Genomic DNA, 56,364 nt, shown 5'->3' on the forward strand with positions numbered 1-56,364 from the left:
CCCGCCAGTCGCCCCGCATTTCCAGCACCCGCGACAGCGCGTAGCCGAGTTCGGGATTGCCGCGCGTGGCACTGGCCATGTAGCTCGCCAGCAGCGACAACGCATAGCTGGAGCCGTTCGCGCCTGCGGTCATCAGTTTGCCGCTCGCGCTGTGGTCGCCCCGGGCAAGCTGGCGCGCGGCCAGCTGCACTGCCGCCACGCTGTCGCCATGGGCGGCTGCCTGCTCCAGCTCGAGATCGGAGGCGGCCGAATAGGCGGCCAGCTGCTGTGCATTCGGATAGCCGTTGCGGTCCAGCCAGGCCTGTTCCTGCGGGCTCTGCGCGATGAATGGATCGCCGGCCAGCGGCAGGCCGTTGCGTGACTTCGGCACACGGGGAAACGGGTCGATGGGGTCGCGCAACTGCGGCTTGCCGCCCGTGACAGGAATGAAGTAGCTGCGGTCTTCTGGTGAGGTGGCGCCTGCTTGCGACCGTGCTCCGTCAGGGCGCCGCGTACCCGGGCTTCCCGCCGAAAGGACGGCTGCCGGGACTTTGACCGACCGGCTTGCCGGCGGCGGGTTCTTCCAGCTTGCGTGGATCACGAACCCGGTCAGGCCGATGAGGCCGACCGCGATCGCCACTGCCGCGACGCGCCTTTTCATGGCATGCAGCTCCTGAAGGTGTTGCCGCTGCAAGGGTGATGTGTGGGCCGGTGACGGTCAATCGGGCCGGCGGTTCGCAATGGGAGGCAAGGCCTTCCGCGAGCGTGCCGGGGCGGTCTCATCCGCCTTCGGTCACGGCTTCCACCCGGTTGCGTCCGGCGCGCTTGGCGCGGTAGAGCGCGGCATCGGCGTGCGCCATCAGTTCGGACAGCTCGTAGCCGCTGGATCGGGTCGAGGCCACGCCGAAGCTGGCCGAGATGCCGAGCTCGGGGTGCCTGTCGTCGATCGGCGTGTCGGCCAGGGCCAGGCGGATGCGGTCGAGCAGCTCCAGGCCCTGTTCCAGCGGGCAATCCGGCAGCAGCAGGCCGAACTCCTCGCCACCCAGCCGCCCGAAGATGTCGACGGAGCGCAGGTGCTCCTGGCACAGCGTGACCATGCGGACGATCACCGCATCGCCGATGGCGTGGCCGTAGTTGTCGTTGACCTGCTTGAAGTGGTCCAGGTCGATCAGTGCCAGGCAGGCGCCGCGCGAGGATTTTTCGGCCTGGCGCAGGGCCGCATCGGCCTCGCCCAGGAAGTGCTGGTGGTTGAGGATGCCGGTAAGCCCGTCGCGCCGCGCCAGCCGCCGGAACCGCAGCTGCGAGCGCTTGGTGCGCACCAGCCAGATCCCCACCGACGCCAGTACGGTCGTCAGCAGCAGGAGCTGCAGCCGGGTCGTCTCGATCTGCTTCTGGTCCAGCGCCTGCTGCAGCTCCAGTACGCCGTTCTGTTTGCCCAGCGCGGCCACCTGCAGCTGGTGTGCGGACAGCTGTTGCTGCACGGAGTGGTAGGCCATCGCGACGGCCTGCGCATCGCTGACCGAACGCGCTTGCACGTCGCGGTAGTGACGGTAGTAGTCCAGCGCCGCGCGGTCGTCGCCGGCCTGGCGCGCCACCTCGTACAGCACCTTGTAGACGTATTCCGACATGCCGTCGAAATTGCCCTTCGGATCCATCGCCAGCGCGGCGAGTGCCCAGCGCTTCGCCTTCGCGGCATCGCCACTCTTCCAGTAGGCGAAGCCCAGCGTGGAGCGAAGCCCGTAGGCATGCACCTGGAACCCCTGCGCATCGATCGTCGGTGCGATCTGCTTGAGCAGGACGAGGGCGGCCCCGGGGTCGCCGGTCTCCGCCAGCCGGCGTGCCAGGTCCAGTTCCACGGCGTCGGCGAACATCAGCTCGCCAGCTGCCTTGCAGGCATCGATGGCCTGGCGAAAGATCGGGGCAGTCGGGGGCAGGGTGCCGTTGGCATTCAGTGCGTCGAACAGATAGACGTCCGGCCGGCATGGCGATTGCCCGGGTTCGGCAAGCTGCTGCATCTGCCGGGCATAGCTCACCGCCGGCTCGACCTGCTGCGCCGAGGCCATCAGCTGGGACAGCTGCGACAGCGCCACATAGGCCACCTTGCGGTCGCGGATGCGTGGAATGTTCGCCACCAGCTTGTCGGCCCGCTCGAACGCCTCCTGATAGTGATGGCTGATCGCCAGGATGTTGAGCAGGGTGCCCGCGGCCAGCGCCTGCAGGTCGGTGTCTGGAGCGTGGTCGGCGACGTCGCGCAGCAACGGCTGGGCCGTGGTGTAGTCGCCGGTGAACGAGCCCTCCCATCCGTCCAGGTAGCGCAGGCGCCAGTGCTGGTCCGGCGACAGCGCCACGCCCGGCTGGTGCAGTTGCCGTAGCAGCTGCAGGAAGCGGGTGTGGTCGGTGGTCTTGATCGCATAGGCCTGCGTCAGCAGGGCCGCGGGTTCATTCCCGGGAGCAGCGGCCGCGAAAGTAGGGCGGCCATGGACAAGCGAGGCGAGGGCCAGGCAGCAGGCCCCCAGTCGATGTGGCCAACCGACCCGCACGCTCCGGCTCGAGGCACGCGCCACCGCGGCAGCTACCGCCACGGAGAGAGCGGCGTGCACGCCCAGCCGCAGGACGGGACGGGCTTCAGGCATCCCGCGCGCCGTTGCCGCCGGCGAGCAGACACCGCAGGCGCCCCCCCGTTCCATACCGTGCTTCGCATGCCTCATCCCCCGATGTCGCTGCTTGTGGGAGGGATCTTACCCGGCCGGTGCCGGTGGCACCCCATGCGCTACGGATGCGGATCGGCAAGCCCGCGAGCGACAGGCGCGCCCGGTCGCGGCCACGCGCAAGATCGCTCGCCTCCGCTGCCGCGCGAGGCAAGCGCCGTTGCGGACGCGTCGCGATGTCTGAGTGACCCGCCCGCATCGGCGCATGTCGCGTCCGGCCTCGTGCAGGCGATCAGCGCGCGGCCTTCTCGACCGGCCAGGTCGAAAAGGCAAATCTCCACAGCATGACGAGGTTGACGATCGGCACCAGCATCAGCAGCGAAAAGACTCCCGGGTAGCCAGCCTTGCGCACGATGCGCCAGACCGGGACGAAATAACCGCTGAAAACGATCAGGGTAATCATCAGATGCCACGGGCTCAGTCCGGCCATGTCCTTTTCCCTTTCACCGTCGTGCTTCCTGCGGACGGGTCGTCCCGTTCGCCGCGTTGTGGGAGCCAGGTCCGCATGGTAGCGAAAACATGCCGGATCCCGGCGCGTCACAACGACCCCTCCACGCGCCGGAGGCAGCGGGGCTGCACGGTTCACACGTGACGGCGTGTCGCCGACGCTCTAGATGATCAGGAGCGAAAGCAGGCAGATGGCGCCGATTACCAGGTAGCCGATCGTGCTGACCCAGTAGTGGGTCGGATCCCCCCGCCTGTCGGCGAATCCCCGGCCGTAGGTCTTCCCGGTGGCCAGCGACACGATGCCTGCCGCCAGCATGAAGAGACCGAAAATCCTGAGGGTGTGTGCGTCATGCGAAGCCGGGTCTTGCATTCTGGAGTCCTCGCTGGGGGGCGGTTGGGCGAAGAAGCAGCGGGAGCGAGAGGGGCTTCCCGGGTACAGCAAGCGGATCCTGGCTTGTCCACGATCGAAACGTGCCGCCCGCTTTCATCTGATGCGGGCGGGATCAGTACATTTCCCCGGCCGGGTACTGCCACCCGGTCAGCGCAAGGAACTGCTGGCCGATCATCCGGATGGGGCCGGCCCGGGGCGTCCAGCGCGACACCACGCGGTACCGCGTGGTGGCAGCCTCGACGATCCATTCCGAACCGTCTACTCCCCGGGTCTGGCCGCGTGGCGGAAGATCCCAGAAGCCGCTGGCCCGGATGAATGCCTCGACCCTCGCGCAGGTCCCGGGATCGACGGCCTCGACCTTTCGCCGGTAGACCTTGCCGGGCGCGTAGCCGCCCGCGCCATCGAGCTCCGTGGCGTGGAGCATGCAGTGATCCCGCGCGATCACGATCCTCACCGCCACCGGATGATTGAAGGTGCGCAGCCAGGTGAAGCGATACGTGCGGATGCCGGCAACCGGCCTCATTGCAGGCTCGGACATCGCCTCGAGCTGCCCGGAGAACCAGCGGTTCCGAAAGCTATCGGCCCCGGACGAGGCGGCGTCGAGTGTTCCTTCCGGGAAATAGCGCTTCTGACCGGCCACCACGACTGCGCAAAGCGATACCAGCAGCAGGGGGAGGGTGATCGACAGCGTGGCGGCGTGTTTGGTCATGTCGATGACGGCTGTTCATTCCAGGCGGGTGGATTACCCATGCGCTGACGGCGAGCGCCTCATTGCGGAACACATTTGACCCACGCCGGGGCGTTCTTGCGGGCGGTGTCGTTCTCCGCCAGGTCGTCGGGATAGTCGTACTCCGCCAGCAGGCGGCCATCGGCCAGAGAGCGGCGCTCGAAATGCTCGAAGCTGGTCCCGTGAAGCACCGTCTGCATGTAGGCGACAGACTTCGAATCGGGCAGGAAACACCAGTCGAAGATCGGCAGGCCTTCGCCGATGAATGTCCGGATCCGGTGCCGTGCGTCCATCACCACGAGGGTCATGGGGACGGCGTAGGACGTGCAGCAGTTCTCGTCCAGCGCCAGCCAGCCAACATGCGACTGATCAGGCGAGATCTGTGGGCTGCCGAACTCGACCTGGTCGGGCAGCGAGGGCGCCGTTACGGTGGCAGCATGCGCCGTGGTCAGTTGCAGGGTCGTGTTGTTGGTGGACAGGTGCGCTGCCTTGAACTCACCGGCCGACGCAGCGACCGACACGAGGAGCACGAATGCTGCGGCGAAGCGGATGAGCATCGGCAATGACTCCCATGGACGCCGGGGCCCCCGCTGGACGAGGCGGAACGGGCCGATCTTCGAGTGTGCTTCCGGACACGGACGGCCCCGATGCTGTCTTCTCGATCAATGGGTTATCCGGCTTTTGCGATGGCGGCCAAGGCCGGCAGGTGCCTGGAGATCGCCTGTTTCACCGCCAGCATGGATGCGGGAATGCTGGCGATGTAGCCGCCGATCATTCCGTACACGGGGGCGCGCTCCGGCGAGTGCATCATTGCCGCCATGAAACCACCGATGAAACCCAGCACGAAGCCCCCGAGAACGCCGTAGATCGTCCCCCGCCAGGCAATACTCCACCAGACCGGCAGCGCCTTTCCCCAAGTGATATCCATAAATGCTCCCCTTTGTTCAATGCCGGAACAGAGCCCTGGTGAAGCCACCCGTCGTGGGTGGCCGGTCAGATATTACGGTAACGCGCGGCAAGTGCCGCGGCCACTTCGCGGTCGAGTGGAGAACGCCGGGCGATGCATTCCCGAACATGGCCCTTGCCAGCGCTGACCGGCAAACGGTGCCTGTGAGGCCTCGTTTCCCCCGAGCGATAAAGACTCGCGCAACAGGCGACACCCACCGGTAGGAGCCCGCTCGCGGGCGATGCTCTTGCTCCTGATGCACACCAAAAGCATCGCCCGCGAGCGGGCTCCTACAGCAAGCGCGTACAACCGCGCAGCTCATCCCGATACACCTTGCTCGCGTTCCATCAACCCGCGCCGCCCCGCATTTCACGTGCCAGCAGCCACCACGCCCCCAGCGCCAGCGCGGGATCAAGAATCGCGAACGCGATCATCGTGTGCGGAAACACGCCGGCCAGAGCCGTGGGAACCAGCACCAGCGGCACCAGGATCAGCCGGTCCAGCACCGAGGCGGCCACCACCTGCCGGCCACCGGAGCGGCCGCCGAAGAAATACAGCCAGCCGATCACCGCCAGCGCCATGCCCAGCACGCGCACCAGCGCCGCCTCGTGTCCATGGAAGGGCGCATCGCGCAACACCGCCTGCACCGCGCCCGGCCACGCGATCAGCAAGCCGCCGCTGGCCAGGTAGAGCAGGCCGTTGAGCGCGGTGTATTTCGAGGCGGTGGAGCGGTTCGCGGGTGCTTCCCGCAGTGCGGCTATCAGGGACATGGGCGACTCTGAATGCGCACGCCAGGCCAAAATCCGGCGTGTTGGGAGGGTAAGTGGGCCTGACCCGGAGTTCGGTTAGGCAGACAGCTAGTCACGATACGCAGACCAAGCAAGCCAAACGAATCCCACACAAGCTACTGACCAAAAAAAGATGATGAACCAAAACTGCGATGCCTGTGATGCCCCGTGATACGTGGTGCCCGTTACGAGCGCTGCTCGGCTAAAGCCAGGAACGTAGCCGCTCTTGAGGCCCGATACGATCACGGCACCAGATGAGAGCGCGCCGATTACGCCGATGAAAATTTTGAAGTAGCGCCTGACGATGTCTTGCATATGCATTCCCTTGATATGCCTAACGCTTGGCTTTGCGGCGTGCCGGAGCGCGGCGTAGGCACGTCCGACAACAGCCGCTTGCTATGTTCTCAGTTGCTTGAAGTACCATTCGGCCTGGCCCCACTCAAGGTCCTGTTCCATGCGCCAATCAAAAGGTCGAGGATGCCGGTGGTGATCAACTAAGTATTGAAGGTGTTGGTGGGCAATTTCTGGATCGTAAACTCGCCAGACTAGGCGTCTAGTTTTGTTCCAAGTTTCTCTGGCAAGGAACAATGCGTTTCCACCTGCTTTGATTTCTTCGTCCAATTTTTCGCAGAACGGATCGACAACTTCTCTTTCTTCCTCCGATGGCATTCCACTATCGACTGTTTCCTCAAAGTCGATGATCACCGAGAGGTGCCATCCGAAAATCTGTTTGTGCTCGAAGCCACTGAGTGCAGAATTGAGCATCCCAACACACGGCAAGCTGTCCTCTGTCCATTCCATCAGCGTGTAGGACTCCTCAGGGAGGGTCACACGCACCTCATTTTCTTTGAGAGGCTCTTCTTTTTTTCTTCCAAGCAACTTCCCTAGCACAACATTTCTCCTGGCACATGACGCTGGAATTGAGTGGCAGCGTAGCCGTCCGCCTTGAACGAGTAGTTAGCGCTCAACGTAGCCGAGAAGCGCCTCGTAGTTCTCGAGCACCTTGGCTATGGCCTCTTTCGGATCATAGCCTTGCGGCCCGACCGAGTCGTGATAGATGCGGTAAAGCGGCCCGTTGGCCCCGTCGTTTCCGTTGATGTAGTAGTAGTCGCCACTTCCTTCAGAGCACCAAGCAACAGGAATGTAACCATCTGCCGCCACGCCAATACCCGGCCAGCAAAGAGTGAGCTCTTCGTTTGCTTGTGCCTCCGTTAGGAAAGCGAGGTCTGCGCCTAAACCCGAGAGGTCATGCTCCTCGTCGACGCAAGCCGATGCACCAGCAAGATCGTGGGCACTAACGAAGGCCTGCCAATATTCGGGAAATTTCATCTTGAGCGCTAACGCTTGGCAGACCCCATATCCGGGGTGTTGCACCGAGTATGCGCGGCGCTCGACAGGGCGGACAAGCGGGAAATTCCTTCGCGCTGTCGGTTGGTTGCTTAGGTAACTCCCCTGGCAAGGGTCGCGCCTTGCCATGCCGGTGTTACATGGCGGATGTGGGGGCATGAGTTACGCCGGCGAAAATGTAGGCGCAACGGAGGTTGCGGGCGCCGTTACTCGGGCGCCTCGCCATGAAAATGCCGCTTGAACGCCACCTCTCCCGTCACCGGCTCCCCCAACTCCCGCGCATACCGATGCCCCGCATACACCGCGTGGGCGATCAGCCCCGGTGCGTCGGAGTCGCCGATGTTGCGCACGCTCTGGATGCCGGCGTCGGTCCAGTCGGCTTCGCGTTCGAGGAGTTGCTGGTAGAGCGCGTCATTCGGCAGGCGGGCGGTGACGGTGAGCACGGCGTCGGCGGACGGCGTTTGCGGGCGGTCTTCCCAGGCGTGGTCGAGGGTGAGCGTGTCGCCGTCGTAGCGGGCGACGGTGTGGGAGACGATGACTTCGATGCCGAGCTTGGCCAGGCGCTTGCGGATGTGGCGGTAGTCGAGTGTGTTCTGGCTCCACGGGGCGAGGGTGTCTTCCGGGGTGACGTAGACCACTTCACAGCCGTGGGCGTGCAGGTGTTCGGCGGCGATGCTGGCGTAGTAGAAGCCGTCGTCGTCTAGCACGGCGACGCGGCCGGCGGGGAGGCGGCCGTCCATCAGGTCGTCCAGCGTGTAGACCTTCGGGTTGTCGGCGAAGCCGGGAATCGCTGCGCCGTGGCTGCGGCCGTAGCCGTCGCGGCGCCAGTGGCAACCGGTGGCGAGCACCACGTGTTCGGCGCCGAAGTCGAGCACGTCCTGCGCGCTGAGCGCGGAGTCGAGGTAGACCGACACGTTGCTGAGCTTGTTGATCTGGCCGAGGCGCCAGTCGCGCACGCGCGCCCATTCGGCCAGCCCGGGCAGGCGCGCTTCGCGGGTGACGCGGCCACCGAGTTCCTTGCGAGCTTCGGCCAGGCTCACCTCGTAGCCGCGTTGGCCCAGCGCGCGGGCCGCCTCCAGCCCGGCGGGGCCGCCGCCGACCACCAGCACGCGGCCGGGCTTGCTCGCCGGGGCGATGCGCTCGGGGTGCCAGTCCTTGCGCCACTCCTCGCCCATGGTGGGGTTCTGCGTGCAGCGGATCGGCGAGATGGTCATGTCGCCGGAGACGCAGATGTTGCAGCCGATGCATTCGCGGATGTCGTCCACGCGGCCCTGTTCCACCTTGGCCGGCAGGAACGGGTCGGCGATGGACGGGCGCGCGGCGCCGATCAGGTCGAGCACGCCGCGCTTGATCTGCGACACCATGGTGTCCGGCGAGGTGAAGCGGCCCACGCCCACCACCGGCTTGCTGGTGACCTGTTTGACGAAGGCGACAAACGGCTCCTGCGCGCCTTCGGCGGCGAAGCGGGAGGGCACCGAATCGTTGTACCAGGCAGCCACGTTCACGTCCCACAGGTCGGGCAGCTCGGCGAGCGTCGCCACGATGTCCTTGGCCTCGCTCAGCTCCACGCCGCCGCCACCGAGCAGTTCCTCGGTGGCGAAGCGCAGCGCCACGCCGCAGCGGTGGCCGATGGCTTCCTTGGTGTCTTCCAGCACCTCGCGCAGCAGGCGCATGCGGTTCTCCAGCGAGCCGCCGTAGGCGTCAGTGCGCTGGTTGCGGCGGCGCTGCAGGAAGTGCATCGGCAGCGAGAGATCGTGCGCGGCATAGACGTAGACGATGTCCATGCCGGCGCGCATCGCACGCACGGCGGCTTCGCGATGCCAGCGGCGGTACTCGGCGATGTCTCTCAGCGACATCGCGCGTGCCTGCGAGGGGTAGCCGTATTTGCTGGGCTGGTGCGAGGGGCCGATCAACACCTCGCGCGAGTACAGGTTCGACGCGGTGGGGCCGTTGTGCGACAGCTCCACCGCGGCCAGCGCGCCGTGCGCGTGCACCTTGTCGCACATCAGTGCGAGGGCGGGGATGTCGCGGTCGTCCCACAGTCGCGCCTCGACGTAGGGCGTGAGGTCGCCGCTGGGGTGGATCTCGCACTCCTCGGTGGACACCACCGCCCAGCCGCCCTCGGCCTTCACCTCGCGCATGGCCGCGTGGGCCAGCGGCATGGCGTGGCCCATGCCGTTGCAGTGGGGAACCTGGAAGAAGCGGTTCTTCGCGGTGACCGGGCCGATCTGTACCGGGGTGAACAGGATGTCGTAGCGGGGGTCGCGCATGGCTACCTCGAATCAACCCACCGTCATCCCAGCGAATGCTGGGATCCAGTGACTTTTTGAAGAACGAAGGCGCTGGACCCCAGCGTTCGCTGGGGTGACGGGAAGGTGGGAGTTCATGGCGTAGGCACCTTGACCGCCTGCGGCTTGCGGCGCAGGCGCATGAAGGCGTACAGCGGCAGGCCGACGGCGATCAGGCCCAGGCCGAGCACCAGCGGCTGATGGCCGATGCCGATGAAGGCGAACACCACGAACAGCACGCCGAGCACGGCCGGGACCAGCGCCGCACCGCGCACCGCGCCGCGCCGCCACAGCACGATCAGCGCCAGCGAGCAGCACAGGTACAGCGGCAGGTTGGCGGCGGTGACCACGCGGGTGATGAAGGTGAACGCGGCCACCAGCGACTTGCTGTAGCTCATCCACACCATCACCGAGCCCAGCAGGCCGGTGACCACCAGCGCCACCGCGGGCGCGCCGCGGCGGTTGTCGCGCGAGAACACCGACGGCAGCACGCCGTTGTTGGCCATGGTGCGGGTGAGCTCGCCCACCAGCAGGGTCCAGCCGTTGAGTGCGCCCAGTCCGCTGACCACCACGAACAGCGACAGCCAGCGGCCGAAGCCGGCACCGCCGAAGCGGTCCATCAGCAGCGCGAACGGCGCACCGGCATTGCCCAGCTCCTGCTGCGGGATCAGCAGCAGCGGCACGGTGGAGACGATGATGTAGATCACCGCGGTGAGCACGGTGCCGGCCATGGTGGCGCGCGGGATGGTGCGACCGGGGTTGTCCACGCGGCCGGCGGGCACGCTGGCCGCCTCGATGCCGAGCATGGCGAACAGCGCGATGGTGCCGGCGGCCATGGTGTCCTTCAGGCTCACCGGGGTGGCCGGCAGATGCGCGGTGTAGCTGCCGGGCGAATGCAGCAGCACCCAGGCGCCGAGCAGCGCGATGGCGGCCATCGGCAGCAGCTTCAGCGCGGTGGTGACGATCTGCACGCCGCCACCGGCGCGCACGCCCATCAGGTTGATGCCGACGAACACCCACAGCAGGCCCAGCGCGAACACCGCCGGGTGGATCGCCTGCAGCGCCGGGAACACCACCGTGATGTAGCCCACCGCGCCGGTGGCCAGCGCCGCGTTGGTGAGCCACAGCGAAACCCAGTACGCCCACAGCGCCATGTACGCCGGCAGGTCGCCCAGGGTGCGGCGGATGTAGCCGTAGGGACCGTCGGCGTCGGGCAGCAGGTGCGCCAGGTGCGAGAACACGCGGGCCAGCGCAAGGCAGCCGAGCAGGGTGGCGGTCCAGCCGATCAGCGCGTTGAAGCCGTAGGGCGCAAGCGAGGCGGGCAGCAGGAAGATGCCCATGCCGATCACGTTGCCCACCACCAGCGCGGTGCAGGTCCAGAAGCCGATCTTGGTGCCGTGGGTCATGGGGTGCGCTCGTGGTGGTGCGAGGGTTGGGTGTTCATGTGATGCGTGTGATTCCTCAGCGTCATCCCGGCGGCTCTCAACAGCCGAACGGCTGGTCAAGCCGGAGGCGCTTTATCAACAGCCGCATGGCTGGTCATCCAGCGTCTTTGCACTTCCACAGCTTGAAGTCACTGGATCCCGGCTTTCGCCGGGATGACGGAGAGGAGACATGTGTCTTCCTCGTAGAAGCAGGCGATCCGTACAAAGAAACCTTCACGACACGCCCCTCACTCCAGCGCCACCGGCTGCCCGGCCTTGATCACGCCGCGGATCTGCCGCAGGCAATCGACGTCATGCAGCGGGTCGCAGCCGACGGCGACCAGGTCGGCGGCCTTGCCGGGGGCGATCGAGCCGAGTTCCTTTTCCTTGCCGAGCAGGCGGGCGGCGTCGATGGTGGCCGAGCGGATCGCCTGCAGCGGCGTCATGCCCCAGCGCACCATGTAGGCGAACTGGCGCGCGTTCTGGCCGTGCGGGTAGACGCCGGCATCGGTGCCGAAGGCGAGGTGCACGCCAGCCTTCACCGCCTTGCGGAAGCCTTCGCGCTGGGCCAGCGTGGTTTCCTCGTTCTTGCGCAGGATCTCCGGCGACCAGTGGTCGCGGGTGCCGATTTCCTCGATGTAGTCGCCGTCGTAGATGTCGGCGACCAGCCAGGTGCCGTGCTTGACCAGCAGCGCGATGCCCTCGTCGTCGATCAGCGAGCCGTGCTCGATCGAGCGCACGCCGGCGCGGATCGCGCGCTTGATGCCCTCGGCGCCGTGCGCGTGGGCGGCGACGAACTTGCCGCGCCTGGCTGCCTCGACCACGGCGGCATGGATCTCCGCCTCGGTGAATTCCGGCTTGCCCGGCTCGGTGCCGTTGGCCAGCACGGCGCCGGTGGCGATCACCTTGATCAGGTCGGCACCGTGGTCGAGGATCTTGTCGACGTTGTGGCGCACCTGGTCCACGCCCCTGGACACGCCCTGCCGGAACTCCGGCGGCACCACGGTGCCGGGCGGCAGGCCGGTAATCTCGCCGCCGCCGCCGGGCGCGGTGATGTAGGCGCCGGCAACGAACATGCGCGGGCCGGGAATCTCGCCGGCGTTGATCGCGTCGCGCAGGGCGATGTCGGCGAAGCCGCGGTACACGCCGACGTCGCGCACGGTGGTGAAGCCGGCCTGCAGCGTCTTGCGCGCGTTCATCGCGCCGATGAACGCCTGTTGCGCGGGGCTGATCTTCAGCGGCGCAGCGATGTCGGCGGTTTCCGCCTCCTCGGAGATGTGCGTGTGCATGTCCATCAGGCCGGGGACCACGGTCCAGGCCGTCCAGTCGAGCACGCGCGCACCCTTCGCTGCATCGGCGGACCACGGCTGCACCGAGACCACCTTGCCGTCGGCGAGCGTCACCGCCTGGTCGGTGAGCATCCTGCCGCTGTCGACGTCGAGCAGGTGGCCGGCATGCACCACGGTGCGCTCGGCGGCCTGGGAGTATGCAGCGTGGGCCGGTGCGGCGAGGGCCGCGGCGAGTGCAAGCAGCAGGGTAGGCAGGGCAGGCAGGGCAGGCAGGGCAGGCAGGGCAGGCAGGGCAGATTTCATGCGTGCTCTCCCGCGGCGGCGTAGGCCGCGCGCAGCTGGTTGTGGAAATGCCAGACGCCGCTTTCGCGCTTCGGGCACAGCCGGCCGGCTTCGTAGGTGCCGGAGGTCAGGCCGCGCTGCACGGCGACGCAGATGTCGATGTCTTCCTGCTGCACCTCGTCGCTGAATTCCTGGTCGGCGGCGATGCGCGCCTGCGCGGCGTCGTCCTGCGCGTAGTAGTAGTCGAACTCCACCCGGCAGCGGTCCGGTCCCAGCGGCACGATGCGGTTGGTCTGCATGCGGCCGGGCATGATGTTGAGCATCACGTTGGGATAGACGAAGTAGTAGAACGCCTCGCCGTCGCCGTAGATCGCGGTGCTGTTGCGTAGCGGCGAGGACTGCAGCGAATACCAGTCGAACAGCTCGGTGTCGTAGGCGCGGTAGTCCAGTACCTTCGACAGGCCCGGGTGCACGTGGGGCAGGTGGTAGCCCTCGAGGAAGTTGTCGACGTAGACCTTCCAGTTGCAGTCGATCTCGTAGCTGTCGCGGCGCAGGTAGCGCATGGCCGAAAGATCGATCGGCGCGATGCGTTCGGCGATGCCGCCGTAGACCCCGCCGAACGGCGGCACGGCCTCGTCCAGCGCCACGAACACCAGGCCCTGCCATTCGTGCACGCGGATCGGCGGCAGGCGGATGTCGGACACGTCGAAGTCGGCCGCGCCCTGCATCTCCGGCGCGCTGCGCAGCTGGCCTTCCAGCGTGTAGGTCCAGCCGTGGTACTTGCAGTGCAGGGCACGCGCGCCCTTGCCGTTGCACAGCGCCAGCGGGCCGGCGCGGTGGCGGCAGACGTTGACGAAGCCGCGCAGCACGCCGTCCTGCCCGCGCACCACGATCACCGGCACGTGGCCGACCTGTTCCACCACGTGGTCGCCCGGCTCGGCGAGCTGGCCCTGGTGCGCCACCAGCTGCCAGCTGCGTGCGAATACCGCACGGTGTTCCATCGCCAGCATCGCCTCGCCGACGTAGTAGCGGGCGGGCAGGGCGGTGGCGTGGTCGAGGCCGGGGTGGGAGGTTTCAGCTTGCATGCAGTGCTCCGCGATCGGAATAGACTGGCGCGACGACGACGGTCGCTTCGGGGGAGGCCTCATGTTCCGTTTCAAGCTGACGCTGGCGCTGTGTGCGCTGGCCGGACTGGCACAGGCGGCCGGTCCCCGCGCACGCGACCTGGGCATTCCGTTCGACGGCACCCCCGGGCCGCTCAATGCCATCACCGATGTCGCCGGCGTCACCGTGGGCCAGGTCACCTTGATCCGCGACCTCCCCGACGGTCACAAGGTGCGCACTGGCGTGACAGCGATCCTGCCACGCGGCAGGGCCAGCTACGAGATCCCCGCGTTCGGCGGCTGGTTCGCGCTCAACGGCAATGGCGAAATGACGGGCACCACCTGGCTGGAGGAGTCCGGCCAGTTGGAGGGGCCGGTGATGCTCACCAACACCCACAGCGTGGGCGTGGTGCGCGACGCGGTGATTGCCGAGCGCGTGCATGCCGGCGGCGCGGACGCCTCGGGCTACTGGTGGTCGCTGCCGGTGGTGGCCGAGACCTGGGACGGCGAGCTCAACGACATCAACGGGTTCCACGTGCACGCCGCGGACGCCGCGCAGGCACTGCATGAAGCGAAGGGCGGGCCGGTCGCCGAGGGCAACGTCGGCGGCGGCACCGGCATGATCTGCCACGAGTTCAAATGCGGCATCGGCACCGCCTCGCGGCGCGTGCACATCGGCGAGCGCGACTACACCCTGGGCGTGCTGGTGCAGGCCAACTACGGGCTGCGCGACAGCCTGCGCATCGCCGGCGTGCCGGTGGGCCAGTACCTGCGCGAGGACCGCCTGTACAGCGCGACCAACCCGGCGGCGGTGGACACCGGCTCGATCATCATCGTGGTGGCGACCGACGCGCCGCTGCTGCCGCACCAGCTGAAGCGCATCGCCCGGCGCGCCGGCATGGGGCTGGCGCGGATGGGCAGCTACTCCGGCAACGGCTCGGGCGACATCTTCGTGGCGTTCTCCACCGCCAACGCCGATGCGCTGCACGACCGGCCGCTGCAGCAGGCCAGCTTCATCGGCAACGACCACATCGATCCGCTGTTCGAGGCCACCGCGCAGGCGGCCGAGGAAGCCATCGTCAACGCGATGATCGCGGCGAAGGACATGTGCGGCGAGGGCGGTCACTGTGCCAAGGCGATCCCCCATGCGGAGCTGGTCGCGCTGCTCAAGCGCTTCGGTCGCTACCAGCCGCCGCACTGAGGGAGCCCGGTTCACGGCGCGGTGTCCCCGGGCTTGAGGAAGCGCTCGTACCAGGCGAGGTTGCGGCGCATGCGGTCGAGCAGGTAGCTCGGCACGCTGATCTCGTGGTGCTGGCCGGGGTAGACCACCAGCTCGGTCGGCACGTTGCGCGAACGCAGCGCCTGGTACATCTGCTCTGCGCCGATGCACGGCACGTTGAAGTCGATCTGGCCGCACTGGAACAGCGTGGGCGTGGTGATGTCGCCGGCATGCAGGAACGGGTAGCTGACGCGGTCCCAGGCGGCACGGTGGTCCCAGGGCGTGCCCAGCTCCAGCTCGTATTCGCGGGCGTATTCGTCGTCGCCGTACATGCCGTACATGTTGCCGGTGCCGGCACCGCTGATCGCCGCCTTGAAGCGGGTGGTGCGGGCGATCACCTGGTCGGTGAGGATGGCGCCGTAGCTCCAGCCGCCGATGCCCAGGCGGTCCGGGTCGGCGACGCCGAGCTTGATCGCATGGTCCACGCCGGCCAGCAGGTCCTGCGTGTCCTTGTTGCCCCAGTCGGCGTAGATGGCGCGGGCGAAGTCGAAGCCGCGGCCCGAGCTGCCGCGCGGGTTCACCGCCAGCACGGCGAAGCCGTTGGCCGCGTAGACCTGCCAGTCCTCCATGAACTCGTGGCTGAACTGGTACACCGGGCCGCCGTGCACGCGCAGGATGGTCGGGTAGCGCTGGCCCTTCACGTAGCCGATCGGCTTCACCAGCAGGGCGTCGAGCCTGGTGCCGTCGGCGCCGGTGAAGTGCAGGGTTTCGGTGCCGGCCAGTTGCTTGCCGGCCAGCCACTCGTTGTGGTCAGCCAGCAGGCGCAGGTGGCCGCCATCGAGCGCGGCGAGGTTGTACGGATGCAGGTCGTCGCCGCCGAGCACGGCGATGCGGCCGTTGCGCGACACCGAGATATCGACGTCGAAACGGTCGCCGTGGGTCAGTTCGGTGACCTTGCCGCTGGCCACGTCGATGCGCGCCAGGTGGGTGACCTCGGCCTGCTCGATCAGCGCGTACACGCTGCGCCCGTCCGGTGCCCAGGTCGGGTGGGTGAAGCAGCGGTCGATCGGTGCGGGAATCCTCGCCTTGCCGGTGGCCACGTCGATCACCGCCAGCTGCCAGGGCGCGTAATAGATCCAGTGGTCATCGCCGCCCTGCAGGTAGGCGATGCGCTTGCCGTCCGGCGACCAGGCGGGACGCGAGACCCAGTACGGATCGAGGTCGGCGCCGGGGAAGGTGGTGAGCTGGTGCTCCCTGGCGCCGGCGCGGGCGTCGACGACGTAGATGTCGTAGTTGAGGTGGCGATCGGGGTCGGCACCGCGCTTGGTGACGTAGGCGATCCGGCGGCTGTCCGGCGACCACGCAGGCAGCTGCTCGTCGTGCTTGCCGGGGGTGAGCTCGGTGGCCTGGCCGCTGGCGATGTCGACCACGTACAGGTGCTTGTGGCGCGCGCCCAGCCAGCCCGAGTCGTCGTCCTTGAACTGGAAGCGGTCGGTGACGATCGGCGGCGGGTTCTTCGGCTTCCTGGTTCCCGGCGGACGCTCGGGGTCGAAGGCGATCACCGCCAGGCGCTGGCCATCCGGCGACAGCGCGAACTCCTCCACACCGGCGGGGAGATGGGTGACCGGATGCGCCTCGCCGCCGTCGGCGGGCATCGTCCAGACCTGCGAGCCGCTGTCTTCCTCGTCCTTGTCCGTGCCGGTCTTGCGGTCGGACAGGAAGGCGATGAGCTTGCCGTCGCCGGACCACTGCGCCTGCGATTCGTCGGCGTCGGGCGTATGGGTGAGCTGGGTGCGTCCGCGACCGTCGAAGCCGACGCGCCAGAGATCCGACTGCGGCTGGTCGGTGTCGGCATTCGTGGTGGTGACGGTGTAGAGCAGCCAGTGGCCGTCCGGCGACAGGGCCGGATCGGACAGTGCGGCGAGCCGGTTGATGTCGGCCGGGGTGAACGGCGTCTTCTGCGCGGCGGGTGCGGCCAGCGGTAGCGCCAGCAGGGCCAGCAGGGCGAATCCGGGCAGGCGTCGGATCATCGGCGATCTCCTTGCATGGGCAGCGCAGGCGCGTGGCCGGCGTCCGGCGGGGGTGGCTTGCGCGGATGCCGCACCGGACATCGCCACCGGCAGGTCGGCAGCGATCGGTGCGGCGTTCGCGCGGCGCGTCATGCTCAGGCCCCGGCCAGCGCCTGGTCGAGGCTGGCGCGCAGCAGTGCGATGGCCTCGTCCACTTCTTCGGTGGTGACGGTCAGCGGCGGCATGAAGCGCACCGTGCTGGTGCCGCAGGAGAGCAGCAGCAGGCCGTTGTGGTAGGCGCGGGTGATCACCGCGTCGCACAGCGCGGTGGCGGGGGTCTTCCTGGCGTCGTTCTCGACCAGCTCCATGCCGATCCACAGGCCCTTGCCGCGGACGTCGCCGATGCACGGGTAGTCACGCTGCAGTTCGCGCAGGCGGGCGATGAAGTGCTCGCCGACGGTGGCGGCGTTGTCGGATAGACCGCCGCGGACCAGATCCAGCGTGGCGTTGGCGGCGGCGCAGGTGATCGGATTGCCGCCGTAGGTGTTGCCGTGGGCGCCGCGCTTCCACTGCGACATGATCGACTTCTTCGCGATCACCGCACCGATCGGCAGGCCCGAGCCCAGGCCCTTGGCCGAGGTGAGGATGTCCGGCTTCACGCCCCAGTGCTCGCAGGCGAACATCTTGCCGGTGCGGCCGATGCCCGACTGCACCTCGTCGAAGATCAGCAGGATGCCGTGCTCGTCGCACAGCGCGCGCAGGCCGGCGAGGAAGCCGTCCGGCGGCGTCAGGTAGCCGCCTTCGCCCTGCATCGGCTCCACCAGCACCGCCGCCACCTCGCTCGGCGGCACGCTGCGCTGGAACAGCATGCGCATGTAGTCGAGCACTGCCTCGCCCTGGTCGTCGCCGGCGAACAACGGGCGGTACGGGTTGGGGTAGGGCACGTGGGTGACGCCGGCCAGCGTGGGCGAGAAGCCCTTCTGCTGGGTGTACTTGCTGGAGGTGAACGACAGCGAGCCGAAGGTGCGGCCGTGGAAGCCGCCGAGGAAGCCGATGAAGCGCGGCCGGCCGGTGACGTAGCGGGCCAGCTTGAGCGCGCCTTCCACCGCCTCGGTGCCGGACTGGCAGATGAAGCTCATCGCCGGCTCGCCCATCGGCGCGATTGCCGCCAGCCGTTCGCCCAGGCCGACCATCTGCTCGTGCCAGTAGTCGCTGGAGATGTGCAGGAACTTCGCCGCCGCGTCCTGCACCGCCTTGACCACCTGCGGGTGCGCGTGGCCGGTGGCGCACACCGCGATACCGGCCATGAAATCGAGGAAGCGGTTGCCGTCCACGTCCCACACTTCGGTGCCGCGGCCGTGCGACATCACGAACGGATAGTCGCGCGGGTAGGACGGCGAGATCACTTCGGCGTCGCGGGCGATCATCGCCTGCGCCTTGGGTCCGGGGAGAGCGGTTTTGATATGGGCGTTCACGGCAGAACCTTTCGTGTCAGAGGGGGATGTGCACGGGGCGCGCGTGCGCCTCGCGGGTGCGGGCGTTGAGCGCACGCAGGGTGTCCAGCTCATGCGCGCTGGGCGGGGCGATGGTGTCCAGGCGGTCGGCGACGAGCAGCGGCCAGCCGATGGCGGCGCGGGCTTCGTCCACGCTGATGCCCTCGAACAGGGCGACCAGCTGCAGCTCTTCGCTCTCCGGGTGCGGGGCGAGCCGGCCGAAGTCGGTGATCACCGCACGCGGGCCGCCGCCGGGAATGCCGCCGCGGGTGCGGGCGCCGTGGCCGTCGAGGTAGCCGGCGCTGCTGCGGAAATCCAGCTGCTCGACGAAGCTGCGCGGCGTGGCCCGTGCCATCACGAACACCTGCCTGGCGTGCAGCGCGATCTCCGGTGCGCCGCCGGCGCCGGGCAGGCGCGTGGAGGGCAGCTCGTACGGGCCGATCACGGTGCTGTTGAGGTTGCCGAAGCGGTCGATCTGCGCGGCACCGAGGAAGCCGACGTCCACCCGCCCGGCCTGCAGGTAGAAGCTGAAGATCTCCGGCAGCGGCACCACGCAGGCGGCGGTCTCGGCCAGTTCGCCGTCGCCGATCGACAATGGCAGCACGTCCGGCCGCGTGCCGATGGTGCCGGACTCGTAGATCAGCACGATCTCCGGCGCGTGGGTGAGCCGGGCCAGGTTGCAGGCGGCACTGGGCAGGCCGATGCCGACGAAGCACACGCTGTCGTTGCCGAGCAGGCGGGCCGCGGCCACGGTCATCCATTCGTCGCGGGTACAGGCGCTCATGCGGCGGCCTCCGTCTGCAGCGAGGCGAGGAAGGCGCGGTGGTCGCGTGTGCCGAGCACGTGGTGGTCCATCCAGGCGAGGAAGGTGTCGCGGTCGCGGGCGATCGTGTCCCAGCGCTGGTAGAAGGCGTTGTCGCGGGCGTAGTGGCCCTGCGCGTACGACGGGTAGGCGCCGCCGCGGCAGTGCACTACCGCCCGCACGGTCCAGTGCGGCAGCACGATGGCGTTCATCGCCGGCGGCAGCGCGTCGACGATTTCCTCGACGGTGACGATCAGCGTCTTCGCCGCCAGTGCCGCCTCGCGCGCGGCACCGACGATGCCGTCGATGGCGACGTTGCCGGCATGGTCGGCGCGCTGCGCGTGCACGATGGTGACGTCGGGATTGAGCGCGGGCACCGCGGCCAGCTCCTCGCCGCTGAACGGGCAGGCGACGCGGCGGATGTTCGGGTTGTGCGCGGGCAGGTCGGTGCCGATGTAGCCGCGCAGCACGCCGAAGGGCAACCGCGCCGCGCCGGCGGTGAACGCGGCGGCCATGCCGGCATGGCTGTGCTCGTTGAGCTCCAGCGGGCGTGGCCAGCCGTGCTCCACCGCATCGCGCAGGCGGTGCAGCGAACCCACGCCGGGGTTGCCGCCCCAGGAGAAGGTGAGCTGGCGCGCGCAGCCCATGCCGATCAGCTGGTCGTAGATCAGGTCCGGCGTCATGCGGATCAGGTGCAGGTCGCGCTTGCGCTGGCGGATGATCTCGTGGCCGGCGGCGAACGGGATCAGGTGGGTGAAGCCTTCCAGCGCGACGCTGGCGCCGTCGTGCACGAACCGCTCGATGGCGTCCGCAAGTTCCAGGTGCAGGCAGTTCATCCGTGTGCGCTCACTCGACCACCGTGCGGGACTGTTCGCGCAGGTACTGCGCCAGGTAATAGAACGAGGCGATCGCCTTGCCGGTGGAGCCCGAACCCTTCCAGCCGCCGAACGGCTGGTAGCCGGGCCAGGCACCGGTGGTCGCGCCCTGGGGACGGTTGGCGTAGGTCACGCCCGCCTCGATGTGATCGTGGAACCACGCCACCTCGTCGGCGCCACCGTAGAAGCCGGCGGTGAGGCCCATGGGGGTGTCGTTGGCCAGTCGCATCGCCTCGTCGCGGTCGCGCACGCGGTGCAGGGTGAGGATCGGCAGGAACATCTCCTGCTGCCACAGCGGGTGGGCCAGCGGCGCTTCGGCCAGGGTGGGCTCGACGAAGTAGCCGCGGGCGAACGCGTCCGGCCCGCCGGTGCCCTCGCCGAAGCGGCGGCCGCCGGCAAGCAACGTGGCACCGCCGCTCTCCAGCTCGTCGACGTGCTGCCGGTAGTTGCCGTAGGCGGTGGCGTTGACCACCGGGCCCATCCAGTGATCGCGCTGGCGCGGATCGCCGACGCGGATGGCGCCGATGAGCTGCTGCAGGCGCCCGATCAGCGCGTCGGCGACGCGCTCGTGCACGTACAGCCGCGACAGCGCCGAGCATTTCTGCCCGCTCATGCCGTAGGCCGAGCGCACGATGCCGGCGGCGGCGTCGTCGAGGTCGGCATGTTCGGTGACGATGCAGGGGTTCTTGCCGCCCATCTCGGCGATGCACGGCCGCGGCCAGGCGCCGCCGGCCATCTGTCGCATCAGCTGGCGACCGACCGGCACCGAGCCGGTGAAGGTGAGGCCGGCGACCCGCGGGTGCTGCGCCAGCGCTGCGCCGACTTCACGGCTGCTGCCGGAGAGGTAGTTGAACACGCCCGGTGGCAGGCCGGCGTCGCGGATGCAGTCGGCCAGCAGGCGCGCGGCCCACGGCGTGTCGCTGGCGCCTTTCACCACCACCGTATTGCCGGTGACCAGGGCCGCGGCGGTCGGCCCGCCGGCCAGCGCCAGCGGGAAGTTGAACGGTGCGATCACCACCCACACGCCGTACGGTCGCATCACGCTGGCGTTGTGCGAGACGACGCCGTCGATCGGGTCGTCGGGCAGCGTGTGGTGATAGCCGGCGTGGCTCTCGAAGTCGTCCGCGTAGTGGCGGAAGAAGTCCACCGTCTCCTGTGCCTCGCCCAGCGCCTCCATGCGGTTCTTGCCCACCTCCAGCACCAGCGCGGCGGCGATGTCGTAGACGCGCTCCTCCAGCAGGTCGCCGACGCGGCGCATCAGCCGCGCGCGTTCGGCCACCGGGGTGGCGCGCCAGGCCGGGTAGGCCGCCTGTGCCGCACGCATCGCGGCATCGGCGTCGGCCTCGCTGGCCAGCGCGAAGTGGCCCAGGTGCAGGGCGTTGTCGAACGGAGCGCGGCGGTCGGCCGAGTGCTCCGCCTCGACGTCGCGGCCGTCGATGAACAGCCCGTGGCACGCGCCGAGCGAGGCGGAGACGCGGGCCAGCGCCGCCTCGAAGCGTTCGTGCATGGCTTCCGGCGGGTTGTACATGGTGGCGTAGGTCAGGCGGAAGCTCATGGAGGACCCCTCAGGCGTGGGCGGGGAAGTGCTTCCCCAGCAGTCGGTCGATCAGCGCCAGCGCGTCGGCCAGCGCGGTTTCCTCGATCACCAGCGGCGGCGCGAGGATCAGCAGGTTGCCGCGGGCCGCCAGCGACACGCCCTCGTCCATTGCCTCGCGCAGCAGTGCGCCCAGCGTGGCGGGGGACTGTGGCCACGGCGCCAGCGGTGCGCGGCTGGCGCGGTCGGCGACCAGCTCGATCACCGCGAACAGGCCATGGCCGCCGCGCACATCGCCGATCACCGGGAGGCGTGCCTGCATCGCCTCGAGCTCGGCGAACATCGTGGCGCCGAGCCGGCGCGAGCGTTCGATCAGCTGCTCGTCTTCGTAGGCGCGCACGGCGGCGAGGCCGGCGGCGCAGGCCAGCGGATGGCCGCAGTAGGTGAGGCCGGTGTAGAGCATGCGGTCGGCCAGCCGGGCGTAGACCTCGGCCGACAGCACCACGGCGCCCAGCGGCAGGTGCGCGCCGGTGAGGCCCTTGGCCAGCGTCATCAGGTCGGGGCGGCCGGCTTCGCCATGGCGCTGCCAGGCGAACCATTCGCCGCAACGGCCGAAGCCGCTCATCACCTCGTCGGCGATCAGCAGCACGTCGCGCTCGCGGGTCGCAGCGCGCAGGGCGGGCCAGTAGCTGTCCGGGGCGACGATGCCGTTGGTGCCGGCGTTGGGCTCCATCAGCACGGCGGCGACGGTGTCCGCGCCGGCGCGATCGATCGCTTCGCCCACGGCGTCGGCGGCGAGCCGGCCGCAGCTGTCGTCGTCGGTGCTGCCGAACGGGCAGCGATAGGCGTACGGCGCCGGCACTCGGATCACGCCGAAGGCCTCGGCGTCGACCTGGTCGCTGGTGCGGGCGTCGCCGGACAGCGCCATGCCGGCGTAGCTGGCGCCATGGTAGGAGCGCTCGCGCGCCAGGATTTTTCCGCGGGGCAGGTTGCGCGCCAGGCGCGCGAACTTCACCGCGTTCTCGTTGGCGTCGGCGCCGGCCAGGGTGAAGAACACCCGGCCGCCGGCGAAACCGGATTTCTCCAGCAGTGCCTCGGCCAGCGCCTTGCGCGGTTCGGCTCCCCACGCGGCGGTGACGAAGCACAGTTGCTCGGCCTGCTCGCGGATCGCCTGCATCACCGCCGGATGCTGGTGACCCAGGTTGCTGCACTCGGCCAGGCTGCTCATGTCGAGCACGCGTCGGCCGTCGGCCAGCTCGAGGTGGGCGCCGCGCCCGCTGACCACGGTCGGCGCCTGCCACGTCGACGGCACGCACCAGCTGTGCAGCACGCTGTCGCGTTCGTTGCTCACGCGCATCCTCCCCGAGGAAATGTTCGATAATCGAACAAGAATTCGTATTGCGAACTCATTGGAATGCTTCTACGCTCGGCCTGTCAATGGACCCAAGCGAGACGATGGCCTCCCAACCCTTCGAGGAAAGCCCCGACTACGTGCAGTCGCTGGCGCGCGGCCTGCAGGTGCTGCGCGCGTTCGATCACGAGATGCCCAGCCCGAGCCTGTCGCAGGTGGCCGAACGCATCGGGCTGTCGCGCGCGGTGGCGCGCCGGCTGCTGCTGACGCTGCAGCATCTCGGTTACGTCGGCAGTCGCGGGCGCAGCTTCTTCCTGACCCCGCGCGTGCTGGAGCTGGGCTACAGCTACCTTACCTCGCTCGACCTCACCGAACTGGCCCAGCAGAGCCTGGAGCAGCTGTCGCACAGCGTCGGCGAGAGCTGCTCGATGGCGGTGCTCGACGGCCAGGACATCGTCTACGTGCTGCGCGTGCCGGTGCGCCGCGTGATGAGCGTGGCGCTGGGCGTGGGCGCGCGCCTGCCGGCCTTCGCCACCTCGATGGGCCGGGCGATCCTGGCCGACCTGGACGACGACGCGCTGGCCGCGTGGATGGACGGCCAGACCTTCCGCGCCTACACGCCGCAGACGCTGCACACCGTCAGTGCGCTGAAGGCCGAACTGGCCCGCGTGCGCAAGCAGGGCTATGCGCTGGTGTCGCGCGAGCTGGAGCACGGGCTGTGCTCGATCGCGGTGCCGATCCGTGCCGCCGACGGCAGCACGGTGGCGGCGCTGAACGTCGGCATGCCGTACAGCGAGGACGCGCCCCGGCGCGCGCTGAAGGAGATCCTGCCGGCGCTGCGCGAGACGCAGGCGGCGGTGCAGCAGGCGATCGCGCGCGGCGGCTGGCTGCCGCAGCAGGCGATCCGGGGGGCGTATGCGTAACGCCTGGCTGGTCGACGCGACGCGTACCCCGTTCGGCCGCCTCGGTGGCGCGCTGGCCGGCGTGCGCACCGACGACCTCGCGGCGCTGCCGATCCGCGCCCTGCTGGCGCGGCACCCGCAGCTGGATCCGGCCGCGATCGACGAGGTGATCCTCGGTTGTGCCAACCAGGCCGGCGAAGACAACCGCAACGTGGCGCGCATGGCCGCGCTGCTGTCCGGGCTGCCGCCGGAGGTGCCCGGCGTGACGGTCAACCGGCTGTGCGCCTCGGGCCTGGAGGCGGTGGGGCAGGCGGCCCGCGCGATCGCCTGCGGCGAGGCCGAACTGGTGATCGCCGGCGGCGTGGAGAGCATGACCCGCGCGCCCTACGTCATGGCCAAGGCGGACACCGCCTTCGCCCGCAACCAGCAACTGGAGGACACCGTGCTGGGCTGGCGGCTGGTCAACCCGGCGATGCGCGCCGGCTACGGCGTGGACTCGATGACGCAGACCGCGGAGAACCTCGCCCGCGAACACGGCATCGATCGCGCCAGCCAGGATGCGTATGCGCTGCGCAGCCAGGCGCGCACGGCGCACGCGCAGGCCGAGGGCTGGCTGGCCGAGGAGATCGTGCCGGTGCCGGTGGGCAAGGACGGCGAGCTGGCCGCGGTGGACGAGCATCCGCGTCCGGCCACGACCGCCGGGCAACTGGACAAGCTCAAGCCCCTGCTGGGGCCGCACACCAGCATTACCGCCGGCAACGCCTCCGGCCTCAACGACGGCGCCGCCGCCCTGCTGCTGGCGTCCGATACGGCGATCGAACGGTTCGGATTGACGCCGCTGGCGCGCGTCGCCGGCATGGCCTCGGCCGGCGTGGCGCCGCGCACCATGGGCATCGGTCCGGTGCCGGCGATCCGCAAGCTGCTGGCGCGCAGCGGTCAGCGCCTGGGCGACTTCGACCGCGTCGAGATCAACGAGGCGTTCGCCGCGCAGGTGCTGGCCTGCACCCGCGCGCTCGGCCTCGCCGACGACGCGGAACACGTCAACGCCCAGGGCGGCGCCATCGCGCTGGGTCATCCACTCGGCGCCAGCGGCGCCCGGCTGGCGATGACGGCAGCGTTCGCCCTGCGCCGGCACCGTCAGCAACGCGCCCTGGTCAGCCTCTGCGTGGGCGTCGGCCAGGGCCTCGCCCTCATCCTGGAGCGCCCATGAACCGAATCCTCCGTCGTGCCTTTCCTCTCGCCCTGGGCCTGGTGTTGCCGCTGACCGCACAGGCCGCCGACCCGGTTCCGGCAGGTGAGCGTGCGCTGGCGCACGACCTGCTGGTGCAGATGATCGGCACCGACACCACCTCCGAGCACGGCAGTACCACCGTGCTGGCCGAGGCGCTGGCGCAGCGTTTCCTGAAGGCCGGGTTTCCGGCGGCGGACGTGCAGGTGGTGGGCGACGATCCGAAGCGACGCAACCTGGTGGTGCGCCTGCGCGGGCAGGGCCAGCGCGCGCCGGTGCTGCTGCTGGCGCACCTGGACGTGGTCGAGGCGCTGCCGCAGGACTGGCACTTCCCGCCGTTCAAGCTGACCGAGAAAGACGGCTACTACTACGGCCGCGGCACGATGGACATCAAGGGCGCCGGTGCCGGCCTGGTCACCACCCTGCTGCGCTTCCACCGGGAGGGTTTCAAGCCGAAGGGCGACTACATCCTGGCGCTCACCGCCGGTGAGGAGGACGGCAAGTCCAACGGCATCCAGTGGTTGCTGGCGCACCGGCCGGAACTGATCCGCTCGCGGTATTCGATCAACGTCGACGGCGGCGGCCCGGAGATCCGCAACGGCCGGCCCGAGGTCGTCGCGGTGGAAACCGCCGAGAAGGTCTACGCCAGCTACACCCTGACCGTGCGCAACCCCGGCGGGCACAGCTCGCTGCCGACCCCGGACAACGCGATCTACCGGCTGGCCGCCGGACTGATGCGGCTGTCCAAGCTCGAATTCCCGCTGCATACCAACTCGGCCACGCGCGGCTACTACGCGCAGCTGGCCACGCTCTATACCGGCTCGACCGCGGCCGACATGCGGGCGGTTGCCCACGATCCGTCCGATCCGGCGGCGATGCGGCGGCTGGCCGCGTCCAGCCCTTACAACAACGCCCACCTGCGCACGACCTGCGTGCCGACCCTGCTGACCGGCGGCGATGCGGAGAACGCGTTGCCGCAGATGGCCCGGGCCACGGTGAACTGCCGCATCCTGCCGGACGAGCCGCCGGCGCAGGTCGAGGCGGCCATCAGGCGGGCGCTGGACGACCCGCAGATCGCCGTGGCGCCGGTGGCACCGGCTCCGGCCAGCCCGCCCAGTCCGATCGACCCGGCGCTGTTCGCGCAGGTCGCACGGACAGCAAAGGCGGTCTGGGGGCACGCCATGCCGGTGTCGCCGTACATGTCCGCCGGCGCCTCGGACAGCGTGTTCCTGCGGGCGGCCGGGATGCCGTCCTACGTGTTCAACGGCATCCCCTACGACGTGGACGACGACCGCTCGCACGGGCAGGACGAACGCATTCTGGTGACGTCCTACTACCAGTCGCTCGATTTCGACTATAGATTGCTTAAAAACTTGTAAGGAGCCGCCGACGCCATGTCCCGTGCCATGCCCCTGACGTCCTCCGCATCGTGGTATCTCCGGTGACGGCGGCCGCGGCCACAGGCTCGCTGGAGCAGGCGCTGGCGCACGCCGGGCGCTTGCTGGCCCGCGATCCGGCGATGGCCGAGGCGCAGGCCGGAGAGATCCTCAAGGCCGTGCCGGAGCACCCGCCCACGCTGCAGCTGCTGGCGGCGGCGCGTGCGGCGCAGGGCAACCTGGCCGGCGCGTTGGCCGTGCTGGAGCCGCTGGCGGCCTCGCAGCCGAAGTGGGCGGCGGTGCAGTTCGAGCTGGGCCTGGCGTTGAGCCAGGCCGGCCGCCTGGACGAAGCGATCGCCGCGCTGCGCCGTGCAGTGGCTCTGAAACCGGACCTGCCGCAGGCCTGGCGCCTGCTGGCCGATCGCCTGCTCGATGCCGGCGACGCGGATGCGGCTGCCGAGGCGTATCTCGGGCACGTGCGGCATGCCGCGACCGATCCGCGGCTGATGGCGGCGGGGGCGGCCCTGGCCGACGAGCGCATTCCCGAGGCCGAGGCGATGCTGCGCCAGCACCTGCGCGAGGCGCCCACCGACGTGGTGGCGATCCGCATGTTCGCCGAGCTGGCGGCCCGGGTCGGTCGTACCGACGAGGCCCGGCTGCTGCTCGAGCGCTGCCTGGAGCTGGCCCCGGCCTTCCACGCCGCCCGCCAGAACTACGCGCTGCTGCTGCACCGGGCCAACCTGCCGGAGCAGGCGCTGGTCGAGCTCGAACGCCTGCTTGCCGCCGAGCCGAACCATCCGGCACACCGCAACCTCAAGGCCGTGGTGTTGTGCCGCACCGGCGATTACCACACGGCGATCGACCTCTACGCCGGTCTGCTGGCCGAGTATCCGGACAACGCTCCGGTCTGGATGAGCTACGGCCATGCGCTGAAGACCGCCGGCCTCACCGATCGCGCGATCGAGGCCTACCGGCGGGCGCTGGCGATGACGCCGTCGTTCGGCGAAGTCTGGTGGAGCCTGGCCAACCTCAAGACCTTCCGCTTCACCGAGGCCGACATGGCAACGATGCGCGCACAGCTCGCGCGCACCGACCTGTCCGACGACGACCGCCTGCATCTGGACTTCGCGCTGGGCAAGGCACTGGAGGACGCCGCCGATTACGAGGCATCGTTCCGCCACTACGCCGCGGGCAACGCCCGCCGTCACGGCCAGCTCCACTACAGCGCCGACGATACGCATGCGCGGGTCGAACACATCGCGAGCCATTACACGCGCGAGTTCTTCGCCGCGCGCGCCGGCAGCGGAAGCACCGCGCGGGACCCGATCTTCATCGTCGGCCTGCCGCGTTCCGGTTCCACCCTGATCGAGCAGATCCTGTCCAGCCACAGCCAGGTCGAGGGCACGATGGAGCTGCCGGAGATCACCTCGATCACCCGGCTGCTGCGCGAGCAGTCCGAAGGCGACAGTCCGATGCCGTACCACGACGCGCTGGCCCGGCTCGACGCCGATGCGCTGCGCGAGCTGGGCGAGCGCTACCTGGCGCACACGCGGATCCAGCGCAAGACCGCGGCGCCGCTGTTCATCGACAAGATGCCGAACAATTTCATGCACATCGGGCTGATCCACCTGATGCTGCCCAACGCCATCATCATCGACGCGCGACGGCATCCGATGGCGTGCTGCTTCTCCGGGTTCAAGCAGCACTTCGCGCGCGGCCAGAGCTTCAGCTACCGGCTCGAGGACCTTGCCCGCTACTACGCCGATTACGTGCGGCTGATGGCGCATTTCGACGCCGTGCTGCCGGGCAGGGTGCACCGGGTCATCTACGAGAACATGGTCGAGGACACCGAAGGGGAGGTGCGCCGGTTGCTGGCGCACTGCGGCCTGCCGTTCGAGGGCGCGTGCCTGCGCTTCTTCGAGAACGAGCGCGCGGTGCGTACCGCCAGCTCCGAGCAGGTGCGCCGGCCGATCTATCGCGAGGGCGTGGACCAGTGGCGGCACTACGCGCCCTGGCTGGGGCCGCTCGAGCAGGGTTTGGGAGGGGTGCTCCGGGCGTATCCCGGAGTGCCGGATCAAGAGGGAGCGTAATCAAGGGCCGTTTGGGGATTTGTCTCTTTTTGGGAGGGGAACCGATGCATCGACACCGAAATACACCAGCCTCCGGGGCGGCGCGCAGGCGCCTGTCCCGCATGCCGTTGGCCGCGGCCATCTGCCTTGCCATCGCCGCACCCGCGTTTGGCCAGGATGCAGGCACGCAGGCAACGGCCACTCCACCGAAAGACCAGAAGGTGGCCGAGCTGAGCACCGTCACCGTGACAGCGCAGAAGCGCACGGAGAACCTGCAGAAGGTGCCGATCAGCATCCAGGTGCTGGGTACCGAAAAGATCGAGCAGCTGCACATCAGCAGCTTCGACGATTACGTGAAGTACCTGCCGAGCGTGTCCTACCAGAGCGCCGCGCCGGGCTTCTCGGAGATCTACATGCGCGGCATCGCCAGCGGCGGTGACGGCAACCACTCCGGCTCACGGCCCAGTGTCGGCGTGTACCTGGACGAGCAGCCCGTCACCACCGTGACCGGTCCGCTCGACATCCACATGTACGACATTGCCCGAGTCGAGGTGCTGGCCGGCCCGCAGGGCTCCCTCTACGGCGCCAGCGCCCAGTCCGGTGCCCTGCGCATCATCACCAACAAGCCCGACCCGCAGGGCTTCGCGGCCAGCTACACCGCGGGCGTCGACACGGTGGCCAACGGCGGCATCGGCAACCTGGCCGAAGGCATGCTCAACGTGCCGATCTCCAAGAATGCCGCGATCCGCCTGGTCGGCTGGCACGAACGCGACGCGGGCTACGTCGACAACATCCCCGGCACGCGCACCTATCCGAGCTGGGGCGGCACGGTCAGCAACACCTCCTCGTGCACGCCGAGCAGCCTGATGGTGTGCACGCACGCCGCCAAGAACCACTATAACGACAACACCACCAACGGTGGACGCGCGGCGCTGCGGGTCAACCTCAACGACGACTGGTCGATCGACGGCACCGTCATGGGCCAGAAGACCACCGCCAACGGCAACATGGCCAGCGACACCGCGCTCGGCGATCTGGCGATCTCGCATTTCTACCCCGAGTGGCAGACCGACCGCTGGTGGCAGGCGGCGATGACGGTGCAGGGCAAGATCGGCAATTTCGACCTGACCTATGCCTATGCGCACCTCAAGCGCAACCAGGAAGAGCACAACGACTACAGCGACTACTCGTTCTGGTACGACACGCTGGCCGGCTACGGCACCTACATCTACGACAACAGCGGAGCGCTGATCAATCCGTCGCAGTACATCATCGGCAAGGACCACTACACCATGGACAGCCACGAGCTGCGCCTGGCCTCGCCGAAGGACAGTCGCCTGCGTGCGGTCGGTGGCCTGTTCTGGGAAAAGTCGGTGCACGACATCGAACAGCGCTACATGATCAACGGCCTGTCCGATGCGCTGACGGTGCCGGGCTGGCCGAACACCATCTGGCTGACCGAGCAGGTGCGTACCGACAAGGACGAGGCGGTGTTCGGCGAGCTGTCCTACGACATCATCCCCGACACGCTGACCGCGACCGTCGGCGGGCGCTACTTCCGCGCCGACAACAGCCTGGGCGGCTTCTACGGCTTCAGCTCCGGCTTCTCGCCGGGTTCGAGCTACGGCGAGGCGGGTTGCATCTCGTCCGCGCCGTTCCGCGGTGCGCCATGCCTGGACTTCAACAAGAACGTCAAGGAGACCGGCTCGCTCGGCAAGGTCAACCTGACCTGGAACATCTCGCCGACCAAGATGGTCTACGCCACCCGTTCGGAAGGCTATCGTCCCGGCGGCATCAATCGCCGCGGCTCGCTGCCGCCGTACAAGTCGGATTACCTCACCAACTACGAGCTGGGCTGGAAGACCACCTGGCTCAACAACCGGCTGTCGTTCAACGGCTCGGTATTCCAGGAGGACTGGAAGGACTTCCAGTTCAGCATCCTCGGCGCCAACGGCCTGACCGAGATCCGCAACGCCAACCAGGCCCAGGTCCGAGGCATGGAGACGGAGCTGAACTGGGCGGCTACCTACAACCTGCAGCTGAGCGGTGGCGTGGCGTTCTACGACGCCAAGCTCACGGCGAACTACTGCGGTTATACCGATGCCAACGGCAAGCCGGTGACCGACTGCGCCACGCCGGAAGCTCCGAAGGGCAGCCAGTTGCCGGTCACCCCGAAGTTCAAGGGCAACCTGGTCGCCCGATACACCTGGGACGTCGGCAACAACGAGGCCTACCTGCAGGGAGCCGTGGTGCACGTGGGCAAGCGCCGGTCGGATCTGCGCACGCTCGAGAACAGCCTGGTCGGCGACATGCCGGCCTACACCACGCTGGACCTCTCGGCCGGCTACAACTGGGCGAGCTTCTCGGTGAACGTGTACGTAAACAACGTGTTCGACAAGCGTGCCGCGTTGTACAAGTACACCGAGTGCGCCGAATCGGTGTGCGCTGCGCACGGCGTGGTGCCGCAGTATCCGAACGGCCAGGTCTATACGGTGACCAACCAGCCACGGACGATCGGCGTGCGTTTCACCCAGGATTTCTGACCTGGGGCAGATCGCCGCCTGTTTGCAAACGAGCCCCGGGTTTTTCCGGGGCTTTTTTTCGCCATGCACCAATCACCGGTGGCCGGGATATCGGGCGAAAAAAAATCGGCCGCCCGGAGGCGGCCGATTCATTACGCGTGCAACGATGGGCGGATTACTTCTTGCCCGAAGCGTCCTTCATCGCGTCCTTGGCGTTGTCGGCGGCGCTCTTGGCGGCATCGGCCGCCTGCTTTGCCTGGTCGGCGGCGTTGGAGGCAGCTGCCTTGGCGTCCTTCATCATGCCGTCGCCCGAGGCGCTCATCGCGCCAGCCGGAGCGGCCGAGGAAGCAGCCGAGGCCGCGCTCTGGGCCTGGTCAGCCGCCATGCCGGCGGTGTCGGCAGCAGCCTTGGCCTGGTCGGCGGCCTGCTCGGTGGCCGTGGTCGGCGCAGCGGCGGCAGCCTTCTGGGCCTGTTCGGAAGCCTGCTGAGCCTGGTCAGCCGACTTCTGGGCGTCCTGCGCGGAATCCTGCGCGCCGTTGCTGCAAGCCGCCAGCAGCGCGACGAGCGCGGAGGCGAGAAGGGTACGCGTGAACTTCATGTTGAATCTCCTTTGCCGTGGAATGCCGTATGGCCGCGTATTAATAGCGCTTTCCCATGAAAGCCGCTACCGGCCCCCAAGTGGGCCCACTCGCGTCATTAATGCGCCCGTTAACTGAGAGTCGAAAACGACGCCCGGGATTGTTCGCCCGGGCGCGTGACGATTCAGTCGAGACGCTCGACGGCAATCGCGGTGGCTTCACCGCCGCCGATGCACAGGGTGGCGATGCCGCGCTTGAGGCCGCGCACCTTGAGCGCATTGAGCAGGGTCACCACCAGACGGGCACCGCTGGCGCCGATCGGGTGGCCGAGGGCGCAGGCGCCGCCGTTGACGTTGACCTTCTCGTGCGGAATGCCCAGCTCCTTGATCGGGGCCATCGCCACCACGGCGAACGCCTCGTTGATCTCGAACAGGTCCACATCGCCGACCTTCCAGCCGGCCTTGTCCAGCACCTTCTGGATCGCGCCGACCGGGGCGGTGGTGAACCACTCCGGCTCCTGCGAGTGGGTGGCGTGCGCCACGATGCGGGCCAGCGGGGCCAGCCCGCGCGCCTTGGCGTCGTCGGCCGACAGCAGCACCACGGCAGCCGCGCCGTCGGAGATGCTGGAAGAGCTGGCGGCGGTGATGGTGCCGTTGTCCTTCTTGAACGCCGGGCGCAGGGTGGGGATCTTGCTCACGTCCGAGCGGCCGGGCTGCTCGTCGGAGTCCACCACCACATCACCCTTGCGGCCGGCCACGGTGAACGGGACGATCTCGCCGGCGAAGGCGCCGTTCTTCTGCGCTTCCAGCGCACGGGTCACCGAGGCGGTGGCGAACGCATCCTGCTCCTCGCGGGTGAAGTGGTACTTGTCGGCGCACAGTTCGCCGAACACGCCCATCGCCTTGCCGTCGTAGGGGTTGGTCAGGCCGTCCCAGGCCATGTGGTCGACCAGCTGGCCGTCGCCGTAGCGGATGCCAGTGCGGGCCTGCACCATGTGCGGGGCGTTGGTCATCGACTCCATGCCGCCGGCGACGACGACGCTGGCCGAGCCGGCCTTGATCAGGTCGTGGCCGAGCATGATCGCCTTCATGCCCGAGCCGCACACCTTGTTGATGGTGGTGGCGCCTGCCGCCAGCGGCAGTTCGGCATGGATCGCCGCCTGCCGCGCCGGCGCCTGGCCGAGGTTGGCCGGCAGCACGCAGCCCATGATCACCTCGCTCACGTCGGCGGCGGCCACGCCGGACTGCTCCAGCGCCGCCTTGATGGCGGCCGCGCCGAGCTTCGGGGTGGGCACGCCGGTGAACTGGCCGAGGAAGGAACCGATGGCGGTGCGCTTGGCACCGGCGATCACTACGCTGACATCAGACATGGGATTCTCCGGGGAAAGACCTTCGGGGAGCGCTGGGCGCGCTGGTAACCGGCCGATTATCGCAGTGCCCGGACGGGAGCGGCAAACCGGCATCCAGTCATCCTGGAGAACCGGGCTTATGCGAAGATCGCGTCAAGGAGCGGTGAAGCCAAGGGGGTGCCGCCGTTCCAGCGTGATCAAACCATTTAGGGGTAAAGCCATGAGCGAGCAGGGACGGACGCTGGTGCAGCGTCGCATGCCATTTGTCATTGCGGCCATTCTTGGCCTGGCCGGATGCGGAGGCGGGGGGGGCAACGTCAAGACCAATTCCGCGCCGCCGCCGGCACCGCCGCCCGCGCCGCCGCCTGCGAGCAGCCAGCCGGCGATCGACGCGCACCTCGCTCTGACCGATACCTACGCCGCACACAGCGCCGGGTTCACCGGTGCGGGCGTGACCATCGGTGTGGTCGATACCGGCATCAATGCCAACCATCCGGCGCTCGCCGGCCGCGTCAAGGCCCTGCTGGTCTATGTCGATCCGGCGACCAACAACACCGCCGTGGATGACGTGGTCGGCCACGGCACCTGGGTCTCGCAGATCGCCGCCGGCAAGTCGTTCGGGCAGTGGCCGGGCGGCATCGCGCCGGACGCCTCGCTGGTGTCCGCACGCATCATCAACGACACCCCGCCCAAGGACGACGGTTCGGGCCAGGGCAACATGGTGCAGCCGTCCGATGCCGACTTCTTCGGACAGACCCTGCTGCCCGACCTGATCAGCCAGGGCGTGCAGGTGATGAACAACTCCTGGGGCGGGCTCTATTTCGACCCATCGAATGCCACAGCCGTGGGCACCGCGTTCGGCAATGCATTCCGTTCGTTCGTGGTCGATCACAACGGACTGGTGGTATTCGCCACCGGCAACGAAGGCCTCGCCCAGCCCTCGGACACCGCCGCCATTCCCAATTACGCGCCGGATCTGGAGCGCGGCTGGCTGGCCGTCGCGGCACTGGACTCGCTCCATCCGACCCAGCTGGCCTCCTACTCCAACCAGTGCGGCAAGGCGATGAACTACTGCCTGGTGGCCCCTGGCGACGTGATCGTCACCGGCGCCGACGACACCGCCGGCAATCCGACGTACTACATTGTGCAGGGCACTTCGTTCGCCACGCCCGCGGTCTCCGGTGCGGCGGCCGATGTATGGCAGGCCTTCCCGTATTTCACCAACGACCTGGTGCGGCAGACCCTGCTGGGAACGGCCAAGGACCTGGGCGCCACCGGCGTCGACCCGGTGTTCGGTTACGGCTTGCTCGACGTGGGCAAGGCGGTGCTGGGGCCGGCCCAGTTCAACTGGGGCGACGTGACGGTCAGCTTCACCGGCTCGTCCACCTGGGGCAATCCGATCTCCGGGGCCGGCGGGCTGATCAAGCAGGGGAGCGGCACGCTGACCCTGAGCCAGCCCTCGACCTACACCGGGCTGACCCAGGTCCAGGGCGGCACGCTGATGGCCAACTCGCTGGCCGGCAGCGCGACCATCGCCGCGCAGGCCAGCCTCGGCACCAGCCACGTGGGAGGCAGCATCGACAATACCGGCACGCTGGACATCGGCACGGCCGGCGGCACCACGGTCGGCGGCAACTACACGCAGGAGGTCGGCGGACGACTGGCGATCTCGCTGGGCTCGGTGCTGACGGTTTCCGGCAAGGCCACCCTCAACGGTGGCGACCTGTATGTCTACGACAAGAACAGCAACTACACGATCAGCTCGCATACCGACGTGCTCAAGGCCACCGGTGGCCTTACCGGTACGTTCACCGGGGTGACCACGCCCAGCAGCGTGCTGCTGACTGCCACGCTCGGCTACGACAGCAGCAGCGCTTGGCTCAACGTGACGCAGGTCAGCGTGACCAAGGTGGCCGGAGCGAGCTACACGCCGGCCTCCTACGGTGCCGCGCAGCGCGTGCAGGGCGCTTTCGAGTACCTCAACAGCCAACTCGCCGGCACCTCGACGGCTGCGATGCCGACCAACAGCGCGCTTCTTGCCGGCGCCGCCAGCCTGCAGCAGGTGTCCAGCACCGCCTCGCTGGAGCAGTCGCTGCAGAGCCTGTCCGGACAGCTGCATGCGGCCAGCGCCGCGATGACCTTCGAGGCGATCGACGCCGGCACGCGGGCGCTGTCCGACCACGTCGACCAGTTGCTCGACGGCAGGCAGTCGAGCCTGTGGAGCCAGGGCCTGGGCTACCAGGGCGACCTTTCCCGCGCCGGCTACGGCAACGTGGGGATCGATCTCAACGGCTGGATGACCGGCGCCGACCAGCGCATCGGTACGCATGGCTTTGCCGGCTACGCGATCAGCCAGGCCAGCGGGCTGGGCCGGCTCACCGAAGCCGCCGATCAGGGCCGCAGCCACTCGACCGAAGCGATGTTCTATGGCGGCGTGGTCAACGGCTCGTGGTACACGATGGGCCGCGTCGGCCTGGGCCAGTACCGCGAGTCCATGCGCCGCGGCGTGCAGCTGGGCAACTTCGCCACCGGCGTGGCCAGCATGACCCATGGACGCTACGGCGTGGCGTATGGCGAGAGCGGTTACCGGTTCGGGCTGGGCGGTCTGCAGGTCACCCCGTACGCGAACCTGCAGTATGCGCAGATCCGCCGCGACGGCTTCAGCGAAGTCGGCGGCAGCGGCTTCGGCCTGAAGTCGCCGTCGGGCCTGACCGCACGCTGGCAGGCGGGCGTCGGCCTGCGCGCCACGCGCTCGTGGACGCTGGCCGGCGGCTCGCGGCTGTCCTGGCAGTCGCACATGCTGTGGCAGCGTGCGTTCGGCCTGCGCGGCGACGTGCTGCAGGCGAGTTTCACCGGTGTCGACCAGTGGGCGCCGGTCGGCGGCATCGGGCTGTCGCGTTATGGCGGCATGGTCGGCAGCGAGCTGGACTGGAATTTCTCGCCAAACAGCAGCTTCGGCATCGGCGTCGACCAGTACGTGGGCCAGCACGACCACGCCCAGATGGCGACGCTCAACTACCGCCTGAACTTCTGAGCCATCCGCCCGCACGGAAACGAAACGGCCCGCATGATGCGGGCCGTTTTGTTTTGCGTGGGGCTGGTACTCAGCTCTTGCCGTGGAACAGCTCGCGGCCGATCAGCATGCGGCGGATCTCGTTGGTGCCGGCGCCGATCTCGTACAGCTTGGCATCGCGCAGCAGGCGCCCGGCCGGGAACTCATTGATGTAGCCGTTGCCGCCCAGCGCCTGGATCGCCTCCAGCGTGACCTTCACCGCGTTGGTCGAGGCGTTGAGCAGGCAGGCGGCCGGGTCGATGCGCGACTTCACGCCCGCGTCGAACTGCTGCGCCACCATGTAGGCGAAGCCGCGCGAGGACTGCAGCGCGGTGTACATGTCGGCGATCTTGGCCTGCATCATGCCGAAGGTGCCGATCGGCGCGTTGAACTGCTTGCGCTCGCGCACGTAGGGCAGGGTGAGGTCCATCGCCGCCTGCATCAGGCCGATCGGACCGCCGGAGAGCACCAGGCGCTCGGTATCCAGGCCGCTCATCAGCACGCGCACGCCTTCGTTCACCTCGCCGACGATGTTCTCCTCGGGGATCTCGCAGTCCTCGAACACCAGCTCGCAGGTGTTGGAGCCGCGCATGCCGAGCTTGTCCAGCTTCTGCGCGGTGGTGAAGCCCTTCATGCCTTTCTCGACGATGAAGGCGGTCATGCAGCGGCTGCCGGCGGCGCGCGGCGCGGTGCGCATGTACACCAGCAGCACGTCGGCGTCGGGGCCGTTGGTGATCCACATCTTCGAGCCGTTGGCGACCCACACGTCGCCCTTCTTCTCGGCGCGGCAGCTCATCGAGCCGACCACGTCGGAGCCGGCGCCCGGTTCGCTCATCGCCAGCGCACCGACGTATTCGCCCGAGCACAGCCTGGGTACGTATTTCTGCCGTTGCGCCTCGTTGCCGTTGTGGAAGATGTTGTTGACGCACAGGTTGGAGTGCGCGCCGTAGGACAGCCCGACCGAGCCGGAGGCGCGGGAGATCTCCTCCATCGCCACCATGTGCGCGAGATAGCCCATCTCGCTGCCGCCGTACTCGCCCGGCACGGTGACGCCGAGCAGGCCGAGTTCGCCGAACTTGCGCCACAGGTCGTCGGGGAAGGCGTTGTTGCGGTCGATCTGGTCGGCGCGCGGGGCGATCTCCTTTTCCGCGAACGCGTGGACGGTCTCGCGCAGCAGGTCGATGTCTTCGCCGAGGGGGAACGGACGCATGCGGTGCTACTCCATGGAGGGGGACAAAGCCTGTCAATGGTAGCGCGCGGGCCGTTGGCGGCCTTGGCGCGACGCACAAGACCGGCCGCAGTCAGCGTGCCACGAGCTCCCGCGCATGTCCGGCCAGGCGCGTGTATTGCGTCATCACGCGGGTCAGCTGGCCGAGCACGAAGCGGCTGGTGTCGTCCTCGCCGGCGGGTGGGGCGAACACGCCCTCCGCCGGCACGGGCAAGCGGTCGCCGTTGCCGGACAGCGTCTCGGCCAGATCGTCGAGTACCCCGACCACCTGCCGACCGCTCGCCTGCACGGAGGCCAGGGCACGGGCCGGTATCGCCTGGCGATGCGCGCCCAGCGCCGAGAGCTGGCCCAGCAGCAGGTGCGCTGCGGTGAGGAAGCGCAGCAGCGCCTCGCGACTGGCCGGGGCGCGGTCCGGCTCGCGCAGCATCGCGGCGAACTGGCCGCTGAGCGCGGCGTCTGCGTTGTGCGCGTCGCGACGGGCGATGCGGTAGGCGAGGTCGTCCTGCTTGCCGCTGGCGTACTGGGCCAGGATCCGCTCCAGGTACCGTGCGTCGCTGCGCAGTGCCTCGGCCAGCACCTCGGCCAGCTGCCGGCCGCGCCAGTCCGGCAGCACCAGGTAGATCGCCAGTGCGGCGATGCCGGCGCCGATCAGGGTGTCGAGCAGCCGCGGCCACATGACGGAGTAACCGTTGCCGATCTGGTTGAAGCACAGCAGCACGAACAAGGTGATGAAGGCGGTGGCCAGCGCGTAGCGGCGTTGCCGCGTGGCGAAGAAGCCCACGCCGGTGAGCACGATCAGCCCCATTTGCCACGTACCGAACGGCGCGAGCTTCAACGTGGCCCAGCCGGCGACCAGGCCAAGCACCGTGCCGGCGACGCGCTCGAGCAGCAGCCGGCGCGTGGCGCCATAGGTCGGCTGGCAGACCAGCAGGGTGGTCAGCAGGATCCAGTAGCCCTGCCGCGGATGTACCGCCAGCAGCACGAGATAGCCGGCCAGCAGCGCCAGTGCCAGCCGCAGCGCATGACGGAAATGCATCGAGCGGGGGGTGAACTGGATGCGGACGCGATCCCACGCTTCGCCCAGCGTCTGCGGCCCCGGATCCTGCAGCACCAGCCCGTCGTCGACGGCCGGGGCGTGGCGGGTGGCATCGCCGAGGCGGATCTGGATCGCCTCCAGATTGTGCGCCAGCGCCTCGACCGCGTGCTGCACTTCGACGGGCGGGGGCGATGCCTGCGCTTTCATTGCGGCCACCGCGTCGTGCAGGTCGGCCAGTGCGGCAGTGGCGATCGGCGAACGCCGGAACGGTACACGCAGGCGCAGCGCCGCGGCGCGGGCGCGGCAGCCATCGGCCTGCAGGCGCAGCAGGTGACCGCAGCGGAACAGCACGTCGGAGTGGAACAGCACCTCGGCCAGTGCGTCGTACGGGTGATGGGTGGAATTGGCGCGCTCGTGGATGTCCTGCGCCATGAAATACAGCTGCAGCCGGGCTGCGGTGGTGCCGCGCGGGCGGCGGTTGCCGATGCGGTCGACCAGCACCAGCCGGGTCGCGTTGAGTGCCTGCACCACGCGCTCGTTGCGCAGCGCCAGTTGCAGTTGCATCGCCTCGCGGTCCACCCCGTGCACCGGGGCGAACAGCTCGGCCTTGCCGTCCAGGTAGTCGGCCAGCGCATCGAACGAGCGGGCCAGCGCCAGGCGCAGCGCCTGCTGCGGCGCCAGCGCGCTCCAGGCCAGCGACAGCACGCCGTACCAGCCCGCGCCCGCCAGCAGCAGGAGCGGCTCGCGCCAGGGATCGGCGAAGCTGCCATGGGCCGCGTCCACGCCGATCATCGTGTAGACGGACAGGATCAGCGTGCCTCCGGCGATGGTCGCGTAGCGGCCGCTGGCCGCACCCAGCATCACCAGCGCGAACGTGGCCAGCGGCAGGCTGGCGGCAAACAGCCACGGCGTGGGCAGCAGCCATTGCACGGCCATCGCGGCGATCGCGAAGCAGGCGAGGGTGAGCAGCAGCGTGCCGAGCCGGCTGCGCCAGTGGTCTTCGGTTTCGGCCAGCGCGCAGGCGATCGCACCCAGCAGGGCGGGGATCACCGCGTGGACGTCGCGGCGGGCCAGGCACCAGGCCACGATGCCGCCGAGCGCCAGCCCGACCCGCAGGCTTTCGGCGTAGCGGTCCGAGCCGCGGAAGCGGCGCCAGTGGTCGATGAGCAGGGCGGGGAGATTCACCCGGCGAGGATACGATGGAACGTCGGGGCGTTCGGGCTGGCGACGGTCACGGCGTGATCGTACCTGCCGTCCGTGGCGATGCGCCGGAGCGGGCCCGGTGGCCCGCCCCGGCGCGTCGATCACTTCACCTTGGCCAGCTTGGCCTTCAGGTCCACGTCGGACATCAGGAAGCCGACGCGGCACTCGTAGTTCTTCGGGTCGCGGTACTCCTGCCCCTCGTGCACGCCGACGATGTCGGTGACGGCGTTGGCACCGGCTTCCTTGGCTGCCGACTGCAGGGTGATCAGCGCCGACAGCATCGCCCAGTCGCAGGTCTTCTGGTCGCCCTTGCCGAAGGCATTGGTCTTCTTGTGCGTGGTGACGAGGTCGTCGACCACCTGGACATGGCCCGGCGGTGTGTTGCCGGCGAGGTAGAACTTCACGCTGCCGTCGAGCTTGCCGCTCTGGAGGCCGGCCTGGACGGCATGGTCGAAGGCCAGGTGCACGGTCTTGTCGGCAGCGAAGCTGGCGCACGGCAGGGTGGCGAGCAGCAGCACGGCGAGGCGGCGGAATCTTGCATTCATGCGGTGGATCTCCCTGGGGTGGTCGGTTGGGGTAGCGAGGAACGTAAGGGTTGCGAAGTGGCGGGTCAGCACAGCCCGCCGTTGACCGCCAGCACCTGGCGGGTGATGTAGCCGGCATCCGGGCTCATCAGGAACTGCACGGCCGCGGCCACTTCCTCCGGCGTGCCCATGCGCTGGGCCGGAATGATCCGGAGGATCTCCTCCACCGGCACCTCGCCGTCGAGCATGTCGGTGTCGATCAGCCCCGGTGCCACGCAGTTGACGGTGATGCCGCGCTTGGCCAGCTCCACCGCCAGCGCCTTGGCCGCACCGATCACGCCCGCCTTGGACGCGCTGTAGTTGACCTGGCCGCGGTTGCCGATCAGTCCGGATACCGAGGCGATGCACACGATGCGGCCCGGTGCGCGGCGGCGGATCATCGGCATCGCCAGCGGATGCAGCACGTTGTAGAAGCCGTCCAGGTTGGTGCGCAGCACGCTGTCCCAGTCGTCGTCGGAAAGGGCGGGAAACGCCCCGTCACGGGTCAGTCCGGCGTTGCAGACCACGCCGTAGGGCGCGCCGTGCGCGGCCACGTCGGCTTCCAGCGCGGCACGGCAGGCAGCGCGATCGGCGATGTCGAACTGCAGGATGCGCGCGCTGCGGCCCATCGCCCGGATCTGTCCGGCGACCGCCTCGGCCTCGTCGCGGCGCGCGCGGCAGTGCAGCACCAGGTCGTAGCCGGCGCGGGCCAGGCGCAGCGCGATGGCGCGGCCGATGCCGCGGCTGGAGCCGGTAACCAGGATGGTGTCAGTCATGGGTGGCTGCTCGTGCAAGGGTGGCGAGGAAGGCATTCGGGTCGGGTGGGCTGAACACGCTCAGTCGTGCTTCGGCCCTGCCCGCTGATGAATCGATGCGGCACGCGAATACACCCATGCCTCCATCGTCGTGGAAGCTTCTCACGGCTTCCACGCGCAGTTCGGAGCCGGACGGGAACACATCCACATCGCTGCGGTAGTGCCGCGTACCGAGCAGGAAGCCGACCCGCACCGGCCGGCGTTCGCACCGCGCCTGCCAACCGGCCCAGGCGGCCACGGCCTGGGCCATCAGCTCCACGCCGGCCCAGGCGGGCAGGCCACCGCTGCACTCGAACAAGCCGTCCGACCGCACCAGCCGGGAGCACGCGATGTGTTCCTCGCCGGCCTCGATGACGGCATCGAGCAGCACCATGTCGCCGGCGTGCGGCAGCAGTTCGGCGATCGCCGGGTAGCCAGCGTCGTTCACGACGCATCTCCCAGGATCAGGCTGGCGTTGTTGCCGCCGAAGGCGAACGAGTTGCTCATCAGTCGCACCGGATGGCCCGGAGCCAGCGCCTCGCCGACGCCGGCGAAGGTCAGGGCAGGGAGCTCCGGATCCGCTTCGCCATGCGTCGTCGCCGGTGGCAACCGCCGTGCCGTGCGTGCATCGGTGAGGCTCAGCCAGCAGAACGCCGCCTCCAGCGCGCCGGCCGCGGCCAGGGTGTGGCCGGTCAGCGACTTAGTCGAGGAACAGGGCACACCCTGCGGGAACACTTCGGCGACCGCCCGGCTTTCCATGCGGTCGTTGTGTTCGGTGGCGGTGCCGTGCAGGTTGAGGTAGTCGATCTGTGCCGGTTCCAGGCGTGCGTCGACCAGCGCGGCGCGCATCGCGGCGACCGCGCCCAGGCCGTTGGGGTCGGGGCTGGACATGTGGTACGCGTCGCTGCTCGCGCCCACGCCCAGCAGCTGCACCGGGCCGCGTTCGCGGGTCATCAGGAACAGCGCGGCGGCCTCGCCGATGTTGATGCCGCGTCGCTGGGCGGAGAAGGGCCGGCAGCGTTCCCCGTCCATCGCCTCCAGCGCGTGGAAGCCATTGAGCGGCAGCCGCGCCAGTGTGTCCACGCCGCCACACAGCACCGCGTCGCAGACCCCGGCGCGCAGCAGGCGCTGCGCGCTGACCAGTGCGCGCGCCCCGGCAGTGCAGGCGGTGGAGATGGCATAGCGCGGACCACACAGACCCAGCCACTCGGCCAGGAATTCGGCCGTGCCGGCCAGCTCCTGGTGCGCGTAGCGGTAGTGATCGGGCCAGGTGCCGTTCCGGCGCCAGTCGGCCAGACCGGAGGTGGCCTCCTCGATGCCGCCGGTGCTGGTGCCGATCACCACGCCGATGCGCTCCTCGCCGTAGCGGGCGATGGCATCGCGCAAATCGGCCTCGATCTCCAGCGCCGCGGCCAGCGCCAGCCGGTTGCAGCGGTTGTCGCGGGTTGCCGACAGCGGTGCCGGGATGTCCGGCAGCGGCGTGCGCACCGCACCCATCGGCGGGGCATGGCCGGGAATCCAGCCGGCCTCGGGACGCAGGCCGTCGCCGGCGCCGGCGAACAGCGCCTCGGCTACCGCGCGCTTGCCGATGCCCAGCGAGCAGGCCACGCCGAGTGCGTTGAGGTAGCCGTCGTTCACGCGCCCGGCTCCCTTCCTGCCTGCGGCTTGCGCGCCGCCACGTTCACCAGGGTTTCCTCGCGCTGGCCCGGCGGCGGCGGTGCGCGCAGGCCCCAGCGCTCGAGCAGGCCGAAGTCCTTCGAGCGGCTCCACCACAGGTACGGCAGCGAGACGTTGGCCTCGTCGAACACGAAACCCTGGGCGCGCAGCATCGCCAGGTATTCGTCGGCACTCTTCTGCACGTGCATCGGGTGACGGAAGAACCAGCGGATCACCCAGGTATCGATGTACGCCCGGGTGGATTCGGCGAACAGCAGCCAGCCACCGGGCTTGAGCACGCGCCAGAACTCGGCCAGCGCCTTTTCCTGCTCGACCAGGTGATGGAAGGTCTGGTGGCAGAACAGCACGTCGACGCTGGCGTCGGGCAGCTCGATGCCGGCGCAGTCGGCGGTCAGCATCTGCGCATCGACGCCCTCGCGACGGGCTTCGTCCTGCGCCAGCGAGAGGCTGTGCGGATCGGCATCCAGGCCGATCAGGCGGTCGGGAGCGAACGCCTCGCGCAGCAGGCGGAACGACTTGCCCTGGCCGCAGCCGGCATCCAGCAGGACGCCGCCGCGCGGCAGCGGCTCGCCGATCAGGCGCTTGAGGTCGTTGATCGCCACCCGCAGCACGTGGTGCTGCCAGGTGTGGGTGGCGAGGAAGCGGAAGCCCAGGCGGGTTTCTTCGACGTAAGTGGCGCTTGCGTAGGTCATCAGAGGGACTTTGTTGGGGAGCGCGGCCATGGATGACCGCCCTTGGGATCTTCGCGGTCGGCATGACCGCCGGAAATGCACCGTTCCACGGCGTCGACGAAACTCTGCGGGGACGCCAGCTGCATCTCGCCGTCGGCGATGCGCACGGCGACCTGCACGGTACTGGCGCGGGTCATGCGCTGGCCGCTGTCGGCGTCGCTGACCAGGTAGTTCACCTTCAGCCGGTTCTGCCACTCCACCAGGTCGGCGCGCACGCGCAGGCGCTGGCCGAAGCGTGCGGCACGCACGTAGCGCAGCTGCAGGTCGATCACCGGCCACACGTATCCTTCGGCCTTCATGTCCATGTAGTTGTGGCCGAGGCGGTCGAGCAGCGCACAGCGCGCGACCTCCAGGTATTTCACGTAGTGGCCGTGCCAGACGACGTCCATCGAGTCGACATCGAAAAACGGCACCAGCACTTCGCTGTCAACGTGCAGCACGCCGCGGGCTCGCATCCGCATCTCCTTCACTTTCGGCTTGCCAGTAGGCGTAGAAGTTGAACCACTGCCACGGCGCCAGCAGGCACAGCTGGGCGAGGCGGTCGGCGTAGCGTTGCGCCCACCCGGCGATCGCCTGCTCGCGCTGGCCACGCTCCCACGACGCGGCCTCGAGGAACGGTTCGAGGCGGATCTGGTAGCGGCCGTCGATCTTCAGGCAGCACATCAGGTGCACCGGGCAGCGCAGCAGGCCGGCCATCAGCCAGGGCCCCTGCGCGAAGGCGGCGCGATGGCCGAGGAAGTCGACCACCACGCGGCGGCCGTCCTGCAACGGGATGCGGTCGCCGGCGATGGCGATCCACTCGCCGCGGTCCAGCCGCTGCGACAGGTCCAGCATCAGCGCGGCATCCACCTCGCTCACCTGCAGCAGGCGCAGCTGGCGGTCACCGGCCTCGCTCTGCAGGCGGTTGAAATGCGCCGCGTGCCGGTTGTGCACCAGCACGTTGAGCGGCACCTTTTCCTCCATCTCGGCCAGCGCCCGGCACACGTCCAGGTTGCCCAGGTGGGTGCAGACCAGGATCTGGCCCCGCTCGCCGCTCAGGCTCCGGTGCAGCCGGCCACGCACGTCGGCCGGATCGTGCAGGCTGACCTGTGCCGCGCCCAGCGTGCCGCGCCACACGTCCAGCCGGTCCAGCAGGCTGTCGGCAAAGGCCATGAACTGGCCGAACACGCGGCGGGTGGTCGGGCGCAGTTCGGCGCGGCCGCTCCACTCGGCGAGGTAGGCCTGGTATTGCCGCACGTTGCGGCGCGCCCGTCCGAACACGAAGAAATACAGCACCACCAGATGCAGCACCGGCTGCATCGTGCGGCGCCCGAGGCGGCGCACGGCGAACGCGGTGAGCTTCATCAACGCGAAGCTGCCGCGCTCCTTCTGGGTGGCCCAGTGGTTCGCCTGCACCCGGGTCCCGCTCATGTGCCCGGCTCCACCCGCAGGCGCCCGGACGAACAGTGCTGGTCGTCCAGGCGGTAGGCGAAGTGCAGCTTGCCGCGCTCGGCGTCCAGCCGCAGCTCGAGCTGCACCACCTCGCCGGGGCGCAGCAGGCGCTGGAACTTCAGCGCCTCCATCTCGCGACAGTGCGGCGCGATCGAAAGGCGTGGCGCCGCCAGTGCCAGCGCCCACTGCACCTGCAACACGCCCGGCACCACCGGCGCGCCGGGGAAATGTCCCGGGAAATGGGCCAGCCCGGGCGGAATGCGCAGGCGCAGCACCCACGTGCCATCGCGCAGGTGCTCGTCGAGCAGCTCGGGTTCGCGCACGTCGCTCACGCGTGTCGCCTGCGCAGTCGCTGGCGCAGCAGCCATTCACCGACGAACAGCACGCCCATGATGAAGTACACCAGCAGCCCGTTGTAGAGCGTCCACCACTTCAGCGGCGCCCACAGCGTGAGTGCCGCCGAGACCGCCGCGTTGAACACGAAGAAGCCGACCCACACCCAGGTGACCTTGCGCGTGTACGGCACCGCTTCCGGCGGCAGCTCGGGTTCGCGCAGGCGGGCCACCCGCTCGATGATCGGCGGGCCGTAGATCAGGCTCACCCCGAAGGTGGCCAGCAGCAGCAGGCTGATCAGGGTCGGATACCAGCGCAGCAGCCGACCCTCGCCGGTGACCGCGAGCAGCACGCAGTACGCCAGCGCGGCGCCGACCATCCAGCGTCCGCCCGGCTCGCGCAACAGGCTCGGCGCGCGGATCAGCCAGATCGAACCGAGCACCAGCGCGAACACCGGCGGCGCGACTTTCTCCATGCCGAAATAGACGACGAACGGATACAGCACGCCGACGATCGGCAGAAGGATGGCACTCAGTCGGCGCATGGGGCCTGCTGGGACGCGACGTAGGCGGCAAGGTTGGCGACGGTGGCGAAATGCTCGCGCGCGTTCTTCGCGTCCGATTCGACGCGGATGCCGTAGCGCTTCTGCAGTGCCAGCGCCAGCTCCAGCGCGTCCACCGAATCCAGCCCAAGGCCGTCGCGGAACAGCGGCTGGTCGGGCGGGATGTCGCCGGGCTGGAGGTCCTCCAGGTTCAGCGTGTCGATGATCAGGCGGGCGATGTCCTGTTCCAGCGAGGCTTGGTCGATGACGGCATTCACGAGGCGGCGAGCTCCCTTTCGAAGAGTTGGTGCAGATGATCGTTGAGGCGGCGCGAGGCGATCGGCAGCGGCGCATCGGCGTTGAAGGTGGCCGGATCGATGTCCTCGCCGACGCGCAGGTGCACCTGCACTCGCCGCTCGGGAATGCGATACCAGGGTTCGGCCTTGGTCAGCGTGGTCGGCGCGACGGTGATGTAGACCGGAGTGATCGTACGGGCGCCGCGCAGGGCGATCGCCGCCGCGCCCCGGTGGAATACCGGCGCATGGCCCGGCCGGGTGCGCGTGCCCTCGGGAAACACCACCAGGCACTGCCCCGCGCGCAGCACGTCGGCGGCGCGTTCCAGCATGGTCATGCTGCCGTCGTTGCTGATGTACCCGGCGGCACTGACCGGACCGCGCGTGCAGGGGTTGCCGAACAGGCCGGCCTTCACCACGCAGTTGGCGTTGCGGATCTGTCCGATCAGGAACACCACGTCGATCAGCGAGGGGTGGTTGGCCACCACCATCTGCCCGGGGTTCCCCAATCGCTCGGCGCCCTCGATGCGGAAGTCGAGCACGCGGCTGCGATGCATGAACCACACCAGCATGCGGAACGATCGACTGATCGCGGCGCGGGCGCGGCGGCAGCGCGCATCGGCGCCGCCCGGCAGCAGGCCCATCAGCGGCAGGATCAGCAGGCGCAGCAGCAGCCCGCCGACCCCGAACAGCACGAAGCTGGCGCCGGTGGCGACCAGGCGCCACGCCCAGGCGTCGGTACGGCGGGTCAGGCCTGGCGCTGCCAGATCCATTGGCGTGTCTTCCATGCGTGTTCCAGTGATGGTTCCCGGGTGATCGTGGCGCGCAGGAAATCCAGCGCATGCGGCCAGGCGCAGCGGGCGCGATCGCCGTCGGCGCGCGCGTGGCGCAGCTGCCAGCCGGCCCCGCCCGGCGCGCTGCCGGCGGACGCCTGCCGCCCCAGCCGCAGCGCCACGGCATAAGAGAACGGCACATCCTCGATCCACGGTGCATAGGCCGCCGGTGGACGTTCTTCGGCGACCACCACCAGCGCCGCGGGCGCACCGGCGTCCAGCAGCAGGGCGCCCTCCAGCATGGCGTGCTCGAAGGTGTCGGCCTCGCCGGCGATGGCGGTCGATTCGCCGCGCTGGCCGCGCAGGATCGACCACTGGCCGGCGATGGCGTTGTGCACCGACAGGCCGAACTGGGTCGGCGACAACGGCTGCCCGTCGGCGATGTCGCCGAGCAGGGCGAACGTGCGCGTGGTCTCGCCGTGACGAGAGGCGAACACGAACGGCAGCTGCTCGTCATCGCCGCACAACGGCCAGGCGGCCTCCAGCGTCATCCGCGCCAGCCGGCTCAGCCGGCGGCGCTGCATCGGCGGCAGGAAGGCGCAGGCGGGCTGCACCTGGCCATCGTCGGGCACGACGCGCGGCGCCATGGCCCAGTCGTGCCATGCATCGGGCGTGTCCAGACCGGGAGCCCAGGCGCGCCAGGCGTCGACGCGGATGGCGGTCATGCGGCCACCTCCGCGCAGCGGCGGAACAGCAGGGCGGCGCAGCTGCCGCCGAAACCGAAGTTGCCCGACAGCACACTGTCGATCGCCTGCTCGCGCCGTGCGTCGAGCAACGGCGCATCGGCGAAGGCTTCGTCGACGTGGTCGGGCACCCGGCCGGGGGCGAGGAAGCCGTGCTGCAGCATCAGCAGGCCGGCGATGGCATCCAGCGCGCCGGCGGCGGCCGGCGCGTGTCCGACCAGCCCCTTGATCGACGACAGCGGCGGCACCGCCGCATCGCGTTCGGCGAACACGTTGCGGATCGCCTGCCATTCGGCGAGGTCGCCCTGCGGCGTCGAGCAGGCGTGCGTGTTGATGTAGTCGGGCAGGGTGCCGGCGCGCACGATCGCCTGGCGCAGCGCGCGGGCGATGCCGTCGGCGCCGGGGCCGACCATGCTGGCCGCCTCGGTGGCGGTACCGTAGCCGGCCAGTTCGGCCAGCACGGTGGCGCCCCGGGCCTGTGCGTGTTCCAGCGATTCGAGGACCAGCACGCCGGCGCCCGCGGCCAGCACGAAGCCGTCGCGATCGCGGTCGTACGGGCGCGAGGCGAGCGTGGCGTCGTGCTGCGGCGACAGCGCGCCCATTGCGTCGAACCACATCGCGGTGCTGTCGTGCAGTTCTTCCGCACCGCCGGTGACCACCACCTGCTGGCGGCCGAGCTGGATCAACTCCATCGCCTGGCCGATCGCATGCGCGCTGCTGGTGCAGGCCGAACTGATGGTGAGGCTGATGCCGCCGATGCCGAAGGCGTGCGCGATGCTGGCCGACAGCGCGCTGCTCATGCCGCGCGGCACGATGAACGGCGAGAGCTTGTGGATGCCGCGGGTGCGATGCAGTTCCAGCGCCGTCTCGTGCTCGCTCAGCGCCGCGCCGCCGCCCAGCACCAGGCCGCAGTCGTCGCGGTGCAGGGTTTCGGCGGGGAGGCCGGCCTGCGCCAGCGCTTCGCTCATCGCGTGCCAGGCGTACAGGCCCGGCGCAGCGAGAAAGCGCCGCAGCTTGCGCGGCGGTTCCGGCAGGTCGGACAGGTCGACCGGACCGCCGATGCGCGCCTGCATGCCGAGCGCGGCGAAGCCGTCCATCGGGCGCAGGCCGCTGCGGCCATTGCGCAGCCCGTCGAGCAGCGCGGCGTTGCCGGCGCCCAGGCACGACACCGAGCCGGTGCCGGTCACCACCACGCGTGGCAGGCCGCTGGCGTCGACCAGACGCATCAGTCGACCGCCCGGAAGATCAGCGAGGTGTTGATCCCGCCGAAGGCGAAGTTGTTGTTCATCACGCAGTCGGTGGCGATGGCGCGCTCGCTGCCGGCGATGTAGTCCAGCTCGGCGCAGTCGGGGTCGACCTCGGTCAGGTTGAGGGTGGGCGCGAAGCGGCCCGCGCGCATCATCTCGATCGCCCACCACGATTCCAGGGCACCGCAGGCGCCCAGGGTGTGGCCCACGTAGCTCTTCATCCCGCTCACCGGCACGCGCGCGCCCAGCACTTCGTGGGTGGCATGGCTCTCGGCCACGTCGCCGCGGTCGGTGGCGGTGCCGTGGGCGCTGACATAGCCGATCGCCTCCGGCGGCAGCTTCGCGTCGGCCAGCGCCAGGCGCATCGCCACCGCCATCGTCGCCGCGGTGGGCTGGGTGATGTGCACGCCGTCGGAGTTGCAGCCGAAGCCGATCACCTCGGCGTACATCGTCGCGCCGCGCGCCCTGGCGTGTTCGTACTCCTCCAGGATCAGCGTGGTGGCGCCTTCGCCGACCACCAGGCCGTCGCGCGCGCGGTCGAACGGACGCGGCGTGAGCTGCGGCTCGTCGTTGCGCGTGCTGGTGGCGAACAGCGTGTCGAACACCGCCGCGCCGGGGCCGGACAGCTCCTCGGCGCCGCCGCACAGCATCAGTGTCTGCTTGCCCTGCGCGATCGCCTCGTAGCCGTAGCCGATCGCCTGGCTGCCCGAGGTACAGGCGCTGGAGGTCGGGATGATGCGGCCCTTCAGGCCGAAGAACACGCCGACGTTCACCGCCGTGGTGTGCCCCATCATCTGGATGTAGCTGGTGGCGGTGACGCCCTGCATCGAGCCGGTATCGAGCATGCGGCCCATCACCCGCACCGGCTCCACGCTGCCGCCGGACGAGCCGTAGGCCACGCCCATGCGGCCGTCGCGGATGTCCGCGTCGTCGTGCAGACCGGCATCGCGCAGGGCGTGCTCGCTGGCGGCCACGGCCAGCTGCGAGACACGGCCCATCGAACGGGTTTTCTGCCGCGGCCAGGCCGGCGCGACGAAGTCGTCCACCGGGCAGCCGAGGCGGCCGTTGAGACCGTCGAAATAGTCCCACTCGGGCATCCGGCGCACCGCGTTGCGACCCTCGCGCAACCGGTCGGCGATGCTCGCCCAGTCATGGCCCAGCGCTGTGACGCCACCCATGCCGGTGATGACGACGCGCTTCATGGCCGGGACATCCGGGGCGGCAGGGAGAGATCGATCATGGAGCGTCCGTCACGGGTGGGCGGCTGGTCGGCACCAGCAGCACGGTGAAACCGATACCCAGCAGCAGGGTGATGCCGAAGTCGTGCAGCGCCGGCATCGAGCTCAGCGACAGCAGGCCGAAGGAAAGCAGGGTGGTGATCGCCGACAGCAGCACGCTGGCGTACATCGCGCCGGGGCGATGCGCGGTATGCGGTTCGCCCTCATGCAGGAACACCGCGTAGTTGGCGCCCACGCCGAGCACCAGCATCAGCGCCATCCAGTGGAACAGCGTGAGCGGCTGGCCGAGGTAGCCCAGCGCGGCCAGTGCCAGCGCAATGCCGGCCACCGGCGGCAGCATGACGCGCAGCATGCGTTGCCAGCCATAGCGCCAGCCGAACACCGGCACCACCAGCATGATCGCGGCGAACAGCCACAGGCTGGCGTAGCGGCGGTAACGGCCGAACAGCTGCGACACACTGGCGGCCTTGTCCACCAGGATCACGCCGGGCAGGCGATCGGCGGCGCTCTGCAGCTGCGCGTCGTCGTCGCCCTGCGGCAGCACGATCGAGGCGCAGCCCTGCGCGCTGCAGCCCATCCACAGGTAGCGGAACGGCGTGGCCAGCGGCGACTCCAGCCAGCGGGTGAAAGCCAGCGGCGTGCCCGGCCAGGTGTCGGCATAGCCGGCCGCGGCGTCGGCGCGCAACCCGCCGGCGACCAGCAGCGACTGCAGGCGTTCGCGGTCGGCCCGGGTACGCGTCGATGCCGGGGCGCCTGCCGGCGGCTCGCCCGTCGCGGGGACAGTGCCGTCCGCCTGCAGGCTGCGCGCGAGCAGCGCGTGATCGGCCTGCTGACGTGCCTGCGAGGGCGCCATGCGGGCCAGCCCCAGCCAGTCGGCGAGCTGGCCGCGGCGCACCATCGCCTGCAATCGCTGCTCGAGCAGTTCCTCGCGCTGCAGGGTCTGTTCGGTGTTGGCGCCCTGTACCAGGTAGAACTGGCTGCCGTTGCCGAGCCCGGTGATGTCGCGGATGCGGTGTTCCTGGGCGACCAGCGAGGCCGGCGGGGAAATCAGCAGGTGCACGTCGTCGTCGTGACCGAGCCGCTGCCAGCCGGGCAGGGCGAGCAGCAGCAAAAGCACGGCCAGCCCCAGTCCGCGCCGCCCCTGGCCGGCGCGGCCGACCGCGCGCTGCAGCGCCAGCGCCCAGCGTACCGGTGCCGCCGACAGCGGCCGGGCGGCACGCTGCAGCATCGCCGGCAGCAGCCAGAACACGCTGAGGCAGGCGGCCAGCATGCCGCTCATCGCGAACACCGCCATCTGGCGCAGCGCAGGGAAGGGCACCCCCGCCAGCAGCGCATAGCCCAGCAGCGACGTGGCCAGCGCCAGCAATAGCGCCGGCCGCACCTGGCGCAGGCCGGCGGCGGCATCCCAGCGGGAGCCGGCGTTGGCGCGCGCGGTGAGGTACTGGATCGAGTAGTCCACCGCCTCGCCCAGCAGCGCGGCGCCGAACACCAGGGTCAGCAGGTAGATCTGCCCGAACACCAGCAGGCTGACCACGGTGGCGGCCAGCACGCCGGCCGCGGTCGACAGAAACGCCAGCAGCAGCGGCCCGGGCGAACGGAACATGCCGATCAGCAGCAGGGCGATGCCCAGCGTGGAAATCCAGCCGACCAGGCGCACGTCGTGCTCGGCGCCGGCGCGTGCCGCGGCGGCATAGAACACCGCGCCGGTGCGCAGCACGCGGGTGCCGGGCTGCCCGTGCTCGACCTGCCGTACCGCAGTGTCTACCGCGGCGAGCGCGCGGCGCTGCACGGTGTCGTCGTAGGACGATCCGTCCAGCGTCGCGGTGACCAGCACGCTGGTGCCACCGTCCGGGTGCGCAACCAGCAGGTTGTCCTCCGGCAGCAGCGACGAGCGACTCCAGGGCTGCTCGTCGAGCCAGTGCTGCAGCCAGCCGAACGGATCGTTCTGCAGCGTGGTGCCCACGCCGTCGAGGAACGGTGCGTTGAGCCGCTGCGCCAGCGCCTGTGCCGGGTCGTAGCCGGGCGCAGCCATCGCGGCACGGTCGGCGTCGGACAGCAGGAAGAACCGGTGCGGCAGGTAGGGCGCGACCATCTCGTGCAGGTCGAACGGCGGCAGCTCCGCCATCACCGAGCGGAACACGTGGTCGCCCGCCAGCGCCTTGCCCAGCGCGCGGGCCGCAGCCTTGGCGCGTTCGTCGTCGGCGTTCTGCACCAGCAGCACCACGCGGTCGCCGTTGGCGTGGGCCAGCCGCTGCACCGCGGCCTCGGCCAGCGGTTGCTGTTCGGTCGCCGGCAGCATCGCCAGCAGGTCGGTCTGGATCGGCACGGCGCCGCGACCGAACAGCAGCCACGCGCCCAGCACGGCGAGCAGGGCCAGGGCCGCCGCGAACAGCACGGCATGGCGGTCAAGTCGTGACTTCATGGCAGGCCGAGCACGCGCTTTTCCAGTCCGCTCAGTTCGCCGGCGTCCCGGTTGCGGCTGAAGCGGATGTCGGTGTCGCCACCATCGTGCATGACGATGCGGATGCCCTGCAGGAACTCGCCGCCGCTCAGCTCGATGCGTTCCAGCACCCGCGCGACGCGCTCCTGCCGGGGCACCAGTTGCAGCGTCCAGTGCGCCAACGTGCCGCTGGCGGTCATGTCGAATTGCCGGCTCACCTCGTCGCCGTGACCGGCCAGCATCGACTGCAGCATGTCGGAGATCTGCGCCACCCCGCGGGCGTTGCGCAGCGGATAGGCCTGCCCCTGCGTGTCGATGCGCGCCGCCTGCCGGCCGGTGAACGCCAGGGTCTCGGCCACCGGTGCCAGCGATTGCCACAGCATGCCGTGGCCGAGCACGAACAGCAGTTGCCCGTGGCTTTCCTGCGGCCTGGCCAGCGCGGGATTGGAGCGGGTCTGCACGAAGTCCGCCCGCACTGCCTCATGCCGGGCCAGTTCGCCCAGCACCTGCTGCAGCAACGGGGTAGGGGTTCCGGTCGCGCAAAGGCCGGTATCGGGGGTGCCGAGCAGCACTCCCAGCGCGAAAAGTACGGCGATCAGATGGCGCATGACGGCTCCCGGCGCAGGCGGCGCCACAGCAGTATGGGCGCACGCGGCAGCATGCCCAGCAGCAGGCGGGTGTGCATCGCGCTGATGCGCAGGTTGTCGCGCAGCATGCGGAAGTGGGACAGGCCGTTCTCCGGGTAGATCACGCGGGTCGCCAGGTTGCGTACCGGCAGGCCGCGCCAGAACAGGCGCACGGCGATCTCGGTGTCGAAATCCATCCGCGCCGGCACCGCGGCACGATCGAGTTCGGCGCAGGTCGCTTCCAGCGGATACAGCCGGTAGCCGCACATCGAATCGCGGATCGCCAGCGACAGCGTTTCCAGCCACACGCAGACGTGGGTGACGTAGCGGCCGTAGAGGCGGCCGCGCGGCACGCTGTCGTCGTAGATCGGGCAGCCGCAGACCAGCGCGCGCGGGAACGCGCGCGCCTCCTCGACGAAGCGCGGCGCATCGGCGGTGTCGTGCTGGCCATCGGCGTCGATCTGCAACGCGTGCGTGTAGCCCGCGGCGTGCGCCGCGCGCATGCCTGCGGCCAGCGCGCGACCCTTGCCCTGGTTGTGCGGCAGGCGGATCAGGGTCATGCCGGCCTCGTCGCGTTCCAGTGCGTCGAGCACGCTGCGCGTGGCGGCATCGCTGCCGTCATCCACCACCACGACCGGCAGGCCGTGCGCGCGCAGTCCCTGGACCGTGCGCGCGATGGTGCTGCCATGGTTGTAGATCGGGATCAGTGCGCAGGGCGCAAATCGATCCGGGGCCGGCATCTTGTGGTGGGTCAGCGTCGGAGCAGGGTGTGCACGGTGGCGATCACGTCGCCCACCGTACGGACACTCTTGAAGTCTTCCGGACGGATACGCATGCCGGTCATCTCCTGCACCTGGATGGCAAGGTCGACGGCGTCGATCGAGTCCAGCTCGAGATCGGTGAACAGATGGGCCGAGGCCGTGACCCGCGACGGGTCGATCTCGAAGGTATCGCGCAGCACTTCGCGGAGCTTGTCCAGAATCTCCTCGTCGCTGATCCCTGCTTCCAAAACGCTGCTCATACCGGTTCCACCTGTTCCTGCTTCTTATTGATGCTTTTCCGTGTCCGCAACCCGCCGTGCGGCAACCGGGCGGTCGCGCGCATGGCGCCCGGCACGGTGCTCCGCTCCGGTGGACGTTGCTTGACGCCGGCCTGTGCCGACTGCCCGTGAAACGGGCCCCCCTGGTTCCAGCTTTGCCTTTGCCGGCAAAGCCTTGCAAGTTGTTCAGCGAACGTGAAGTTTAGCAGGGCGGAGCGCCGATTGAAGAGGGGGGAGGAGGGAAGTCATGGCGCGCCGCAACGAAAGAGCCCGGCGCAAGGCCGGGCTCCTGGCGATCACCACGCGCGGTGGCGAGGCGCTTACTGCCCGCGCATGCGGCCCTGGAAGCGGGTGCCGCCGTTGCCCATGTGCGGCAGCTTGATCTTGCCGATCAGCGCGATGCGCTCCTCGGCCAGACGGTCGGCGGCCTGGTAGGTCGGCACGTTCTCGGTCTTGGAGATCTCGAAGATGCGGCCCAGGTTGTAGTAGATCTGCCGCATCATGCGCATCGCGCGCTCGCGGTTGTAGCCGTCGATCTCCAGCGAGATGTTCATCACGCCGCCGGCGTTGACCGCGTAGTCCGGCGCGTACAGCACGCCGCGACGGGTCAGTTCGTCGCCGATCTCGTTGGTGGCCAGCTGGTTGTTGGCCGCGCCGCAGATGATCTTCGCCTTGATGCGGTCGATGGTCTTCTCGTTGAGCGTGCCGCCCAGCGCGCAGGGCGAGTACACGTCGGCATCGACGTCGTAGATCTCGTCCAGGCCCACCGCCTCGCAGCCCAGCTCGTCCACGCAGCGCTGCACCGCTTCCTTGTTGATGTCGGTGACGAACACCTTGGCGCCCTGCTCGCGCAGCAGCTTGATGAACTCGCTGCCGACGTGGCCGCAGCCCTGCACGGCGTAGCTGTACTTGCCCACGTCCTCGTTGCCGTGCTTGAAGTTCAGCGCGGCCATCAGGCCCTGCAGCGTGCCGTAGGCGGTGAACGGCGAGGGGTCGCCCGAGCCGCCGTGCACCTGGTGCACGCCGGTCACGTACTCGGTCTCGCGGAACACGTATTCCATGTCGTTGACGTCGATGCCGACGTCCTCGGCGGTGATGTAGCGGCCGCCCAGCGAGTTGACGAAGCGCCCGAACGCGCGGAACAGCGCCTCGGACTTGTCCTTCGACGGATCGCCGATGATCACCGCCTTGCCGCCACCCAGGTTCAGGCCGGCCACCGCGTTCTTGTAGGTCATGCCGCGCGACAGGCGCAGCACGTCGTTCACCGCTTCGGCCTCGGTCTTGTACGGCCACATGCGCAGGCCGCCCAGGGCGGGGCCGAGCACCGTGTTGTGGATCGCGACGATGGCCTTCAGGCCGGCGTCCTTGTTCTGGCAGAACACGACTTCCTCGTGATCCGTCTTGGCGATGGTTTCAAAGATCATTCGAACGATGACTCCAGGTGGGACGGCGCCCGGGGATGGCGGCCGTTCGGGATGGAACAGGGCCGCACCAGGCGACCCTTTCCGGCATGCACGCTTGCAACAGCTTGAAAACCAAAGCCCCAGCGGGGCTGGGGCTTTGGTTTCGGGGGGCGAAGTTTAGTACGTCGCCGCTGCAATTGCTGACGCGGCGCAGCAAGCCGCGGTCCCGGGCGGGCGCTCAGTGGACCCAGTGGCCCCGGCGGAAGTACCAGCCGTCCCGCCGGTGCACCCAGTGCTCGGGCACGTAGCGGTAGCCCGGACGCGCGTGCACCCAGTAGCCACCGACCCAGATGTGGCGGTGCAGGCGGTGGTCCCAGCGCCAGTAGCCCGGTGCCCAGACGTAGCCGACCCGCGGCGGCGGCACGCGCACGTAGCGCGGCGGCGGCGGGGGCACGCCGATGGTGACACCCACGGCCACCTGGGCGGCCTGGGTCTGCGGGGCGTAGCCGACGCCCGCACCGGCGACGAGGCCAAGGGCGGCGAGCAGGGCAAGCTTATGGGTCATCGTGGTCATGCAGGTCTCCGTCAGCGCCGCATCGCGCGGCGGCAGGCGGAAGAACGACCCGGCCGTCGTGCTGTTGACGTCACCCGGACCGGCGCGTTCAGCCGGCGGTCGGGGGCGGGCCGGGCGAGGTTTCGTCGTGTCGTTTTCCAGGAGCGCCTCTTGGCCAGTACGGGACCGGATGAAGAGCGAAGGCACTGGATGACCAGCCCTGCGGCTGTTGACGAAGCGCCTCCTGCTTCCGCAGGAATGACGAGCAAAAAGCTGTGACGAGCGAAAGCACCGACACCCGACATCGGACGGCCCGCTGCGACGGGCTGCCCTCAGAGACGGCACTCCGGATCGTGGTGGTTGGCGCGCGCCTTCTGATACACCGGCATCAGCTG

General features: G+C 69.2%; 53 protein-coding genes (1 of these 53 only partly in view). 7 read left to right on the top strand and 46 right to left on the bottom strand.

Going from position 1 to position 56,364, the window contains the following annotated elements; translation table 11 throughout:
- The 15 genes from C693_RS22650 to C693_RS0110230 all read right to left on the bottom strand — a co-directional run.
- Positions 1 to 640 (bottom strand): hypothetical protein (locus tag C693_RS22650; RefSeq protein ID WP_017462167.1); only part of this gene is annotated, 640 nt, incomplete at its 3' end.
- Positions 641 to 758: 118 nt separating this feature from the next.
- On the bottom strand, positions 759 to 2,612 hold the full coding sequence (locus tag C693_RS0110175; protein ID WP_017462168.1) for a tetratricopeptide repeat-containing diguanylate cyclase: 1,854 nt from the start codon (positions 2,610 to 2,612) through the stop codon (positions 759 to 761).
- 307 nt (positions 2,613 to 2,919) lie between these two features.
- Entirely contained in the window at positions 2,920 to 3,117 is a 198-nt protein-coding gene (locus C693_RS0110180) for a hypothetical protein (protein WP_017462169.1), read from the bottom strand.
- Between the two features lie 180 nt (positions 3,118 to 3,297).
- Complete coding sequence (locus tag C693_RS23680; RefSeq protein WP_157798592.1) at positions 3,298 to 3,504, bottom strand: hypothetical protein; 207 nt, start codon at positions 3,502 to 3,504, stop codon at positions 3,298 to 3,300.
- A 133-nt stretch (positions 3,505 to 3,637) separates the two neighbouring features.
- On the bottom strand, positions 3,638 to 4,234 hold the full coding sequence (locus C693_RS0110190; RefSeq protein WP_017462171.1) for a hypothetical protein: 597 nt from the start codon (positions 4,232 to 4,234) through the stop codon (positions 3,638 to 3,640).
- Positions 4,235 to 4,293: 59 nt separating this feature from the next.
- Entirely contained in the window at positions 4,294 to 4,809 is a 516-nt protein-coding gene (locus C693_RS0110195) for a hypothetical protein (protein WP_017462172.1), read from the bottom strand.
- Between the two features lie 113 nt (positions 4,810 to 4,922).
- The gene (locus C693_RS0110200; protein ID WP_017462173.1) at positions 4,923 to 5,180 is read right to left on the bottom strand and encodes a hypothetical protein; all 258 of its coding nucleotides are present in this window, start codon (positions 5,178 to 5,180) and stop codon (positions 4,923 to 4,925) included.
- 365 nt (positions 5,181 to 5,545) lie between these two features.
- Positions 5,546 to 5,968 carry a hypothetical protein gene (locus C693_RS0110205; protein WP_017462174.1) on the bottom strand — a complete coding sequence of 141 codons (423 nt, stop codon included), beginning with the start codon at positions 5,966 to 5,968 and terminating at the stop codon, positions 5,546 to 5,548.
- A gap of 87 nt (positions 5,969 to 6,055) precedes the next feature.
- Entirely contained in the window at positions 6,056 to 6,301 is a 246-nt protein-coding gene (locus tag C693_RS23685; RefSeq protein ID WP_157798593.1) for a hypothetical protein, read from the bottom strand.
- Between the two features lie 81 nt (positions 6,302 to 6,382).
- Entirely contained in the window at positions 6,383 to 6,877 is a 495-nt protein-coding gene (locus tag C693_RS23030) for a DUF695 domain-containing protein (RefSeq protein ID WP_083868282.1), read from the bottom strand.
- Positions 6,878 to 6,943: 66 nt separating this feature from the next.
- Positions 6,944 to 7,315: a hypothetical protein gene (locus C693_RS0110210; protein WP_017462175.1), complete on the bottom strand. Its 372-nt coding sequence runs from the start codon at positions 7,313 to 7,315 to the stop codon at positions 6,944 to 6,946.
- A 224-nt stretch (positions 7,316 to 7,539) separates the two neighbouring features.
- Complete coding sequence (locus tag C693_RS0110215; protein ID WP_017462176.1) at positions 7,540 to 9,603, bottom strand: FAD-dependent oxidoreductase; 2,064 nt, start codon at positions 9,601 to 9,603, stop codon at positions 7,540 to 7,542.
- Positions 9,604 to 9,716: 113 nt separating this feature from the next.
- On the bottom strand, positions 9,717 to 11,027 hold the full coding sequence (locus C693_RS0110220; protein ID WP_017462177.1) for an amino acid permease: 1,311 nt from the start codon (positions 11,025 to 11,027) through the stop codon (positions 9,717 to 9,719).
- A 266-nt stretch (positions 11,028 to 11,293) separates the two neighbouring features.
- Complete coding sequence (locus C693_RS0110225; RefSeq protein ID WP_017462178.1) at positions 11,294 to 12,637, bottom strand: metal-dependent hydrolase family protein; 1,344 nt, start codon at positions 12,635 to 12,637, stop codon at positions 11,294 to 11,296.
- Entirely contained in the window at positions 12,634 to 13,701 is a 1,068-nt protein-coding gene (locus C693_RS0110230) for an aromatic ring-hydroxylating oxygenase subunit alpha (RefSeq protein WP_017462179.1), read from the bottom strand. The genes C693_RS0110225 and C693_RS0110230 overlap by 4 nt, the downstream gene beginning before the upstream one ends.
- Before the next feature lie 61 nt (positions 13,702 to 13,762).
- Between C693_RS0110230 and C693_RS0110235 the strand changes: the two genes are divergently transcribed.
- Positions 13,763 to 14,920: a P1 family peptidase gene (locus tag C693_RS0110235; protein ID WP_017462180.1), complete on the top strand. Its 1,158-nt coding sequence runs from the start codon at positions 13,763 to 13,765 to the stop codon at positions 14,918 to 14,920.
- A gap of 11 nt (positions 14,921 to 14,931) precedes the next feature.
- On the opposite strand, the gene C693_RS0110240 is transcribed toward C693_RS0110235, so the two are convergent.
- The 6 genes from C693_RS0110240 to C693_RS0110265 all read right to left on the bottom strand — a co-directional run bounded on the left by C693_RS0110240 (position 14,932) and on the right by C693_RS0110265 (position 23,008).
- Positions 14,932 to 16,968, bottom strand: a complete 2,037-nt coding sequence (locus tag C693_RS0110240) for a S9 family peptidase (RefSeq protein WP_017462181.1) — start codon at positions 16,966 to 16,968, stop codon at positions 14,932 to 14,934.
- Between the two features lie 134 nt (positions 16,969 to 17,102).
- Entirely contained in the window at positions 17,103 to 18,422 is a 1,320-nt protein-coding gene (locus tag C693_RS0110245) for an acetyl ornithine aminotransferase family protein (RefSeq protein WP_026107330.1), read from the bottom strand.
- Between the two features lie 16 nt (positions 18,423 to 18,438).
- Complete coding sequence (locus tag C693_RS0110250; RefSeq protein WP_017462183.1) at positions 18,439 to 19,224, bottom strand: 3-oxoadipate--succinyl-CoA transferase subunit B; 786 nt, start codon at positions 19,222 to 19,224, stop codon at positions 18,439 to 18,441.
- Complete coding sequence (locus tag C693_RS0110255; protein WP_017462184.1) at positions 19,221 to 20,078, bottom strand: CoA transferase subunit A; 858 nt, start codon at positions 20,076 to 20,078, stop codon at positions 19,221 to 19,223. Before C693_RS0110255 ends, C693_RS0110250 begins: the two co-directional genes overlap by 4 nt.
- A gap of 10 nt (positions 20,079 to 20,088) precedes the next feature.
- Positions 20,089 to 21,672 (bottom strand): aldehyde dehydrogenase family protein, encoded by a 1,584-nt coding sequence (locus tag C693_RS0110260; protein ID WP_017462185.1) that lies wholly within the window; start codon positions 21,670 to 21,672, stop codon positions 20,089 to 20,091.
- Between the two features lie 10 nt (positions 21,673 to 21,682).
- On the bottom strand, positions 21,683 to 23,008 hold the full coding sequence (locus tag C693_RS0110265; protein ID WP_017462186.1) for an aminotransferase class III-fold pyridoxal phosphate-dependent enzyme: 1,326 nt from the start codon (positions 23,006 to 23,008) through the stop codon (positions 21,683 to 21,685).
- A gap of 98 nt (positions 23,009 to 23,106) precedes the next feature.
- Between C693_RS0110265 and C693_RS21530 the strand changes: the two genes are divergently transcribed.
- The 5 genes from C693_RS21530 to C693_RS0110290 all read left to right on the top strand — a co-directional run bounded on the left by C693_RS21530 (position 23,107) and on the right by C693_RS0110290 (position 31,120).
- Positions 23,107 to 23,925, top strand: coding sequence for an IclR family transcriptional regulator domain-containing protein (locus C693_RS21530; protein WP_017462187.1), 819 nt, complete (start codon positions 23,107 to 23,109; stop codon positions 23,923 to 23,925).
- Positions 23,918 to 25,114: a 3-oxoadipyl-CoA thiolase gene (pcaF, locus tag C693_RS0110275; RefSeq protein WP_017462188.1), complete on the top strand. Its 1,197-nt coding sequence runs from the start codon at positions 23,918 to 23,920 to the stop codon at positions 25,112 to 25,114. The genes C693_RS21530 and pcaF overlap by 8 nt, the downstream gene beginning before the upstream one ends.
- Positions 25,111 to 26,511 carry a M20/M25/M40 family metallo-hydrolase gene (locus C693_RS0110280; protein ID WP_017462189.1) on the top strand — a complete coding sequence of 467 codons (1,401 nt, stop codon included), beginning with the start codon at positions 25,111 to 25,113 and terminating at the stop codon, positions 26,509 to 26,511. Before pcaF ends, C693_RS0110280 begins: the two co-directional genes overlap by 4 nt.
- 62 nt (positions 26,512 to 26,573) lie before the next feature.
- Complete coding sequence (locus C693_RS0110285) at positions 26,574 to 28,598, top strand: tetratricopeptide repeat-containing sulfotransferase family protein (RefSeq protein WP_017462190.1); 2,025 nt, start codon at positions 26,574 to 26,576, stop codon at positions 28,596 to 28,598.
- 101 nt (positions 28,599 to 28,699) lie between these two features.
- On the top strand, positions 28,700 to 31,120 hold the full coding sequence (locus C693_RS0110290) for a TonB-dependent receptor (protein WP_017462191.1): 2,421 nt from the start codon (positions 28,700 to 28,702) through the stop codon (positions 31,118 to 31,120).
- 154 nt (positions 31,121 to 31,274) lie between these two features.
- Here the strand turns inward: C693_RS0110290 and C693_RS0110295 are convergent, their stop codons facing one another.
- Complete coding sequence (locus C693_RS0110295; protein ID WP_017462192.1) at positions 31,275 to 31,697, bottom strand: hypothetical protein; 423 nt, start codon at positions 31,695 to 31,697, stop codon at positions 31,275 to 31,277.
- 164 nt (positions 31,698 to 31,861) lie between these two features.
- On the bottom strand, positions 31,862 to 33,046 hold the full coding sequence (locus tag C693_RS0110300; protein WP_017462193.1) for a thiolase family protein: 1,185 nt from the start codon (positions 33,044 to 33,046) through the stop codon (positions 31,862 to 31,864).
- 199 nt (positions 33,047 to 33,245) lie between these two features.
- Between C693_RS0110300 and C693_RS0110305 the strand changes: the two genes are divergently transcribed.
- Positions 33,246 to 36,059 carry a S8 family serine peptidase gene (locus tag C693_RS0110305; RefSeq protein ID WP_017462194.1) on the top strand — a complete coding sequence of 938 codons (2,814 nt, stop codon included), beginning with the start codon at positions 33,246 to 33,248 and terminating at the stop codon, positions 36,057 to 36,059.
- A 70-nt stretch (positions 36,060 to 36,129) separates the two neighbouring features.
- On the opposite strand, the gene C693_RS0110310 is transcribed toward C693_RS0110305, so the two are convergent.
- The 23 genes from C693_RS0110310 to C693_RS0110420 all read right to left on the bottom strand — a co-directional run.
- On the bottom strand, positions 36,130 to 37,287 hold the full coding sequence (locus tag C693_RS0110310) for an isovaleryl-CoA dehydrogenase (protein ID WP_017462195.1): 1,158 nt from the start codon (positions 37,285 to 37,287) through the stop codon (positions 36,130 to 36,132).
- A 91-nt stretch (positions 37,288 to 37,378) separates the two neighbouring features.
- Complete coding sequence (gene yccS / locus C693_RS0110315) at positions 37,379 to 39,526, bottom strand: YccS family putative transporter (protein WP_017462196.1); 2,148 nt, start codon at positions 39,524 to 39,526, stop codon at positions 37,379 to 37,381.
- Between the two features lie 119 nt (positions 39,527 to 39,645).
- Positions 39,646 to 40,089, bottom strand: a complete 444-nt coding sequence (locus C693_RS0110320; protein ID WP_017462197.1) for a hypothetical protein — start codon at positions 40,087 to 40,089, stop codon at positions 39,646 to 39,648.
- 65 nt (positions 40,090 to 40,154) lie between these two features.
- A complete protein-coding gene (gene fabG / locus C693_RS0110325) occupies positions 40,155 to 40,883 on the bottom strand; it encodes a 3-oxoacyl-ACP reductase FabG (protein ID WP_017462198.1) in 729 nt (242 codons plus the stop codon).
- Complete coding sequence (locus C693_RS0110330; RefSeq protein WP_017462199.1) at positions 40,876 to 41,349, bottom strand: hotdog family protein; 474 nt, start codon at positions 41,347 to 41,349, stop codon at positions 40,876 to 40,878. The genes fabG and C693_RS0110330 overlap by 8 nt, the downstream gene beginning before the upstream one ends.
- On the bottom strand, positions 41,346 to 42,539 hold the full coding sequence (locus C693_RS0110335) for a beta-ketoacyl-ACP synthase (protein ID WP_017462200.1): 1,194 nt from the start codon (positions 42,537 to 42,539) through the stop codon (positions 41,346 to 41,348). The genes C693_RS0110330 and C693_RS0110335 overlap by 4 nt, the downstream gene beginning before the upstream one ends.
- Positions 42,536 to 43,270 (bottom strand): class I SAM-dependent methyltransferase, encoded by a 735-nt coding sequence (locus C693_RS0110340; protein ID WP_017462201.1) that lies wholly within the window; start codon positions 43,268 to 43,270, stop codon positions 42,536 to 42,538. Before C693_RS0110340 ends, C693_RS0110335 begins: the two co-directional genes overlap by 4 nt.
- Positions 43,270 to 43,764, bottom strand: coding sequence for an acyl-CoA thioesterase (locus tag C693_RS0110345; protein WP_017462202.1), 495 nt, complete (start codon positions 43,762 to 43,764; stop codon positions 43,270 to 43,272). The genes C693_RS0110340 and C693_RS0110345 overlap by 1 nt, the downstream gene beginning before the upstream one ends.
- Positions 43,736 to 44,719: a glycosyl transferase gene (locus tag C693_RS0110350; RefSeq protein WP_017462203.1), complete on the bottom strand. Its 984-nt coding sequence runs from the start codon at positions 44,717 to 44,719 to the stop codon at positions 43,736 to 43,738. Before C693_RS0110350 ends, C693_RS0110345 begins: the two co-directional genes overlap by 29 nt.
- On the bottom strand, positions 44,716 to 45,072 hold the full coding sequence (locus tag C693_RS0110355; protein WP_017462204.1) for a 3-hydroxyacyl-ACP dehydratase FabZ family protein: 357 nt from the start codon (positions 45,070 to 45,072) through the stop codon (positions 44,716 to 44,718). The genes C693_RS0110350 and C693_RS0110355 overlap by 4 nt, the downstream gene beginning before the upstream one ends.
- Positions 45,069 to 45,617 (bottom strand): membrane protein, encoded by a 549-nt coding sequence (locus C693_RS0110360; protein WP_017462205.1) that lies wholly within the window; start codon positions 45,615 to 45,617, stop codon positions 45,069 to 45,071. The genes C693_RS0110355 and C693_RS0110360 overlap by 4 nt, the downstream gene beginning before the upstream one ends.
- On the bottom strand, positions 45,605 to 45,892 hold the full coding sequence (locus C693_RS0110365; RefSeq protein ID WP_017462206.1) for a phosphopantetheine-binding protein: 288 nt from the start codon (positions 45,890 to 45,892) through the stop codon (positions 45,605 to 45,607). Before C693_RS0110365 ends, C693_RS0110360 begins: the two co-directional genes overlap by 13 nt.
- Positions 45,889 to 46,695: a lysophospholipid acyltransferase family protein gene (locus C693_RS0110370; RefSeq protein ID WP_241762661.1), complete on the bottom strand. Its 807-nt coding sequence runs from the start codon at positions 46,693 to 46,695 to the stop codon at positions 45,889 to 45,891. The genes C693_RS0110365 and C693_RS0110370 overlap by 4 nt, the downstream gene beginning before the upstream one ends.
- Positions 46,656 to 47,405: a beta-ketoacyl synthase chain length factor gene (locus C693_RS0110375; protein WP_017462208.1), complete on the bottom strand. Its 750-nt coding sequence runs from the start codon at positions 47,403 to 47,405 to the stop codon at positions 46,656 to 46,658. Before C693_RS0110375 ends, C693_RS0110370 begins: the two co-directional genes overlap by 40 nt.
- Positions 47,402 to 48,649, bottom strand: a complete 1,248-nt coding sequence (locus tag C693_RS0110380; protein ID WP_017462209.1) for a beta-ketoacyl-[acyl-carrier-protein] synthase family protein — start codon at positions 48,647 to 48,649, stop codon at positions 47,402 to 47,404. Before C693_RS0110380 ends, C693_RS0110375 begins: the two co-directional genes overlap by 4 nt.
- The gene (locus C693_RS0110385) at positions 48,649 to 49,872 is read right to left on the bottom strand and encodes a beta-ketoacyl-ACP synthase (RefSeq protein WP_017462210.1); all 1,224 of its coding nucleotides are present in this window, start codon (positions 49,870 to 49,872) and stop codon (positions 48,649 to 48,651) included. Before C693_RS0110385 ends, C693_RS0110380 begins: the two co-directional genes overlap by 1 nt.
- 34 nt (positions 49,873 to 49,906) lie before the next feature.
- The gene (locus tag C693_RS0110390; protein WP_017462211.1) at positions 49,907 to 52,330 is read right to left on the bottom strand and encodes an MMPL family transporter; all 2,424 of its coding nucleotides are present in this window, start codon (positions 52,328 to 52,330) and stop codon (positions 49,907 to 49,909) included.
- Positions 52,327 to 52,956, bottom strand: coding sequence for an outer membrane lipoprotein carrier protein LolA (locus C693_RS0110395; protein WP_017462212.1), 630 nt, complete (start codon positions 52,954 to 52,956; stop codon positions 52,327 to 52,329). The genes C693_RS0110390 and C693_RS0110395 overlap by 4 nt, the downstream gene beginning before the upstream one ends.
- Positions 52,944 to 53,714 (bottom strand): glycosyltransferase family 2 protein, encoded by a 771-nt coding sequence (locus C693_RS0110400; RefSeq protein ID WP_017462213.1) that lies wholly within the window; start codon positions 53,712 to 53,714, stop codon positions 52,944 to 52,946. The genes C693_RS0110395 and C693_RS0110400 overlap by 13 nt, the downstream gene beginning before the upstream one ends.
- 11 nt (positions 53,715 to 53,725) lie before the next feature.
- Positions 53,726 to 53,995 (bottom strand): acyl carrier protein, encoded by a 270-nt coding sequence (locus C693_RS0110405; RefSeq protein ID WP_017462214.1) that lies wholly within the window; start codon positions 53,993 to 53,995, stop codon positions 53,726 to 53,728.
- Between the two features lie 338 nt (positions 53,996 to 54,333).
- The gene (locus tag C693_RS0110410) at positions 54,334 to 55,437 is read right to left on the bottom strand and encodes a Glu/Leu/Phe/Val dehydrogenase dimerization domain-containing protein (protein ID WP_017462215.1); all 1,104 of its coding nucleotides are present in this window, start codon (positions 55,435 to 55,437) and stop codon (positions 54,334 to 54,336) included.
- Positions 55,438 to 55,654: 217 nt separating this feature from the next.
- Positions 55,655 to 55,990: a YXWGXW repeat-containing protein gene (locus tag C693_RS0110415; protein ID WP_017462216.1), complete on the bottom strand. Its 336-nt coding sequence runs from the start codon at positions 55,988 to 55,990 to the stop codon at positions 55,655 to 55,657.
- A gap of 311 nt (positions 55,991 to 56,301) precedes the next feature.
- Positions 56,302 to 56,364, bottom strand: the 3' portion of a protein-coding gene (locus C693_RS0110420; RefSeq protein ID WP_017462217.1) for a M48 family metallopeptidase. The gene runs 738 nt beyond the window's last position; 63 of the gene's 801 nt are visible here — the last part of the coding sequence; its start codon lies off the right edge, out of view; its stop codon occupies positions 56,302 to 56,304.

Source organism: Dyella ginsengisoli LA-4, from assembly GCF_000334915.1.
Classification (GTDB): Bacteria; Pseudomonadota; Gammaproteobacteria; order Xanthomonadales; family Rhodanobacteraceae; genus Dyella_A; species Dyella_A ginsengisoli_A.

Bases quoted from the DNA above. Each gene is read 5' to 3' on its own strand.
- C693_RS0110200 (WP_017462173.1), bottom strand. From the start codon at position 5,180: ATGGATATCACTTGGGGAAAGGCGCTGCCGGTCTGGTGGAGTATTGCC.
- C693_RS0110180 (WP_017462169.1), bottom strand. From the start codon at position 3,117: ATGGCCGGACTGAGCCCGTGGCATCTGATGATTACCCTGATCGTTTTC.
- C693_RS0110220 (WP_017462177.1), bottom strand. From the start codon at position 11,027: ATGACCCACGGCACCAAGATCGGCTTCTGGACCTGCACCGCGCTGGTG.
- C693_RS0110400 (WP_017462213.1), bottom strand. From the start codon at position 53,714: ATGCCGGCCCCGGATCGATTTGCGCCCTGCGCACTGATCCCGATCTAC.
- C693_RS0110380 (WP_017462209.1), bottom strand. From the start codon at position 48,649: ATGCGTCTGGTCGACGCCAGCGGCCTGCCACGCGTGGTGGTGACCGGC.
- C693_RS23680 (WP_157798592.1), bottom strand. From the start codon at position 3,504: ATGCAAGACCCGGCTTCGCATGACGCACACACCCTCAGGATTTTCGGT.
- C693_RS0110390 (WP_017462211.1), bottom strand. From the start codon at position 52,330: ATGAAGTCACGACTTGACCGCCATGCCGTGCTGTTCGCGGCGGCCCTG.
- C693_RS0110345 (WP_017462202.1), bottom strand. From the start codon at position 43,764: ATGCGAGCCCGCGGCGTGCTGCACGTTGACAGCGAAGTGCTGGTGCCG.
- C693_RS0110260 (WP_017462185.1), bottom strand. From the start codon at position 21,672: ATGAGCTTCCGCCTGACCTACGCCACCATGTACAACCCGCCGGAAGCC.
- C693_RS0110250 (WP_017462183.1), bottom strand. From the start codon at position 19,224: ATGAGCGCCTGTACCCGCGACGAATGGATGACCGTGGCCGCGGCCCGC.
- C693_RS0110215 (WP_017462176.1), bottom strand. From the start codon at position 9,603: ATGCGCGACCCCCGCTACGACATCCTGTTCACCCCGGTACAGATCGGC.
- pcaF (WP_017462188.1), top strand. From the start codon at position 23,918: ATGCGTAACGCCTGGCTGGTCGACGCGACGCGTACCCCGTTCGGCCGC.
- C693_RS0110310 (WP_017462195.1), bottom strand. From the start codon at position 37,287: ATGCGTCCGTTCCCCCTCGGCGAAGACATCGACCTGCTGCGCGAGACC.
- C693_RS23685 (WP_157798593.1), bottom strand. From the start codon at position 6,301: ATGCAAGACATCGTCAGGCGCTACTTCAAAATTTTCATCGGCGTAATC.
- C693_RS0110360 (WP_017462205.1), bottom strand. From the start codon at position 45,617: ATGCGCCGACTGAGTGCCATCCTTCTGCCGATCGTCGGCGTGCTGTAT.
- C693_RS0110225 (WP_017462178.1), bottom strand. From the start codon at position 12,637: ATGAAATCTGCCCTGCCTGCCCTGCCTGCCCTGCCTGCCCTGCCTGCC.
- C693_RS0110290 (WP_017462191.1), top strand. From the start codon at position 28,700: ATGCCGTTGGCCGCGGCCATCTGCCTTGCCATCGCCGCACCCGCGTTT.
- C693_RS0110210 (WP_017462175.1), bottom strand. From the start codon at position 7,315: ATGAAATTTCCCGAATATTGGCAGGCCTTCGTTAGTGCCCACGATCTT.
- C693_RS0110370 (WP_241762661.1), bottom strand. From the start codon at position 46,695: ATGGAAGACACGCCAATGGATCTGGCAGCGCCAGGCCTGACCCGCCGT.
- C693_RS0110340 (WP_017462201.1), bottom strand. From the start codon at position 43,270: ATGACCTACGCAAGCGCCACTTACGTCGAAGAAACCCGCCTGGGCTTC.
- C693_RS0110195 (WP_017462172.1), bottom strand. From the start codon at position 4,809: ATGCTCATCCGCTTCGCCGCAGCATTCGTGCTCCTCGTGTCGGTCGCT.
- C693_RS0110280 (WP_017462189.1), top strand. From the start codon at position 25,111: ATGAACCGAATCCTCCGTCGTGCCTTTCCTCTCGCCCTGGGCCTGGTG.
- C693_RS0110295 (WP_017462192.1), bottom strand. From the start codon at position 31,697: ATGAAGTTCACGCGTACCCTTCTCGCCTCCGCGCTCGTCGCGCTGCTG.
- C693_RS0110395 (WP_017462212.1), bottom strand. From the start codon at position 52,956: ATGCGCCATCTGATCGCCGTACTTTTCGCGCTGGGAGTGCTGCTCGGC.
- C693_RS0110405 (WP_017462214.1), bottom strand. From the start codon at position 53,995: ATGAGCAGCGTTTTGGAAGCAGGGATCAGCGACGAGGAGATTCTGGAC.
- C693_RS0110300 (WP_017462193.1), bottom strand. From the start codon at position 33,046: ATGTCTGATGTCAGCGTAGTGATCGCCGGTGCCAAGCGCACCGCCATC.
- C693_RS0110410 (WP_017462215.1), bottom strand. From the start codon at position 55,437: ATGATCTTTGAAACCATCGCCAAGACGGATCACGAGGAAGTCGTGTTC.
- C693_RS0110190 (WP_017462171.1), bottom strand. From the start codon at position 4,234: ATGACCAAACACGCCGCCACGCTGTCGATCACCCTCCCCCTGCTGCTG.
- C693_RS0110305 (WP_017462194.1), top strand. From the start codon at position 33,246: ATGAGCGAGCAGGGACGGACGCTGGTGCAGCGTCGCATGCCATTTGTC.
- C693_RS0110255 (WP_017462184.1), bottom strand. From the start codon at position 20,078: ATGAACTGCCTGCACCTGGAACTTGCGGACGCCATCGAGCGGTTCGTG.
- fabG (WP_017462198.1), bottom strand. From the start codon at position 40,883: ATGACTGACACCATCCTGGTTACCGGCTCCAGCCGCGGCATCGGCCGC.
- C693_RS0110385 (WP_017462210.1), bottom strand. From the start codon at position 49,872: ATGAAGCGCGTCGTCATCACCGGCATGGGTGGCGTCACAGCGCTGGGC.
- C693_RS0110320 (WP_017462197.1), bottom strand. From the start codon at position 40,089: ATGAATGCAAGATTCCGCCGCCTCGCCGTGCTGCTGCTCGCCACCCTG.
- C693_RS0110240 (WP_017462181.1), bottom strand. From the start codon at position 16,968: ATGATCCGACGCCTGCCCGGATTCGCCCTGCTGGCCCTGCTGGCGCTA.
- C693_RS0110205 (WP_017462174.1), bottom strand. From the start codon at position 5,968: ATGTCCCTGATAGCCGCACTGCGGGAAGCACCCGCGAACCGCTCCACC.
- C693_RS0110235 (WP_017462180.1), top strand. From the start codon at position 13,763: ATGTTCCGTTTCAAGCTGACGCTGGCGCTGTGTGCGCTGGCCGGACTG.
- C693_RS0110265 (WP_017462186.1), bottom strand. From the start codon at position 23,008: ATGCGCGTGAGCAACGAACGCGACAGCGTGCTGCACAGCTGGTGCGTG.
- C693_RS0110175 (WP_017462168.1), bottom strand. From the start codon at position 2,612: ATGCCTGAAGCCCGTCCCGTCCTGCGGCTGGGCGTGCACGCCGCTCTC.
- C693_RS21530 (WP_017462187.1), top strand. From the start codon at position 23,107: ATGGCCTCCCAACCCTTCGAGGAAAGCCCCGACTACGTGCAGTCGCTG.
- C693_RS0110375 (WP_017462208.1), bottom strand. From the start codon at position 47,405: ATGACCGCCATCCGCGTCGACGCCTGGCGCGCCTGGGCTCCCGGTCTG.
- C693_RS0110350 (WP_017462203.1), bottom strand. From the start codon at position 44,719: ATGAGCGGGACCCGGGTGCAGGCGAACCACTGGGCCACCCAGAAGGAG.
- C693_RS0110415 (WP_017462216.1), bottom strand. From the start codon at position 55,990: ATGACCACGATGACCCATAAGCTTGCCCTGCTCGCCGCCCTTGGCCTC.
- C693_RS0110230 (WP_017462179.1), bottom strand. From the start codon at position 13,701: ATGCAAGCTGAAACCTCCCACCCCGGCCTCGACCACGCCACCGCCCTG.